The sequence below is a fragment of the Micromonospora sp. DT41 genome (assembly GCF_049841715.1).
Lineage (GTDB): Bacteria > Actinomycetota > Actinomycetes > Mycobacteriales > Micromonosporaceae > Micromonospora > Micromonospora profundi.
The window spans coordinates 173,015-229,965 of sequence record NZ_JBNCKU010000011.1 but is presented as its reverse complement, the minus strand read 5'-3'; the positions used below and the strand labels follow the sequence as shown (position 1 = coordinate 229,965).

The window sequence follows — 56,951 nt, the reverse complement described above, 5'->3', positions numbered from 1 at the left end:
GGTGCCGAGGACACCCCGGTCGGCGATACCGTCGATCACCTCGGCGACGTCCGCCGCCGCGAGGGTCGGCCCACGCCACGCGCCGTACCCGGTGTGGTTGGAGAAGTGGACCGTCAGGACCGGCCAGACCTCGTGCCCGAGCCGCTGGAGGGGGAAGACGGCCGCGGAGTTGCCGACGTGGCCGTAGGCGACCGACGACTGGATGGAGAGGATCTGCACCGCCCCATCATTGCTGCTGCGGCCGGCGCGGCGCGTCCGGCCCGCCGTTTCTGTCGGCTGACCCACTCCCGGTGCTGGCCGCGCCTGAAGAGGAGCGCGCCCGCGCCGGACCAGCCAGAGTGGGTCCCGGTCAGGCGAGCGGTTTCGACGGCGCCACGAGATCGGCGCTGCTCCAGGACCGCCACAGCTGGCTGTACCCTCCGCCGGCCTCCAGCAACTCGTCGTGGGTGCCCTCTTCGGTGACGCGGCCGTGCTCCAGCACGACGACCCGGTCGGCGGTGGCGGCCTGGGTGAGTCGATGGGCGACGACAAGCGTGGTACGGCCCTCGGTGGCCGCCACTGCGGCCCGGTCGAGGTCCCGCGCGCCAGCGCTGCCCGCCTCCGCCGTGGCCTCGTCGAGGATCGCCACGGCGGGGTCGGCGAGGACGAGGCGGGCGAGGGCGAGCTGTTGGGCCTGGCCGGCGGTGAGCTGCCGCCCGCCCTCCCCCACGCCGGTGTCGAGGCCGTCCGGCAACGTCCGCAGCCAGGAGGTGGCGCCGACGAGGTCCAGCGCGGCGGTCATCTCGGCGTCGGTGGCGTCCGGGTCGGCGAGGCGCAGGTCGTCGCGCAGCGGCCCGGCGAAGACGTGCACCTCCTGGCTGATCAGGGCGATCTCCCGGCGGACCCGCTGCTCCCCAAGGTGCGACAGGGGTACGCCGCGCAGGCGTACCGACCCGTCGGCGGGCGCGATGATGCCGGCGGCGATGCTGGCGAGGGTGCTCTTGCCGGCTCCGCTGGCCCCGACGAGGGCGACCCGCTCGCCGGGTGCGAGTCGCAGCCGCACGTCCCGCAGGACGACGGGCCCGTCGTCGTAGCGGTGCTGGGCGACGACCACCTCAAGCGCCGGTGGCTCCGCCTCGCGCCTCGTGACCGACGGCTGCGACGGTACGGGTGCCGGCCCGTCTGCTGCGGGCAGTGACGTGACGCCGACGAGCCGGGCGAGGCTCGCACCGGCCTGGAGCACGGCGTCGGACTGGAGCAGCAGCAGGCCGATCGGGTTGAACAGCCGGTGGAAGTAGAGCGCCGCGCTGGTGGCGGCACCCACTGTGGACATGCCGTTGCGGACCAGCAGGAACCCGGCGAGCAGCACGGCGGCGAGTCCCACGAACTCCGACCGGTTGATCCGCAGCCCGAACCGGGTGTGCAGACCGAAGATGTCCAGCGACAGGTCGCGGGCGGTGGCGGAGCGGTCGGCGATGCGGGCGACGTGGGCGTCCTCCATCCGGTACGCGCGCACCGTCGCGGCGCCGCGAAGCGCCCCGGCCATCGCCTGTGACCGTTCGCCGGTCGCCACCCGCTCGCGGGCGTAGTACGGAACCGACCACTTGAGGTACCACCGCAGCGCCAGCGCGTACATCGGGGCGGCGGTCAGCCCGGCAAGGCCCAGCCGCCAGTCCAGGGCGAAGAGCCCCGCCGCGGTCAGGACCGTGGACAGCAGCGCGCCGATGAAGGCGGGGCCACTCGTGGTGATCACGTTCGTCACGACCGCCACGTCGTCGCCGGCCCGGGCGATCAGGTCCCCGGTCCCGGCCCTTTCCAGGGTGGCCGACGGTAGGTGCAGGGCGCGGTCGAGGACCCGCTCCCGCAGGCGCGCGAGCACAGTCTCGCCGAGGCGTGCGGCGATCGCCGCCCCGGCGGCGGTGAGCAGGCCGGCGAGCACGGCAGCGCCGGCGATCACGCCTGCCCAGGTGAGGATCCGTTCCGTGCCGGAGCCGGCGATGACGTCGTCGACGAGCAGGCCGAGCACCCAGGGGGCGACGAGCCCGGTCGCGGACGCGGCGACAAGCAGCGTGACGGCGGCGGCGCTGAGGCCGGGCAGGCGGGCGAACTCGGCGCGCAGGGCGGCCCAGGTCTGTGCGGCGGTGGCCGTCGGCAGCAGCCGCCGGGGCTCGGCATCGGTAGTGGTCGGCTCGTCGGTCATCGCAGGACCTCCTCCCGGTAGCGGGCGTCGCTGGCGAGCAGCTCCTCGTGCGGGCCCTCGGCGATGACCCGTCCATGGTCGAGCACCGCCACCCGGTGGGTGACCCGCAGCAGGGCCGGGCTGTTCGTGACGAGCACCGTGCCCCGACCGGCCGCCGCACGGGCACCGGCGAGCCCTTCGGCGATCAGCGCCTCGGTGACCGCGTCGACGGCAGTGGTCGGGTTGTGCAGCACCAGGACGGGCGGGTCGGCGGCGAGTGCCCGGGCGAGCCCGATGCGCTGTCGCTGCCCGCCGGACAGGTTCGCCCCCCGCTCGGTGAGCACGCGGTCGATGCCGTGCGGGTGCGCCTCCAGCACGTCCTGCGCGGCGGCGGCCCGTACGGCGGCGTGCAGGACACTCTCGTCGACGCTGCCGCCGGCGGCGAGGTTGGCGCGCAGCGTCCCCTCGAACAACGCCACGTCGTGCTGCTCGACGAGGACCGTGCCGCGTACGGCGTCGATGTCCAGGTCCTCGGCGGGTACGCCGTCGACGTACACGGTGCCGCGGTAGTCCTCGCGGGGCACCTGCCCGGCCAGCAGCGCGACGAGCGCCTCGGCCTCGCCCGGGTCGTACGCGAGCACGCCTACCACCTCACCGGCGTCGACCCGCACGCAGACGTCGTCGAGCCCGGCGTACCCGACATTGTCGAGGGCGAGCCGCGCCGGGCTGGGTGCGGGCTGCCCGCCGGTGCCCGGCCGGATCAGCGGGGCGGCGCCGAGGATCCGGGCGACCCGTCCCGCCGACGCGCGTGCCATCGCGAACAGCTGCACGGAGTACCCGAGTGTCTGCACCGGTTCGGCGACGAACTGGGCGAGCCCGACGACGGCGACCAGCTCACCGATGGTGAGCCGGCCCTGGAGCGCGAGCCAGCCGGCGACGCCGGCGACCGCCGCGAGGAAGAGGCCGTTGACAGTTGTGGTGAGGCCGAGGTGCAGGCCCTTGGTGGTGGCGGCCCGCAGTGTGACGTCGAGGGCGTGGCCGCTTGCCGCCGCGTACTGGCGCGCGGCGTGGTGCTGTGCGCCGATGCCGCGCAGCACCCGTAGGCCGGTGACGAGGTCGACGGCGAGGGCGGTGGTGGCGGCAAGCGCCTCCTGTTGGGAGGCGCTGCGCCGGGTGAGCAGCGGCGCCATCCGTTGCAGCAGGATGACCACCACTGGTACGCCGAGGAGCACCCCGAGGCCGAGCGGGACGTCGACGACGAGCAGCGCGATGGCCGCCACGACGATGGCGGTGACCGCCGCGGCGCAGAGCCCGGCGACCCGTACCACGAGCGCGGACAACTCGGCGTCGGAGGCGGTGACGGCCAGCAGGTCCCCGTCACGCATGCCGGAGCGGTGCCCGCGCGGATCCAGGGCGCTGGTGGCGATCTCGACCCGTACGGCGTGCGCCTCCGTCTCCACGGCGGCGTAGTTCAGGCGCGCGCCGAACCGGTAGGCGTAGGCGAGGACTGTGAACAGGACGGCGAGGCCCGCGAGCGAGAGCAGCAGGGCGGGCACGTCGCCGGTGGCGACCGCCCGGTCGATGATCACGCCGATGGCCACCGGTACGAGTGCCTCGGCGGCCTGGTGGGCACAGAGCAGCGCGGTGCCGGCCAGCACCTTGCCGCGCTGGCGGCGCAGGGCGCGCCGCAGCACCGCGCCGCCGCTGGTGAGGTCGTCCGCCATCGACGTCAGGCCCCGGCGAGCGGGGAGAGAGCACCGGCGGACGGGACGACGTGGTGGCGGCCGATGGGCAACATGAGGGGCTTCTCCGACGTCGGATCGATGATGACCTGGCTTTCGAGGCCGAACACGGCACGGACGCACTCTCGCGTCAGGACCTGTGCCGGCTCACCCGCAGCGTGCAGCGTACCGGCGGCCAATGCGATGAGATGATCCGCGTACCGGGCCGCGAGGTTGAGGTCGTGCAACACCATCACGATCGTCGTCCCGCGGGTCAGATTGAGGTCGGTGAGCAGGTCGAGCACTTCGATCTGGTGGCTGACGTCGAGGAACGTCGTCGGCTCGTCGAGCAGCAGCAGGTCCGTCTGCTGGGCCAGGGCCATCGCGATCCAGACCCGCTGCCGCTGGCCGCCGGAGAGTTCGTCGACCGAACGGTCGGCGAGGTCGGCGGTGTGTGTCGCGTCGAGGGCCGCCGCCACGGCGGCGTCGTCCTGTCTGCTCCAGCGCGAGAGCACCCGCTGGTGGGGGTTGCGCCCGCGTCCGACCAGGTCGGCCACCGTGATGCCCTCGGGCGCGGTCGGTGACTGGGGAAGCAGCCCGAGGGTACGGGCCAGTTGCTTGGCCGGCAGCCGGTGCACCTCTTTGCCGTCGAGCAGGACGTGGCCGGCGCGGGGCGCGAGCAGTCGCGACATGGAGCGCAGCAGTGTCGACTTGCCGCACGCGTTCGCGCCGACGATCGCCGTGATCTTTCCGGGTGGCACGACGAGGTCGAGTGAGGAGATGACGACGCGGTCCTTGTAGCCGAGCATGAGACTCTCGACCGCGAGCGTGTGGGTGGTGGTCACAGCGAGCCTCCCGCGCGGTTGGTCCGGATGAGCAGGTAGATGAGGTACGGGGCGCCGAGCACACCTGTGACGACACCCACCGGGTAGCGGGTGTCGAAGGCGAACTGGCCGACGAAGTCCGCGACGAGCACCAGCAGCGAGCCCACCAGGGCGGACGGCAGCAGCAGCGACCCGACCGGGCCGACGAGCCGGGCGGCGATCGGCCCGGACAGGAACGCCACGAAGGCGATCGGCCCGGTGGCCGCGGTGGCGAAGGAGATCAGGCCGACGGCCGCGACGATGACCAGGATCCGGGTGCGTTCGAGGCGGACACCGAGCGCCGCCGCGGTGTCGTCACCCAACTGCATCATCGACAGGTTGCGGGCCTGACCCAGCAGCACCGGCGCCAGGACGGCCACGGCGACGGCCACCGGAGTGACCTGCTTCCAGGTGACGCCGTTGAGGCTGCCGGTCAGCCAGCGCAACGCCTCCTGAAGGTCCCACTCGGCGGCCTGGCTCAGGACGTACGCGGTGAGGCTGTCGAGCATGGCTGCCATGCCGATGCCGATGAGCACGAGTCGGGTGCCGGCGACGCCGTCCTTGAAGGACAGCAGGTAGATGACGAGCGCCACCGCCAGCCCGACGACGATCGCGAACGCGGACACGCCCGCCTCGCCGAGGTTCAGCACCACGATCGCGAAGGCGGCGGCTGCGCTCGCGCCGGAGCTGATGCCGATCATGTCGGGGCTGGCGAGCGGGTTGCGCAGCATCGTCTGGAAGGTGACGCCGCCGAGCCCGAAGCAGGCGCCGGCCAGGACCGCGAGAACGGCGCGCGGCAGGCGGAGCGTACCGACGGTGAAGGACGCGCCGGGGACGTCCTCGCCGGAGAGCACGGCCAGGACGTCGGCGGGAGGATAGAAGGTGCGTCCCGCCATCAGCGATACGGCGAACGCCGCGACGACGAGGGCCGCGAGGACGGCGAGGACGGCCCGCCGTCGACGCGTACGGCGGACCCGGCCGTGGGTGACGGCCGTCAGAGTCGCAGTGCTCACAGCTCGCGTACCTTCTGCCGCCGGACGATGTAGATGAAGAACGGTGCGCCGATGAGCGCCGTCACGATGCCCACGTCGATCTCCGCGGGGCGGGCCACCACCCGGCCGACGACGTCGGCGGCGGTCAGCAACGACGCGCCCAGCAGCGCGGAGAACGGCAGCAGCCACCTGTGGTCGAGCCCGATGAGCAGCCGGCACACGTGCGGTACGACGAGGCCGACGAAGCCGATGGGTCCGGCGACCGCTGTGGCCGCGCCGCACAGCACCACCGATCCGGCGCCCGCGACGCCCCGCACCACGGCGACCCGCTCGCCGAGCCCGGCGGCGAGGTCGTCACCGAGGGCGAGCGAGTTCAGTGCCCGGCCGGACAGGAGACAGACCACCAGGCCCACTGCGAGAAACGGCAGTGCCTGCCGGATGCTGTCGTAGGTGGCCCCGCCGACGCCGCCGATCTGCCACGAGCGGAAGTTGCCGGCCACGTCGTTGCGGGGCAGCACGAAGGCGCTGATCAGTGACGCGAGCGCGGCGGAGGTGGCGGCGCCGGCGAGCGCGAGTTTGAGCGGCGTCGCGCCACCGCGTCCGAGGGAGCCGACTGCGTACACGAAGACGGCCGCGAGGCCCGCGCCGAGGATCGCGACCCAGAGGTAGCTGGTCGGCGAGGAGAGGCCGAACATGACCATCCCGGTGACCACGGCGAGCGACGCCCCCATGTTCACGCCCAGGATCCCGGGGTCGGCAAGCGGGTTACGGGTCACACCCTGCATCACGGCCCCGGCCAGGCCGAGCGCCGCTCCGACGGTCACGGCGAGCAGGGTGCGGGGGATCCGTTTGGTGACGGCGGCCTGTTCCATTGTGTCGTCCACGCCCTGGAACGCGGCGAGGATGTCGGACCACCCGACGCTGCGGGAACCCAGCGCCACTGATGCCGCCATGAGCGACAGCAGCACCGCGATCGCGACGAGGAACCACAGCAGTCGTACCGGCGCCGGACGCCGCACCACTGCGGCGTCCGGCACGGTACGCGTGTCGAGCGTGGTCATGACACCTTGTCGGCTGCCTTGGCGAGCATCGCGACGTAGTCGTTCAGCACGAATCCGATGGCCAGCGGGGTCGGGTTCGCGGCGGTGCCCAGCGGCGTGGCGCCGGAGAGCATGACCACCGAACCGCGCTTGATCGCGGGGATCTTCGACAGCAGCGGGTCGGCCTGTGCGGCGGCGAGGAGCTTGTCGTCACCGTAGGCGACGATGACGTCCACGTCGTTGAAGACCTGGATCTGCTCGGCGCTCTGGGTGAGGCTGAACTTGTCGGTGCCGGCGGAGAGGGTGGCGATGCTGGCCGGCACCTTCAGGCCGAGGTCGCCGAAGAACTGCGCCCGGGTGTCGTGCGTCGTGTAGAAACCGATCTTGCTCAGGTCGGTGGGGTCGATGTGCGTCATGAACATTGCCGACTTCCCCGCCAGCTGCGGGTGCTTCGCGGCGGCTTCGGTCATCTGCTTCTCGATGTCGGCGATCAGCGCGTCGCCCTCCTTGGCGAGGCCGAGGGCCTGACTCTCCAGCTTGATGGTGTCGCGCCACGCGGTGGCCCAGGGCGCCTCGGGGTAGGCGACGACCGGGGCGATCTTGCTGAGGGTGTCGTACTCCTGCTGGGTCAGGCCCGAGTACGCGGCCAGGATGACGTCCGGCTTGGTGTCGGCGACGGCCTCGAAGTTGATGCCGTCGTTCTCGTCGAACAGCACCGGGGCGGTGCCGCCGAGCGTCTTGAGCTTCTCGGCGACCCACGGCAGGACGCCGTCGCCGTCGTCGTCACCGAAGTTGGCCTTCGCCATCCCGACGGGGACGACGCCGAGGGCGAGGGGCACCTCGTGGTTGGCCCAGGCAACTGTCGCGACCCGCTTCGGCTGCTCATTGATCGTCGTGGTGCCGAGCGCGTGCTTGATCGTGACCGGGAAGGTGGCGGAACTGCCGGCGGCGGAGGCCTCATCCGGCTCGGTCGAGTCGCCACAGGCGGCGAGCGCCAATGTCGCGGCCAGGGCGACGAACCCGGCCAGGAAACGGTGTGAGCGCATGCCTCTAAACTCCATCGCTTTGTTAGGGGAGGCTAACCTAACATAACGATGTGAGTCGTTCTCGCAGCGCGGGGTCACCGGCCGATCTTGCAGGAGGAGCCGGTGATCGGAGGCGCGCACGTGCGGGCGGCCCGGACAGTCGTCCGGGCCGCCCGTGGGCCGGCGTCGAGGGGGCCGCCGACCCGTCGATCAGGTCACCGGACGCGGTCAGCCGCCGAGGCTCGCCGCGGCGGAGGCGATCGACGAGGCGAAGTAGCTCACCTGGGTGTAGACACCGGGATAGTTGGGCCGGGCGCAGCCCTGGCCCCAACTGACGATGCCGACCTGGATCCAGGCGTTGGCGGCGTCCCGGCGGAACATCGGACCGCCCGAGTCACCCTGGCAGGTGTCCACCCCGCCACTGGCGTAGCCGGCGCAGATCTCCTGCGCGGGGATGATGTCGCCGCCGTAGTAGGAGTTGCAGGTCGAGTCGCTGACGAACGGGACTGTCGCCTTGAGCAGATACCGCTGCTGGCTGCCGCCCTCCCGCGCCGCGCCCCAGCCGGCGACGGTGAAGGTGCCACTGTCGTACGCGGTGGTGGTGGCGATGTTCAGCGTGCTCAACCCGGTGACGGGGGTTGCCAGTCGGATCAGCGCCCAGTCCCGGCCGCTGCCGTTGTAGCCGGGTGCCCGGTAGACGTAGTTCGACCGGACGGTGATCCGGCTCGACGACTGGAGGTCGACAGCACCGAGGGTGGCGGTGATGCTGGTGTTGGTGCCGGTGGCGCCCACACAGTGCGCGGCCGTGAGCACCAGTCGGGGGCTGTAGAGGGCGCCACCGCAGCCCATCGAGAGCCGCACCATGAACGGGAACTCACCCTGGGCGGCGCGGCTGCCGCCGACGACGTTAGGCGTGATCGGGCTGTCGGCCGCGGCCGGGGCGGCGAGGGCGAGGCTGGCCGCGGCAAGCGCGGCGGCCACCAGGCCGGTGAGGGTACGCCAGCGAACCATGCATTCCTCCGCATCATGGCGGTACGCCTCGTGAGCGCACCTCATTCGAGATAGCCGCCATCATATTGAGGCTCATGGATTGGTTGGCTCATCTTCTCTGGGTCGTACCCCCGCGGTATGGCACCGGCCCGGCGCCGGGCCGGGCGGCCAGGTCATCGGGGCAAGGACTCCTGACCAGCCAGTACGACAAGCTCGTCGGCTCGGACCGACAATGGCGCCGCCGCCCCGTCGACCCACACCAGATAGCCCGTGGGCGGACCCGGCGCTCCCCACCTGGCGCCGACGATCGTGGCCAACGGAGTCTCGCCGGGCCCGGTGCGCAGGCGTACCCGGGTGCCCGGCGCATGTCCGTCGTCGGCGACGATGAGCAGCGCGTCGAGGATCTGCCGGACACCGGCGATCGGTAGGCCCTGCACCTCCGGCTCACCCGAGCACCCGACACGCGGCGTCATCATCGCGCGGACGTGCGCGGTCTGCCTGATCGCCTCCTGGCGGATCCGCCGGTCCGCGCCGGCTTCGGCGATGGCCAGCGCCTCCTCGATGACCGACCAGAGCACCAGCGGCTCCCGGTCGAGCAGGCGGCGGGCCTCACGGTCGACCTCGGCGCAGGCGGTGTCGAGCGCCGTGTCCTCGCCCAGCACCGCGATCCAGGCGAGGTCCCCCACGTCGGGCAGCAGCCCTGGCGACTCGACCGCCACCACGAGGTAGACCATCGCGAGCAGGTCCTCGCGGCCCTCGCCCTGGTAGAGCGTGCCCACACCGGCGCCCGTGCGTCCCCGGCTGGGCGGGAAGCGCTCGGCGAGGTGCCGGGCGCGGCCGTCGGGAAGCACCGAGGCTCGCCGCGTGTCCGCCACCCGTTCCTGGAACGAACGCCGCTCACGGCGCTCGACAAGCAGCTGACGGTACGGGTCGAAGCCGATCGGATAGATCGTCCGCCCATAGGTGGCGAGCGTCTCGCCTGGTTGCAGACCAATCGACTCGATGTGCCGGCTGGCCACCGAGTAGGCGACGCCGGTGCGGGCCGCCTGCTCGCGGATCGCGCGCTTACGGGCACGGCCCGTGGCCGGGGTGCGGCGGGGGTTCTGGTTGGACATGGCGCCTCCGGTGCAGCCCCACGCACTCCACCGAACAGGCGGCGTGGTCGGCACGCCGGACGTCGACACGACGGCGCGGAGTCGGAGACTCTTGGCCCCAGCATGCGGTCGGGCGTGGGCCGCCACATCGGGCGCTGGCAGGCGCTCTGCCGTGGCCAGCATATCGCGAACCGCGCTGTCAGCCGCCCCCGCCCGCGCCCCGTGTCAGGCCGTGTCGGTGGTCGTGTCGGCGCGGTGTCAGCCGACCCGCGCACGCTGTGCGGCATGACAAACGACCTCATGATCGAGGCCGAGGGCCTCGTCAAGACCTTCGGGAAGACGAGGGCGCTGCGGGGCGTGGACCTCGCCGTGCCCCGGGGCACGGTGCTCGGGGTGCTCGGCCCCAACGGCGCAGGCAAGACGACCGCCGTGCGCATCCTCTCCACGCTGCTGGCCCCGGACGCCGGCACCGCCCGGATCGGCGGCTTCGACGTGGTCCGCGACGCCGAGCGGGTCCGGCAGAGCATCGGCCTCACCGGCCAGTACGCCTCGGTCGACGAGGACCTGACCGGGCGGCAGAACCTGGAGTTGTTCGGCACGCTGCTGGAGTTGGGGCGCGCCGGCGCCCGGCGGCGGGCCGCCGAACTGCTCGACTGGTTCGACCTGACCGACGCCGCGAACCGGCCGGCCAAGACGTACTCCGGCGGCATGCGGCGGCGGCTGGACCTGGCCGCCAGCCTCGTCGGCTCCCCCGACGTGATCTTCCTGGACGAGCCGACGACCGGCCTCGACCCGGCCAAGCGCGAGGACATGTGGGGCGTGGTCCGGTCGCTTGTGTCGAACGGCTCGACAGTGCTGCTCACCACGCAGTACCTGGAGGAGGCTGACGCGCTCGCCGACGCGATCACGGTGATCGACCACGGGCGGGTCATCGCGCACGACACACCCGACGGGCTCAAACGGGTGGTGGGCGGGCAGACCCTGGAGGTCCGGCCGAGCGACAGCGCGCAGCTACCCCGGATCGCGGCGATCCTGTCCGAGGTCGGCTCCGGCACGCGGGCCGACGAGATCCGCAAGGGCGTCCTCGCGGTCCCGGTCACCGACCACAAGGCCCTCACCGAGAGCGTCGCGCGCTTCGCCGCCGCAGGGATCTCGGTCACCGAACTCTCCCTGCACCTGCCGAGCCTCGACGAGGTGTTCCTCACCCTCACCGGGCGTACGGCATCCGACGACGACACCACCAACCGCACGGAGGTCGCGGCATGAGCACACTGATCGGCACCACGGGGCCGGCGCGCCCGACGGCCGTCGGCCAACCCCGCCCGTTCCGGCTCGTCCGGCACTCCTTGGCACTGACCAAGCGCAGCCTCATCAAGACCTGGCGTACGCCCGAGGCGCTCGTCGACGTCACGTTGCAGCCGGTGCTGTTCCTCGTCATCTTCGTGTACATCTTCGGCGGCGCGGTCGCCGGCTCCACCCACGACTACCTGCAGTTCCTGCTGCCCGGCATCCTGGCGCAGACCATCGCCACCGGGGCCATCGCGATCGGCGTCAACCTCAACACCGACATCGCCAAGGGCATCTTCGACCGGTTCCGGTCGCTGCCGATCCCCCGCTCAGCGCCACTTGTCGGCGCGGTGCTCGGCGACGTCGTCCGGTACGTGATCGTCACGGTCTCGACCCTCGCGATCGGCTACCTGATGGGTTTCCGGATCGACACCGGCCCGGTGCGGGCCATCGCCGGGTGTCTGCTCGCGGTGCTGTTCGCCCTGTGCCTCAGTTGGCTGCCGGTCTACGTGTCGATGAAGGTGCGCACCCCGGGTGCCGTGCAGGGTCTGATGTTCGCGCTGATCATGCCGTTGAGCTTCGCGTCGAACGTGTTCGTCAGCGCCGACACCCTGCCGGGCTGGATGCGGACGTTCGTGGACGTCAACCCGATGACCCACCTGGTCGCATCGGTACGCGGCCTGTTCCTCGGCACCCCGCTCGGCTCCCACGCGTGGTGGACCCTCGCGTGGTGCGCCGTCTTCGTGGCGCTGTTCATGCCGCTGGCGCTGCGCGCGTACCGCAGGAAGATCTGACCTCAGGCGAGCAGGTCGCCCATCAGCTCGCGGATCCGGGCGGTGGCCATGGCCACCGGCCGCTCCCGCCACGCGGTCAGCAACGGCTCACGCTGCTCCTCGTCACCGAGGGTGGCGATGAGCCGTTCGCCGTACCCGGGCGGGAAGAACGACTCGACGTGGCTGCCGAGCCGCGTGGCGAGCGCGGCCAGTTCGCGGGCCACGCCCACGTCACCGCGGTACGCCGCGAGTTCCGCGCCGCCCAGCGCCCACGCCCCGATCACCGGCAGGTCACGCGAGGCCAGCGCGTCGTCGCGGGCGAGCGCCAGCAGGGCGACCGCCTGGGAGTCGACGTCACCTGTCGACGCCTGTCGCACCTCGGCGATCCGCAGGTACAGACCGGCCAACCCGACCCGGAGCATGACGCGCGGCTGCGGTGGCGGCCCGGTCCACTCGGCGAGCGTCCGGCTCACCTCCTCGGCGTGCGCGAGCGCCTCGTCGTACCGGCCCTGCAGCCAGGCGAGGTGGGCCAGGCCGAGGCGCGCCTGGGCGACGTCGGCCTGATCGGCCTGACCCGATGTCGCGGTCTCCTGCAACCGTCGCGCCGCCTCGGGATCGCCGCTGAGGGCAAGGTGCATGTCCAGCCGCACCCGGATCGACCGCGCGTCCTGCGTGGCGCCGACGAGTTCCATGTGCCGGACGCTGCGCGCCAGCCAGTCGGCCGACCGGGCCTCCCCGGCCGGGATCAGGAACTGCCCGACGGCACCGGCCGCCATCGCCATGCCCCAGTGGTCACCGACGGCCTCGAAGCGGAGGTACGCCTGCTCGGCGTCGACGATCGACGCCTGCGGCATGCCGCCGTTCTCCCGTACGGCCGCACGGGCGAACAGGCCGAGCCCCTGCACGTACGGGTCCGGGTGCACGGCCAGCGTTGTCGCGCTCGTCAGGCTCTTGTCCAGGTCGACCCCGTCGAAGCCGGGCAACGCCGCCGCGAGCGCGGTCATCCGGGACGACATCTCAGACGGCCGCTCGGCCAGGAGTCGCCGCAGGGCCCGGTGGGCCAACCCGGCGAGGCGCAGTTCACCACTGATGCCGGCGTTCAGGCCGATCACGAGGCACATCCAGGCGAGCCGGTCGGCGTGGGGCAGCGGTCGGCCGGCGGCCTGGCCCGACTGGATCGCCGAGTGTCGCCGCCGCCGCGGGTGGTCGACGTGCAGCAGGCCCCGCGCCCAGCCGACGACCTCCAGGTGCAGGCCGCGCACCGTCCAGAGGTGGAGCAACGCGGTGGCGACGTCGACCGCGGCCGGCTCGTCGTCGTGCCCGAGCGCCCAGCGCAGGCCCGCCATCAGGTTGTCCTGCTCGGTGGCGCAGCCGTCGAGCGCCTCGATCTGGCCGGGGCCGATGAACCGCGCGCCGAGGGCGACGGCCCGCTCGCGGGCCCAGTCGACAAGGCCGGCCATCGCCCGGTCCCGCTCGCCGGCCGCGTCGAGGCGGGCTTCGCCGTACTCGCGGACCGTTTCGAGCATCCGGTAGCGGGGCGGGCTCTCGCCCTCGACGAGGGTCAGCAGGGACTGTTCGACGAGCGTCGCCAGGCCGCGCCGGACGTCGGCGCCCTGGGCGACGGCGGCTGCGAGGTCCGCGGTGAACGGCGCGGGGATGACAGCGAGCCGTTGGAGGAGCGTCTGGTCGTCGGGGGCGAGCAGTTCGCGGCTCCAGTCGACCATCGCCCACAGGCTCGCGTGGCGCTCCGGCAGGCCGCGCAGGGCGTCGTCGAGCAGTGCGAACCGGTCGGTCAACCCCGCGAGCACGTCGTCGATCGGCATGTGGCGCAGCCGTGCGGCGGCCAGTTCGAGCGCCAGCGGCAGGTTGTCGAGTCGATGGCACAGCGCGAGCGCCCGCTCGGCGTCCCAGGTGGGCACCGCGCCGCCGGCCCTGGCCCGGGACTCGATCAGCCCGAGCGCGTCGGCGTCGGGCAGGACGGACAGGCGGTGCACCGTCTCGCCGGCCAGGCCCAGCGGTGCCCGGCTCGTCGCGAGCACGGCGACCTCCGGCGAGGTGACGGCCAGCAGGTCCGCGACGACTGTGGCCGCCGCGCCGAGGACGTGCTCGCAGTTGTCCAGAACCACAAGCCCGTCGACGTCCGGCGCCACGGCGCGCAGCCGCTCCTCCGGGGCGAGCACCCGCCGTTCGAGGCCCAGGTTGCCGCCGGTGGTCGAGGTGTCCGCGCCACCGAGCACCGCGAGCACCGTGGGCAGCACCTCGTCGGGTGACCGGAGGCCGGCGAGTTCGACCACCCGTACCGGCTGCCCGGCCTCGACCGCGCGCCGCGCCACCTCGGCGGCGAGCCGCGTCTTGCCGGCGCCACCGGTCGCCACGACCGTCACCAGGGCCGCCTGGGTGAGGGCGTCCCGCACGGCCTCGACGTCCCGCTCCCGCCCCACGAGGGCCGTCACCGGCCGGCGCCACCCGGCGGGCAACCCCGGCTGCCGGGGCGTCGACGTCACGGCCGCCGGTGCGGTGAGTTCGCCACGGAGCAACGCCACGTGGACCTGGGTGATCACCGGCGCCGGGTCGGTGCCGTACCGGTCGGCCAGCTCCTCGCGGAGCCGCTCGACCACCTCCAGCGCCTCGGCCTCGCGGCCCTGCGCGGCGAGCACCCGCACGAGCAGTGCTGCGGACGGCTCGTGCGGCGGCGTACGCGCGACGAGCCGACGCAGGTCGACCTCGTCGAACGGGCCCGCACCGGCGAGCGCCGTCTGGGCGCGCAGCGCGGCGACGTCCGCGAACAGGTTCGCGTCCTCGGCGGTGTCGAGGTCCGGGACAGCGCCGAACAGGACGCGTGCCCGATCGGCAGTGTCGCGTGCGGCGTGAACGTCGCCGGACCGCAGCGCGGCGCGCGCCCGGTCGACGAGGGCGCGTGCCTCGACCGCGTCGACGGTCACCTCCTCGGCGGGCAGTCGGTAACCGCCCGGCACAGCGACCACTGGCAGCCCGAGCCGACGCGCCCTGGACACCAACGCCTGGACGGCGCCCGCGGCGTCGTCGGGTGGGCTGCCGTCCCAGACCGCGTCGACGAGCAGGCTGGTGGAGACCGCCCGCCCGCGCGCGTCGACGAGCGCGCGGACCACTGCGGCGAGCCGTTCGCCCCGGATCGGCTGCCCGTCGACAGCGAGCGGGCCGAGGATCGTGATCTGCACGGACCCAGCATCCCTCACCCTTTCGGGGGGCGTCGGCCTGGCCGGTCGCGGGAACGGCTTGACAGTTCATCATCAAGTTAGGTAAGCCTTTCCTCATGCCAGGCACCCTGACCCAGACTCTGCCCGTCGCGCCGTGGCGCTCGTTCGCCGTCACAGTGCGCGCGGTCGAGCGGCTCAGCCCCTCCTTCACGCGTGTGACGTTCACCGGGGCGGACCTCGACCGATTCGCCGACAACGGCTACGACCAGCGGATCAAGCTGGCGTTGCCGCTGCCTGGCCGGCGCGGAGTGGACCTGCCGCAGGGGCCGGACTGGTACGCCGCGTGGCGGGCCCTGCCCGAGCACCGGCGCAACCCGATTCGCACCTACACCGTGCGCGCGGTCCGTCCGCACCTGGCCGAGGTCGACGTCGACCTGGTGCTGCACGGCGACAGCGGGCCGGCGACGCGCTGGGCCCGGCGGGCGAGCGTCGGTGACGAGATCGCCCTCGTCGGCCCGGACGCCGGCTACGACGGGGACCACGGCGGCATCGAGTTCCAGCCCCCGGCGGCGGGCTGCCTGCTGCTGGCCGGCGACGAAACAGCCGTACCGGCCATCAGCGGCATCTGCGAGCGGCTCCCCCAGGACACGCGGGGCATCGTCGTGCTGGAGGTGCCTGAAGCCGGCGACGTGCTGCCGCTTGCCGCTCCGCCCGGCGTCGAGGTCCGCTGGGTGCCCCGGGGCACGGGCGGGCACGGCAGCCAACTGGTACCCGCCGTCGCCGCCGCGACGGAGGAACTGCTCACCGGCCCGTGCAGTGCGGACCAGTCGATCTCGGACGTGGACGTGGACACCGAGATCCTGTGGGAGGTCCCCGACGAGGTGCCCGCGACGCCGCTGTACGCGTGGCTGGCCGGAGAGGCCGGCGCCATCCGCGCCCTGCGCCGGCACCTCGTCGCCGAACGGGGTCTGGACCGGCGGGCTGTGGCGTTCATGGGCTACTGGCGACTCGGCCGGGCCGCCTGAGGTCGCCGACGCTCTCGCCAAGGCCCGGAGACCCCGCTATCAGGGACCTGGCGGCCGAAGCCGGGTCTGCCCTGACCAGGCGCTCTCCGGGCGGGGCCACGGAGCGCGGGATGCGTTCGACGCCGTGCGGTGCGTACAGTTTCGGGTCGGACTTGAGGTGGGCCGGCTCATCCGGCACCGGGAACGGGACGAGACACAGACGCATGACGGCGGACACACACCCGACAAACGGCAAGCACGCTATCGACCGCGTGCAGCTGGAGACCTGTCTCAGCGTCTTCGCGGCGTTGGAGGAGCTGCCTCCGGATCACCCCGACGTGCTGCGGGTGCAGCGGGCCACCGCGCGCCTCTACAAGGTGATCAAGCAGCGTCGGCGCGAGGAGCGGCGTGACGCCATCCTGGCCGCCGACCGGGCGGTGACGGAGGCCACCGCCACCGGCGCCCCCGGCCGGATCGACGACGAGACCCAGGGCATCCCGCTCGCGTCTCCCACCGTCGGCGCCACGGCAGGCGTCCTGCACAACCCGCGCGGCTGTTACGTCTGCAAGCAGCGCTACCGCGAGGTGGACGCCTTCTACCACCAGCTCTGCCCGTCCTGCGCCGCGCTCAACAGGCAGCGTCGGGACGCCCGCACCGACCTGACCGGCCGCCGCGCGCTGCTCACCGGCGGCCGGGCCAAGATCGGCATGTACATCGCGCTGCGGCTGCTGCGCGACGGCGCGCACACGACGGTGACCACGCGGTTCCCGCACGACGCGGTCCGCCGGTTCGCGGCGATGCCGGACAGCGCGGACTGGCTGCACCGCCTGCGGATCGTCGGCATCGACCTGCGCGACCCCGCGCAGGTGATCGCCCTGGCCGACTCGGTCAGCAGCCAGGGCCCCCTCGACATCCTCATCAACAACGCGGCGCAGACCGTTCGTCGTTCCCCCGGGGCGTACGCGCAGCTCGTCGCCGCGGAGGCCGCGGCCCTGCCGGACGGTCCGCTGCCGGAGCTGATCACGTTCGCCAAGCCGGGCGGCAGCCCGGCCGGGAGCCTGACCGCCGCCGCGGAGTCGACAGCGCTCACCCCGCACGCGCTCACCGCGCTGGCGTTGACGAGTGGCTCCGCCTCCCCGGAGCGGATCGCGGCGTCCACCGCCATCGACGCGGGCGGCCTGGTGCCGGACCTCGACTCGGTGAACAGCTGGGTGCAGCGGGTGCACGAGGTCGACCCGGTGGAGCTGCTCGAGGTGCAGTTGTGCAACGTGACAGCGCCGTTCGTGCTGGTCAGCAGACTGCGACCGGCGATGGCAGCGGCGACGGCCCGACGCAAGTACATAGTGAACGTCTCGGCCATGGAGGGCCAGTTCGGGCGCGGCTACAAGGGCCCCGGGCATCCGCACACCAACATGGCCAAGGCCGCGCTGAACATGCTGACCCGCACCAGCGCCGAGGAGATGCTCACCGACGGCATCCTGATGACGAGCGTCGACACCGGGTGGATCACCGACGAGCGGCCCCACCCGACGAAGATGCGGCTGGCCGACGAGGGCTTCCACGCCCCGCTGGACCTTGTCGACGGCGCCGCCCGGGTGTACGACCCGATCGTGCGCGGCGAGCAGGGTGAGGACCTGTACGGCTGCTTCCTGAAGGACTACGCGCCCTGCGCCTGGTGATCCACGTTCCGACCCGTACGACGAGGAGTAGGCAGATGACATCCGACCAGGACGCGTGGCCCACGCTTGACGAGCTGGTACGCGAGGAGGCGGAGCTGGAACTGACAGGCCTGTCCGAGACCGACGCGTACGAGCTGGGCATGCGTGCCGTCACCGCCGCGAGCGAGCGGGGACTCCCGGTGGCGATCGGTGTGTGGCGTGCCGGACGTCAGCTGTTCCACTGCGGCCTGCCCGGCTCGACGCGGGACAACGACGCGTGGCTGCGCCGCAAGGGGCGGGTGGTGCTGCGGTTCGAGCGCTCGTCGCTGTACATGGCCCGCCTCTGCCGGGACAAGGACGTGACGTTGACGCAGAAGTACGGCCTACCGGCCGCCCGGTACGCGGCAGCCGGCGGCGCGGTGCCGTTGCGGGTGCGGGGCACCGGCGTCGTCGGCTGGATGGGCGTGTCCGGGCTTCCGCAGCTGGACGACCACCGCTTCGTGGTGGACATCCTCCGCGACACCCCGCGCTGACCGACGACGACGGCGACCCAAGCGCCCGAGCACGGTCAGCGTGCGCGTCGGTTCGCGCGTATCGCCCCCAGGATCACACCAGGCGTGGCGAGTGAGAGCGGGTGCTCCTGCATGGAGACGACGTCGTTGAACCGCCGCGCGGTCTCCACGTCCGTGATTGTCGCCGCGATGATCTGCCGGCTGACCCAGCTGGAGATGCGGTAGCCGCGCGGGTACGGCCCGTCGAAGTGCGGCAGCGCCAGGTCGGCCGAGGTCGACGTCGACCAGGCGGCGTCGACCACCACCTTCTGCAGGGCGAGGAAGTGGCGGGCGGGGGTGGTCAGGTCGGGGTTGGAGCGTAGGTACGCCGACAGGCAGGCCGCGTGCAGTGCCGCCGCCGTCATGCCCTGCCCGTAGACCGGGTTGAACGAGGCGACGGCGTCACCGACGCTGACGAGCCGCGCCGGACAGCGCCGCAGCGCGTGGAAGTCCCGACGCCGGCTGTCGGAATGGTGGTAGGTCTGCACGTCGCCGAGCATCTCGTTGGCGGTGACCTCGCCGAACTCCGGCGGGAACTGCTCCCGTAGCCGACGGACGAAGTCCTCGGCGGTGCGCCCCGGACGGTCGTCTCCGTAGCCGGCCAACATGGCCATCCACCGGCCGTCCTCGATGGCGAAGAATGCCGCGCCCGCCACGTCCGTCATCGTCGCCGGGGTGTGCAGCGCCAGGACGACCTTCGCCGGTGGGTCCTGCTCGGGCCGCCGGAACAGGGCTGTCGCATAGTTCAGGTGCACGGGCATCCGCCGCGTCGCGGGCCGCTCCCAGCCGGCGCGCTCCAACCAGTCGGAGAGCCGGCTCGACCGCCCCATGGCGTCCACCACCAGGTCACCACCCTCGACGCCGGGCACCCCGCCGATGTCGCAGCGGACACCGGTGACCGCCTCGCCCTCGATAACGAGGCCCGTGGCGCGGGCGGTGAAGGTCTTGACGTTGGGCAGGCGCAGCACGTGCTGGCGGATCAGCCCCTCCAACAGGGGTCGGCTGCCCGCCAGGCTGTCGGCGTCGTCGGGGACGACCACCTTGAGGCGGCCGTCGAGGTAGCTGCGCCGGGTGGCCGGGGGCGCCTCGATAGCGCCGTGGGCGATCGCCTGCTTCCGGAAGCCGGGAAACAGTCGCTCGAGCTGGGACAGGCCGCCGGGCAGCAGCGCGTGCAGCTGCGTCCCCTGTGGCACGCCGGGCCGCGCGCCGCTGATCTGCGGGTCGTCCCGGTCGATGATGAGCACGCTCTCCGCGTAATCGGACAGGACCCGGGCGGCCAGCAGACCGGCGACACTGCCGCCGAGCACTACTGCCTTACCCAGGACCGGGGAGGGCTGGTCGGGGGGTCGCACTGCGTTCAGCGCGGCGAAGGCCCGGATGGCGGAGCGGGGCATCGTGCTCTCCAAAAGGGGTACGAAGGGCGTGGCCCTCCCCCGTGTCTGCCAGCGGACGGGGCGCAGGCAGAGCGGTGGTCGGGTCGCTGGCGTGACTCCCGTCGATCGTCGCACAACCGGCGTACGCCCACTGACCGTGTCCACCTGGTGACAACCGGGACGCCCGGGCGGGTGCCGGTTGTCGACGTTCGGGTGGGTCGATTGAAATGCGCCCTGACCTGCTGTCAGGATCTCCGGCATGCCCGTGGCTCGTCGTACTCTGCTCGGGGCCGGACTGGCCGCCGCGACCTCCGCCCTGGCCGGCTGCGGCGACAAGGGCTCGTCGGCGCCCGGTCTTGCCGAATCCGGCGACGCGGTGACCGCTACCGACGCGGCCGGAAACCGGGTGGGCTTCGGCTCGGCGGTGGCGCCGTCCGGCTCGCCGAGCGCCACCGCGTCTCCCAGCGGCGGTGCCGCGCCGGCTGGTCAGGCCCGGTACGCGCAGGACGTGACGGCGCTGCTCCGCAAGCAGCTGCCCGCCACCGGTCAGACCGTCCAGCACAAGGGCTTCCCCGGTGCCGTCGCGGTCGTCCTCGTGGACGGGAAGACGACGGTCCACACAGCTGTCGGGGAGGCGCTGCGCTACGGCGCTGGACCGAAGCTCCTTCCGCCGGGCCAGCGCGTCGCGATGCGTCCCGACTCCATCTTCGATCTCGCCTCGGTCACGAAGGTGTACACGGCGATCCTGCTGCTCCAGCAGGTCGACAAGGGACGCGTCGACCTGGACGCCCCGGTCCGCGACCTCCTGCCCGCCTTCACCGGGGCGGGCAAGGAGCGGATCACTGTCGAGATGCTGCTCACCCACACCAGCGGCCTGCCGGTCGGCGCGAAGGTCACCGGTCTGCCCGACAACGCGGCCCGGTGGAACGCCGTGCTCACCACGGGGCTGGTCTCCGGTGCCGTGCCCGGCGACACGTTCCGCTATTCGAGCGTCGGACTCATGGTCGCCGGCAGGATCGTCGAGAAGGTCACCGGTCAGCGGCTCGACCAGGCGCTCAAGAGCAACCTCACCGGCCCGCTCGGCCTGCGCGACACCGGCTTCAACCCCAGCACCTGGCTGTCGGGCAGTGCGCGGGCCAGCCGACTGGTCGCCACCGACGCCCGCTCGTCGCGAGGGCTGCTGCGGGGCACCGTCCACGACGACGTCGCCAACCACCTCGGCGGCGTCGCCGGTCACGCGGGCATCTTCGCCAGCGCCACCGACCTCGCGGTCATCGGTCAGATGCTCCTGAACGGGGGCACCTACCAGGGCAGGCGGATCCTCGCCGCGGCGACGGTGCGCCGGATGCTCAGCAACCAGAACGCGGGGATTCCCGCCGTCGACCCCGAGCGTCCCAACCGGACCGCCGCGCACGGCCTCGGGGTCGTCCTCGACCAGCGTTGGTTCATGGGGCGGCTCGCGGCAGCTCGGACCTTCGGCCACACCGGCTTCGCCGGCCCCTCGTTGCTTGTCGACCCCGGCCGGCGGCTCGTGCTGGCCCTGCTCACCAACCGCGCGCACCCCAACTGGAGTTGGGCGAACCCCGATCCGGTCCGGGCCGCGGTGGGCGACCTGCTCGCCAGAGAGGTCAATTGATCGCCTCCACCGCGACCGATGCCCGGCCGGAAGGTGTGGACCGTCGCGCCGCGCCCTGACACGATACTTGCGCTAGCAGTGCAAATACTTCGTCCGTCAAGGTGGAGGATCCATGCGCACACCCCTCCGGAGACTGCTCTCCGTGGCGGCCGGGCTCGCCCTCGCGGTCAGCCTGTCAGTCGTCCCCGCCCCGCGCGCCGCCGAAGCCGCCGCCCCACCGACGTACCGCCCGGTGATCTTCGTGCACGGCAGCGCCGGGTCGGCCACGCAGTTCCAGTCCCAGGCCAAACGCCTGGCCAGCAACGGCTACCCGATCGAGATCATCGAAGCCCACGAGTACGACTCGCCGAACATCGCGACGATCCTGCCCCAGGTGTACGCGGGACTCGACGCACGGATCTCCCGCCTCCTGGCCGCGACCGGCGCGGACAAGGTCGACCTGATCGCGCACTCCCTCGGCACCTTCGTCACACAGGGCTACCTCACCAGCTCTCCAGCGCGGGCCGCCCGGGTCGCGCACTACGTCAACCTGGACGGACGCACCGCGGCCTCCCCGCCGGGCGGTGTACCCACCCTCGCCATCTGGGGTGAGGGCGACCCGGCCCGCACCGTCGTCGGCGCGACGAACGTCCACCTCCCCGAGCAGTCCCACACGCAGACCGTGTCGTCGACGGAGTCGTTCGGCGAGATTTACCGGTTCCTGCGCGGTCGCGCGCCCCACACGACACGGATCGTGCCCCAACTCCTCGGCACCGCCCGGGTCTCCGGGCGCGCGGTGCTCTTTCCGAGCAACGCCGGCGTCACCGACGCGACACTCGAGGTCTACCCGGTCAGCCACCTCACCGGCGGCCGGCTGTCGTCCCGGCCGACGCATCGGGTGACGCTTGCCGGCGACGGCTCGTTCGGGCCGTTCCCGGTCCTCGCCACGGCCCGCTACGAGTTCGCGGTCGTCCGCTCCGGCGCTCCGACGCACCACTTCTACTTCCAGCCGTTCCTTCGCTCGGATTCGTTCGTACGCCTGGCCACAAGCGTGCCGGGCGAGGGTCTCGGCGCGCTTGTCGACACCAGCGACAGGCACACGGCGCTGACGATCCAACGCCAGAAGGAGTGGTGGGGCGACCAGGGCGACGGTGGCGACAAGCTCTGGATCAACGGCAGGGACGTCCTCAACCCCGCGAACACGCCACGCCTCAAGAGGACGATCGCCCTGTTCGCCTTCGACGACGACAGCGACGGGGTGACCGACCTGACCGCCCCGTTGCCGGAGTTCTTCAGTCAGACCTTCATCACCGGCATGGACGTGTTCATCCCTGCGACCCCGGCGAACCTCGGCGTCGTACGCGTCACAGTGGGTCAGCGCGGCGGCGGGTACGACGTGGTCAACGTGCCCAACTGGAAGTCGAGCGCCCATCGGGTGACGATCAACGTCGACGACTTCTGACCGCTCGTCGGAGGGCCCGGCCACCTCAGCTCGTGACGGTGGCCGGGCCCTTCTGCGTGACCGGGCCCAGTCTCGCTGCCGACGCGACACGCCTGACCAGGAGCGTGCGCACAGCGATACCAGCATTCCGGTATCCGCGCTAAGTGGATTCCGTGCCGTCCGTTTCGTTCTCTCGTTTCGCCTGATCAGCCCCGCGCGCTGCCCGAACCGCCGAAAGTGCGCCGGCTCGCCGCCCAAATGTTCGTCCATCGAAATCGATCTAGCGCATGACGAACATTTCAGTTACGTTTCGCGGCATCGCCTGCCGCCCGGGACGGCGGCGCGAATCTGCCCGACACCCTCGCCCGAGGGGCCCGCGAATCAACGGCAACGGCAACGGATAGGGGCGTGAGCATGAGACGTGTGACAAGTGTGGCCACAGCGCTACTCCTGATAGCCGGGGTGGCCATCAACCCACCGGCAGCATCGGCACAAACCCAGGGCACGACCACGAACGTGGCGGTGTCGACGACGATCAACACACTGGCCCGGGATGTCGAACGGGTGGAGTCCCTGCGCGAGGTGAAGGACGTCCAACGCGCGTACACCCACCTGGCCCAGTTCGGGCGGTGGTCGGAGATGGCCGAACTGTTCGCCACCGACGGCACGTTGCAGTGGGGGGATCAGACAACCGCCGGCCGCTCGGCGATCGCGGCCTGGCTCGAAGCAGACGCCGGCGGCATGGACGGCATCCGGCCGGGCTCCCTGCACACACTTGTCATCGACCAGCCTCTGGTGAACCTCTCCGCCGACGGCACCACCGCCAAGGGCCGCTGGATGGGCCTGCGTTTCCTGGGTGACGGCGAGGGCCAGGCGCGAATCGAGGGCGGAATCTACGAAAATGAGTACGTCCTCAGGGACGGCCGCTGGCAGATCGAGCTTCTCCGCTACTACCCGCAGTACGCCGGCGCGTACGCCACCGGCTGGCGCAACGTCGGCGGCGCGCTGCCGATCGTCCCCTACCACTTCACCCCCGACGAGGCGGGCGTACCGATCCCGCCGCCGACGGGCGCCGCGCCGGCCACGACGGCCACCGTCGGCGAGTTGGCGGCCCGGATCAGCAGGCTCAACGACGAGGACGCGGTCCGCAACCTCCAGCACGCCTACGGCTACTACGTCGACCGTCGCATGTGGTCCGACGTTGTCGACCTCTTCGCCTCCGACGGCACTGTCCGGATCGACGGCGTCGGCTCCTACCAGGGCAGCAGTGGCGTCCGTCAGGCGATGGAGCGGATGGGCCCGGAGAACCTCTCCCAGGGCATCCTCAACGAGCGGCCGCTGTTCGACACGATCGTCGAGGTGAGCCCCAACGGGCAGGAGGCCATCGCCCGGGGCATCGAGTTCGCCATGGTCGGTGACGCGAACACCCGTGCCGCCTCGTGGGAGTTCTCCGTCTTCCGCAACTCGTTCGTCAAGGACGGCGGGCTGTGGAAGCTCAAGGACATGGCGATCACTCCCCTGATCGTCGCCACCTACGCCGACGGTTGGGGCAACGGCGGCGTCGCCGCGCCCGCCACCGTCGTACCGGCGTTCCTCGACGTCGCCGGTCGTAGCGCGAAGCCGGCGGGGACCGCACCGCCGAACACGGATCTCGCCGACCTCAAGCGCCGGCTGGACCGGTCGCAGGCGTTCGACGGCGCCGAGAACGTCTCGCTGGCCTACACCGCCTACCTCGACGATCTGCGGATCGTGGAAATGTCGCAGATCCACGCGGCGAACGGCCACAAGCTCTCGCCGTTCGCTGGCTACTTCATCGGACCCGAGCGCATCGCGCAGGCCGGGCTCACCGTCTACGGGAGCAACCCGTCCACGATGCGCAACAGCCTGTCCATGCACTGGCGTCCGCAGCCGGTGGTGATCGTGTCGGAGGACGGCCGGTCGGCTACCCTGCGCGCACGGCTGCTCCAGCCCCGCACGTCGATCAACAACCCGGGCACCTTCAACGGCGCCATGTACAACGACGAGTTCGTGCTGGAGAACGGCATCTGGCGGGTCTGGAGCCTGACCATCGACGAGTTCTACTGGCAGTCGGTCAACTGGGCCGGCGGTTGGGCGGCCGCGAACCCGCGCAACCCCAGCCTGCCCGACCCGGCGCCGAGCACTCTGGTGACCAGGTACCCCCCGGATGTGCTGCTCAGCCAGATGGGGATCCGCGCGGAGGGCTTCCAGGGCGGCACCGGCAGGTTCATCGGCTGGCCGGGGATCCTGCCCATGTGGTTCCACTACCGCAACCCGGTGACCGGGCGGGAGCCGGCGCACTACTGGCCCGACTGCGCTCCGTGCGAGGTACGCCCCGACTGGCGGATGACGGCCCACGGCTACCAGAAGCCGCCGACCGGGCCGCAGATCGACGGTTGGGACCTGGACGCGCCGGCGCTCAACAAGGTCGCGCCCAGCGTCAACGGCTCCGGACTGTGGGAGCAGCGCCTCACCGCCACGCCGGGCACCTGGAACGTCGACGGACTGTCGTTCGCGTACCAGTGGCTGCGCGACGGAGAACCGATCAGCGGCGCGACCGGGCAGCACTACAAGGTGCAGCACGCCGACGTCGGGCACGAGCTGCGGGTGAAGGTCACCGCGACCGGCGCTGGACGTCCAGCGGCGACCGCCACCAGCGGTCCGGTGACAGCCGCCTACCGAACGTGGGACGCCGGCACCGTCTACACCGGTGGTGAGTACGTCAGCCACGGTGACGCCGTACACGTGGCGCAGTGGTGGACGCAGAACCAGGTGCCGGGGTCCTCGCCGTGGGGTTCGTGGATGCAGGTCGGCGCGCCGACGGCGTGCGCGACCGGCACCCACCTGACCTGGACCTCGTCGTGGGTCTACACCGGTGGCGAGACCGTCGTGCACGGCGGCAAGCTCTGGAAGGCCCAGTGGTGGACGCGTAACCAACTGCCCGGCACGCCGAACGGGCCGTGGCAGCAGGTCGGCACCTGCTGATCTGATCCCGTCGACACGAAACCGCACCGGGTTGGCCGAAGGTCCAGCCAACCCGGTGCGGTTTTCACGTGTGTCACGCGGTGAGGGCTATGTACTTCTCCTCGAGGAACTCCAGGATCCCCTCGGAGCCGCCCTCCCGGCCGAGGCCGCTCTGCTTGACACCACCGAACGGTGCGGACGGATCGCTCACGACACCCCTGTTGACAGCCACCATCCCGGCCTCGAGGCGGCGTGCCACGGCGATCGCCTCGCGCTCCTCGCCGAAGACGTACGCCATGAGGCCGTAGATGGTGTCGTTCGCCATCCGGACCGCCTCGTCGACGTCGTCGAAGCGGACCACCGCGGTCACCGGCCCGAAGATCTCGGTGGTGGTGATCGTCGAGCCGTGGGCCACGTCGGTGAGCAACGTCGCGTCGTAGAAGGCGCCGTCGGCCGACGACTGCCCCCCGCGCACAAGCGTCGCTCCCTCCGCCACGGCGGTCTGCACGAGGCTGGCGACCTTGTCCCGCTCGTGCACGGAGACCAACGCCCCGAGGTCGTTGCTGCGGTCCAGCCCCCGACCCACCGAGACGGCGGCGAGCGCGGCGTCCATCCGGGCGACGAACTCGTCGTGCACCGAGCTGTGCACGTAGAAGCGATTGGCCGCGGTGCAGGCCGAGCCCCCGTTGCGCATCTTCGCAAGCAGGGCGCCCTCGACTGTGGTCTCCAGGTCCGCGCCGGGCAGCACGATGACAGGCGCGTTCCCGCCCAGCTCCATCGAGGCGCTCACCACGCTGTCGGCGCAGGCGTGCAGCAGCTCGCGGCCCACCTCGGTCGAGCCGGTGAACGACAGCTTCCGGACCTCGGGGCGGTCGATCATGCGCCGTACGAGCGGGCCGGTCGGGACCGGGGTGACAAGGTTGACGACGCCGCGTGGAACCCCGGCGCGGCGCAGAACCTCGACGACGTACGCCGCCGTGAGAGGTGTCTCCCGGGCAGGCTTGAGGATCGTCGTGCACCCCGCGGCGAGCGCGGGGCCGAGCTTGCGGGTCGCCATGGCGGCCGGGAAGTTCCACGGGGTGATGAGCAGCGAGACACCGATCGGCTGCCGGTCCACGATGATCCGCTTGTCGCCCGCGGGCGAGAGCCGGTAGTCGCCCGGCACGCGCACCGCCTCCTCGGCGAACCAGCGAAAGAACTCCTTCGCGTAGGTGGCCTCCCCGATCGCGTCCGCCCAGGACTTGCCGTTCTCGCGGACCATGAGTTCGGCGAAGACCTCGACCTCGGCGGTGAGGATCTCGTAGGCGGCGCGGAGCAGCTCGCCGCGCTCACGCGGGGCGGTCGCCGCCCAGGCGTCCTGCGCGGCGGCCGCCGCGTCGACGGCGTCCATGCAGTCCTGTTCCGAGGCGATGGCGAAGCGGGCGATTGTCGACAGGTCCGCGGGGTCGACGACGTCGAAACGCTCCCCGTCCGAGCCGGCCCGCCACTGCCCGTCGATGAACAGGTCCGTGTGCAGGGTCATTGGGCACTCCGATCCGCCAGGGCTCCCGCGTGGGCGCGTTCGAGGATGTCTAGCAGCAGGTCCCGCGACGGCGTGACAGGGGCTATCGCGATCAGGCGTGTCGACCCGAGTGCCAGGTCGGCCAGCCGCGGCAGGTGCGCGCGCTCGACGCCGATGTCGGCGAGGCTTGCGGGCACGCCGATCTCGCGGTTGATCAGCGCGATCCGGGCGACGGTCCGCTCGGCGGAGGCTTCGCCGGGCGGGATCTGCTCGATCGCGGCGCCGAGCGTCGCGGTCCGCTCGGCGACGTCGGCCTCGACGCGCAGAGCGTCGAGGACGTACGGGAGCATCAGGCCCGTGCCGAGCCCGTGGGGGGTCCTGGTGAGTGCGCCGATCGGGTATTGCAGGGCGTGGCACAGGTGGGTGCCGGTCGAGCCGAACGCGATCCCCCCGAGCAGCGCGCCCATGGCGACCTCCTGGCGCGCACGCCGGTCGGTGGGCTCCCGCACTGCCAGCGGCAGCCACTGGCCGAGGTGCCCCGCGGCGCGCAGCGCGATGCCGTCGACGAGGGCGTTGCGACCTGTGAACACCGGCAGTCGAGCGGACCAGTCGAGGTCGAAGGGCCGTGCCGTGTACGACTCGACAGCGTGCACGAGCGCGTCGATGCCGGCGTACGCGGTCACCGTCGCCGGCGACCCGATTGTGAACTCCGGGTCGACGATGGCGGCGACCGGCACCAGGAACGGGCTGGAGATGCCCACCTTGAGTTCCCGCGTCGGATCCGAGACGACGGCCACGGGTGTCACCTCCGAGCCGGTGCCGGCCGTCGTCGGCACCGCCACGATCGGCACCACCGGGCCGGGCACGAGGTTCTCGCCGTAGTACCTGCTCAGCGGGCCGCCGTGTGCGCAGAGCAGCGCGATCAGTTTGGCCGCGTCGAGCGCGCTTCCGCCGCCGATCGCGAGGATGACGTCCGCGCCGTACTCCTGGGCCGTCGCGGCGGCGGTGTCCAGGGTGTCGACGGGTAACTCCGGTGTGATGTCGGAGTGGACGCGCACGTCGAGCCCGGCCGCGGTGAGCGCGCCGATGGTGTCGTCGAGGAACGGTGTCCGTACGAGGAACGGGTCGACGACGGCGAGCACCCGCCGGCCGTGGACGCCGACGGTCTCCGGCAGTTGCGCCCGCGCGCCGTACCCGAAGTGCACCCGTGCGGGGAGCCGGAGGGTCCCGACGACGCCGGTCCCCGGGTCAGGCACTGAAACCGCCGTCGACGGGCAGCACGACGCCGCTGAGGTGACTGGCCCGGTCGCTGAGCAGGAACGCCGCCGTGCCGCCGACCTCGGTTCCGGTTCCCACCTTGCGCAGCGGCGTGGCGGCGATGCGCGCCTCCACGCCGCCGGGGATGGCCAGCCGGGTCTTGGCGAGCATGGGGGTCTCGGTGGGTCCGGGCGCGATGACGTTGACCCTGATGCCGAGCGGGCCGAAGTCGTGGGCGGCGGTGCGGGTCAGGCCGATGACGGCGTGCTTGGTGGCCTGGTAGGCACCCATGCCGGAGCTGCCGCGCATCCCACCGATGCTGCTCACGTTGACGATCGAGCCCGCTCCCTGTCGCCGCATGCCCCGCACCTCCTCGCGGATGCACAGCCAGGTGCCCTTCACGTTGACCGCCATGATGCGGTCGAAGTCCGGCTCGGAAACTTCGTCGAGGCGGCCGGCCTGCGTCATCGCCGCGTTGTTGAACGCGCCGTCGAGCCTGCCGAACCGCTCGACTGTGGTGTCGACGAACCGGGCGACGTCCCGGGCGTCCGACACGTCGCCGGTCACGTACGCGACGTCGTGCCCCGCCGAGGTCAGCTCGGTGGCGATCGCGGCGAGCGGTCCCTCGGTGCGCGCCACGAGCATCAGCGCCGCGCCGTCGGCGGCCAGGACGCGCGCCGTGTCGGCTCCGATCCCCGCGCTCGCCCCGACGACGAGGACGACCTTGCCGTTCAGTGGCGGGGCGATCGATTGTGCGTCAGTCATGGACCCTCCAGTTCGTACGTCACGGTCCTGGCCGCGTCGACGGCTGCCTTCGCGGCGGCGCCGAACAGACTCGCGTCGTTGCTCATCGTCGTGAACCGGAATCCCGCGTCCACCGCCGCACGAACGGAATCCACTGTGGAGCCGCCCGCGTTGCCCACCGGAACGCCGGCCGCGCGGGCCTGCTCGATCGTCACCGCGATCAGGGCGGCGATGGCCGGGTCGGATTCGGTCCGGCCCTCGCTCACCGAGAGGTCCGCGGCGCCGACGAGCAACGCGTCGACACCGTCGATTGCGGCGATGGCGCCCGCGTTGCGTACCGCGACGGCGCTCTCGATCTGCGCGATGAGGACGACCTCCTGCTGGCCGTAGCGAAGGTAGTCCGCGCGCGGGAGGGCTCCCCACGCGCCGGCTCGGCTCGTCGCGCCGACGCCCCGCGACCCCAGGGGCGGGAAGCGCACGAGCGACACCGCCGCCCGCGCCTGTTCGACGGTGTCGACGTGCGGCATCATGATGCCCTCGGCGCCCGCGTCGAGCATCCGCTGCACCACGCCCGCGTCGGTGCCCGGCACGCGGACCAGAGGCGCGACGCCCAGATAGAGCGCGGTGCCGATGAGCTGGTACGCCGATTCCAGCGTGATCGGCGAGTGTTCCAGGTCGATGACGGCGAAGTCGAAACCGGCGAGCGCGACCAGCTCCATGATCTCCATGGCCGGGATCTTCACCCAGGTGCCGAGGGCTGGCGCGTGGACGTCGGCGAGGGCCTCGCGGAATCGGCTCGACTGCCCCGACAGGCCGGTCACCGCATCGGGTAGTCGTCGGCGTTCAACACCCACCCCGAGGCGGAGAAGTCCTCGCGCGGCGGGGAGAAGATGTCGATGAGCTGCTGGTGCGGGCCGACCCCCTGGGTCGTGTGCACCGTCGGCGGCGGGATGACGCAGATCGACGGGGTGGCGATCTCACGGCTCTCGTCGGGCCGCCAGCGCGTCGAGTCCGGGCCCCACGGGTAGCGGATGTGGTGCATGAAGCGGCCCTTGACGGCGAGCGAGACCTGTTCGAAGTCGTCGTGGTGGTGCGGCGACAACTTGTGGACATCGCGGGGCTTCGGCTCCTCGGCGAGGAAGTTGACCATGAGGTTCGTGGTGCGGAAGATGCGGCCGAACCGGCCCTCGACGATCGGTGTGTCCGCCAACCGGTAGACGCGCAGCGCGAACCCGCCGATCGGGTCGGGCCAGGGCGCAAGAGGCGCCACCCGCTCGTCGGGCTCGGCGTACGCCGCCGCGTTGACAGCGCTGGCGCACAGGTCCTCGGCCCGGTTGGAGAACAGCCGGATGAGTGTGCCGTCGCCGTCGACGCGGATCTCGCTGTCGCCCGGCGGTACCACGACGAACGCCTCCTCGGACACCGACTCGGTGCGGCCGGCGGCGGACACCGTTACGGGTGCGCTGGACGAGTACATGAGGACTGCGTACTCGTCAGGTTGCGCGGCGCGGGCGAACACGTCACCCGCCTTGGCCTCGGTGTAGGCGATCACCAGGTTGGCGGCGCGGGCGATCCAGGTGGTGCTGCCGTTCGGCCCGACCACCGTCGGTGCGAACGAGTGGAACTCGATCCACTGTGCGGGCCTGATGGGCGTGGACACGTCCACCGCCCGGGTGGGGGTCGAGGTCGTCAGGCGCGACCGGATGTCGTCTGCGGCGTACGTACTCATGCGTGTGGGCTCCCTTCGGCGGTTCCGATGCCGCGCAGCGCGAGCAGCGCACGGGCATCGGTTGGCGTGGCGATCTCCTTGCCGAGGTCCTCGATCACGTCGCGGATCTTGCGGACCTGCTGCGCGTTGCTCTCGGCGAGCCGTCCCTTGCCGATCCAGAGGCTGTCTTCCAGGCCCACCCGCACGTGCCCGCCGAGCCAGGCGCTGTGCGTACCGAACTGCATCTGGTCCCGACCCGCTGCGAACGCGGAGAACGAGTAGTCGTCGCCGAACAGCTTGTCGGCGACGCGCACCATGTGTTCGAGGTTCTCGTGGTCGGCGCCGATGCCGCCCAGGATGCCGAAGACACCCTGGATCAGCAGCGGCGGCGTGGCCAGACCCCGGTCGACGAAGTGGGCGAGCGAGTACAGGTGACCGATGTCGTAGCACTCGTACTCGAACCGGGTTCCGTTCGCGCCGAGCGTGCGCAGCGTGTGCTCGATGCGGTCGAACGTGTTGACGAACGGCTGGGAGTAGGTGTTGAGCACGTAGGGCTTCTCCCACGCGTACCGCCACTCGGTCACCCGCTCGGCGATCCCGGAGTACACGAAGTTCATCGATCCCATGTTCATGGAGGCGAGTTCCGGGCGGAACGCGACGGCCGCCGCGAGCCGCTGCTCCATCGTCATCGCCGACGAACCGCCGGTGGTGATGTTGATGACGGCGTCGGTGCGTTCGGTGATGCGCGGGATGATCTGTTCGAAGATCTCGGGTTCGAAGGCGGGTCGCCCGTCCGGGTGCCGCGCGTGGATGTGCACGATGGCCGAGCCGGCCTCCACCGCCTCGACGGCGGCCTGCGCCACGTCCGCCGCCGACAGCGGCAGGTAGGGGCTCTGCGAGGGAACGTTCACCGAGCCTGTCACCGCCGTCGTGATGATGACCTTCTCAGCCGTACGCATCAGTTGGTCTCCTCGAGACCGAGCAGGTAGGCGGTGTTGCGGCAGATCATCTGGCGGATGGCGGCGGCGGAGATGCCGTGGTCGAGCAACTGCTGGACGATCAGGATGTACGCGTCGACGGGGAGCGGGTTGCCCTGCTGGCCGAGGTCCGAGTCGAGCACTGTGCGCTCCGGGCCGATCTTGTTGATCCAGTCGACGAGTCGCTCGATCGGCCAGCGGGGTGCGGGCACCTGTGGGTGGTACATCGAGAGCTCGTGCTCGACGAACGCGCCGTAGCCGAGCATCGTCTCGATGTCGGGTTCGGAGACGTCGACGATGAAGTCGGGGTGGTGCAGCAGGATGCGCTTGACCCCGTTCGCGCTTGCCGTCTTGAAGTAGGCGGACATCGACTCGCCGTCGAGGTGGCCTCCGGTCAGCAGGATTCCGGCATCGGCGACCAGGCGGGTGACGAGGTCCGCCTCCTCGGACACGTCACCGGCGGCGTTGAAGATCGACACCTCGGATTCGTAGAGGTTGCCGGTGGCGCTCGGAAAACCGTCGTCGTGGCTGTGTGCCCGGATGTGCTGGCCCGCCGACACTGTCGGCCCCCACACGCAGCGGCCACCCATGTTGATCGCCACCGCGACAGCCGACGGGTTGACGCCGCCGACCTCGGAGTTGAGGGCCACCCCGCCGTACATGGGTGTCGGCGCGTTCGCCAGCTGCGTTCGCATGGCGAGCAGATCCATCACGGTGTTGTGGTGATGCGACTTGCACAGGATGGCGCGCATGTTGATCCGGGCCGCGTCGTACGACGCTTCCACGTGGTCGAAGCGGCGGGGGAAGGGGCTCGGACCGGAGTGGCAATGGAGGTCGACGGCGCCGTCCAGCACCTTGAGCAGCCCGGGCGTCGGCGTGCGCGTCTCCTCGGCGACGGACATGCGAGTACCTCCTTGAGTCGGTGATGCGTGTTCGGGATGCGTAATGAAAGTTCAATATACGGATCACGCTCAGGTGTGTCCACAGCCCTGAACGTGCTCCACCTCGCCGGAGGGCACCAACGGCTGTTCACAATACGAAGTTGAGGGTTGCCCTATGAACTTTCGGCTGCTCTACTTGCGACACAGCCCGGACACATGCACGACACATGCCCGACGTGACTCCCGGAGGCGGTGTGAGATGAGCGGCGAGCGTCACGGCCATCGCGCACGCCGCACCGGCAGTCCGGGCCGCACCGCAGGTCCAGCCCGGACGGCCACGATCCAGTCGATCGACCGCGCCGCGAGTGTGCTCGCGCTCCTCGACCAGGACACCGGCAGCCTCACGCCGGCGCTCGTGGCCGACCGGCTCGGCCTGAACCGGACGACAGCGCACCGGTATCTCCAGTCGTTGCAGCGCGCCGGGTTCCTCAACACCGCATTCGGACCGGGCCCACTGCTCGACCAGCTCTCCGCGCTGGTGTCGGTGCGCCAGCAGATCCTCACCCTCGCGCCGCCGGTCATGCGTCAGCTCTCGGACGGGACGGGACTCACCTCGGTGCTGAGTTTCCTGGGGCGATCAGGCGCGGTGGTGACGCTCGTCGAGGAGGCCAACCAGGCCACCATCGTGCTCACCGTGCGCGTCGGCACCGTGCTCGAACACAAGGCGGCGCAGACCCGCGTCCTCCTGGCGTTCCAGTCCGACCCGGCTGCGGTGGCCCGCGCGCACGAGCGGCTCACCCCGACCGAGGCCGCCGTGGAGCGGCACGCGCTTGTCGGCGTACGGCGCCACCGGGTCGCCTGGGCCGACCTCGACCGGGAGGGCTTCGTGTCGGTGGCGGTACCGGTCTTCGCCACCCGCAACGTCCAGGCCGCGATGGCGCTCCTCGGCACGACAGCGATGTTGCGCCCCGCGGACCAGTCGACCGAGCGCGTGCACGCGCTCGAGCAGGCAGCGCAGACCCTGGGCTCGCTTGTCGCGAGCTGACCCATGCAGGACACCCGAGCCCGAGATGACGGACGGAAGGCGGACGTGAAGATGCCAGGTCCCGCGAGGCGGCGCACCCCGAGCCCGCAGTGGCTCCTGCTCGTGCCGGCGTTCGCACTGATCATCGTGATCCTGCTCGTCCCACTCGGCCAGAGCCTCGTCCGCAGCGCCGGAAGTCCGGACTGGACGATCCAGCACTACCAGACGCTGTTCACCGACGGGGTGACGCTGCGGGTGCTCGCCCGCACCGCGATGACGGCGGCCATGGTCACCCTCATCGCCTTCCTGCTCGGCTACCCGTACGCGTACCTCATGACCCGGGTCGGGCCGCGAATGCGCGGCGTCCTCCTGGTGATCGTCCTGATCCCGTTCTGGACGTCGGTGATGGCCCGCAACTTCGCGTGGATCATCATCTTGCAGCGCAACGGTCCGGTGCACTCGTTCCTGGAGCAGTTCGGCCTGGACATCGTGCTGTACGGGACGGTCGGTGGGGTGACCATCGCGATGAGCCAGGTACTGCTCCCGTTCATGGTGCTGCCCCTGTTCAGTGCGCTCAGCGGCATCGACAGGCGACTGCTGCTGGCCGCGCGCGGGCTCGGCTCGCATCCCCTCAAGGCCTTCTGGAAGGTGTACTGGCCGCTGTCGCGCGGCGGCGTCGTGGCCGGGCTGATCCTCGTATTCACGCTGAGCCTCGGCTTCTACGTCACGCCGGCCCTGCTCGGCTCACCGCAGCAGTCGCTCGTCGCCCAACTGCTCGGCCAGCGCACGACCCAGCTCCTCGACTTCGCCGGGGCCAGCGCGCTGGGGATGCTCGTGCTCGTCGTCACCCTCGTGCTCGTCGCCTGGGCGAACCGCCTCGGGGGCACCATCTCGGCTATCGGCGTCGTCGCCGCCACTCGTACGAAGGACCAGCCATGACCCGCGCGTTGCGTGACATCCAGACGGAGGCGGGCGAGACGACGGCGCCCCGCCCGCGCCGCACCCGCCGACGCGCACGGGGGGTGGACCCGATCCCGTGGTGGCTGACCGCCATCGTGGTCCTCGTCGCGCTGTACTTCATCCTCCCCACGCTGATCGTCATCCCGATGAGCTTCAGCTCCGCGTCGACGTTCCAGTTCCCGCCGAAGGGTTTCTCGCTCAAGCTGTACGAGAACTTCTTCACCAACCCGGTGTGGCTGACCTCGCTGCGCAACTCGGTGCTTGTGGCACTGCTCTCGGCCACGCTCGCAACGGTGGTGGGGACCGCCGCCGCGCTGGGCCTGCACAACCTGACCGGGCGGCTGGCCCGTTTCGCACGGACCGTACTGATGATCTCGATCGTCACGCCGGCGATCGTCATCGCGGTGGCGGTCTACATCTCCTTCCTGAAGTGGCAGCTCGTCGGGACCATCACCGGCTACGTGCTCGCGCACGCCGCGATAGCCGTGCCGTTCGTGCTGGTGTCGGTCACGAGCGCGCTCGGCGGGTTCGACCCGAAGCTGCTGCGCGCGTCGGCGTCACTGGGCGCCCCGCCGTACCGCACCTTCCTGCGCGTGACGATGCCGCTGATCAGCCGGGGCATCGTCACGGGCGCCATCTTCGCCTTCGTGACGTCGTTCGACGAGGTCGTCATCGCCCTCTTCCTGCGCTCTCCGCTGTTCCAGACGCTGCCCGTGCAGATGTACAACAGCGTCACCGTCGAGATCGACCCGACGATCGCCGCGTCATCCAGCCTCGTGGTCACCGCGGTCACCATCATCTGCCTCGTCCTGCAGTTCGTGGGTAGCCGAGGAAAGACCCGTTAGGAGTACGCATGCCTGCAACGCCGTCCCCCACTGTCGCGCCCGCGCCCGCGTCCGTTGCGCCGCGGGCCGGTACGCAGATCCGCCTCAACGGTGTGACAAAGGACTACGGCCTGGCGGTTCCCGCCGTCGCGGACGTCTCGCTCACCATCGAACCAGGCGAGTTCATGACGCTGCTCGGGCCCAGCGGCTCCGGCAAGACGACGACGCTCAACCTGATAGCGGGGTTCGAGACGCTCACCGCGGGGACGATCTCGTTCAACGGGGCCGATGTCAGCGCGCTTCCCCCGCACAAGCGCAACCTGGGCATGCTCTTCCAGAACTACGCGCTCTTTCCGCACATGACTGTCGCGCAGAACGTCGCCTATCCGCTGCGCGAACGCCGGGTGTCCAGGGCCGAGACGGCCCGCAAGGTCGCCGACGTGCTCGAACTGGTCCAGCTGACCGGCCGGGACGACAACTATCCCGCCCAACTGTCCGGCGGCCAGCAGCAGCGGGTCGCGCTCGCCCGCGCCATCGTCTTCGGCCCGACAGCGCTTCTCCTCGACGAGCCGCTGGGGGCGCTGGATCGCAACCTGCGGTCCTCGTTGCAGCTGGAGATCCAGCGGATCCACCGCGAGGTGGAGTCGACGTTCGTGTTCGTCACCCACGACCAGGAGGAGGCGATGAACCTGTCGGACCGCATCGCGCTCTTCAACGACGGCCGCATCGAGCAGGTGGGCACGCCGGAATCGCTCTACGAGGCCCCGGAGACCCTCTTCACGGCGCGCTTCCTCGGCGACTCGAACGTCTTCGAGTTGTCGGGCAGCGCCGACGACACCGTCGTGTGGGAGGACAACGTCTGGGCTCTCGACTCCCGCACCGTGTCGTCCCGGGCGAGCGCCGGCGGTCAGGTCGCCCTGGTGGTGCGGCCGGAGGACGTCCACATCGTCACCGACGGCGGCGCGGTGCCGGCCGGGGCGAACTCGGTGGCCGCGACCATCCGGGACATCGGCTACATGGGTTCCTACCGCACGGCCGCGCTCTCGCTGGGCCGGGGAGGGACTGTCGGGCGCGCGAAGTTCGACGCCATGCAGACGGACCTGAGCGTCGGCCAGCCGGTCGTCGCCTGGTGGCGGGTCGAGAAGCAACGTGTCGTAGCCGCCTGATCGTTCACTGTGTGAACAATGATCGACGTATTCCAAACATGATGCCTGAACGGCCCTTGCACAGCCGCGTCACCCTCGCCTAGCGTTCATATTACGAAGTCATGAACCGCGATTTGAACAATCAGGCTCGCATATCGACCTATACCGAAGGAAGTGACGATGGTGACCAGAACCAGTCGCGGTCTCGCGACCATCAGCGCGATCACCGCCGTGGCCCTGCTGGCCGCCTGCGGCGGCGAGACGGCCTCCGCGACAGACCCGGACGGCCCGGTCAAACTGACGTTCGTCGCGTACGGCGGTGTCGGCCAGGAGGCGATGATCGAGAACTACCAGAAGCCCTACACGGCCGCGAACCCCAACGTCACATTCGTCAATTCCTCACCGCCGGACGTCGCGCAGGTGAAGGCCCAGGTGCAGAGCAACTCCGTGCTGTGGGACGTGGTCGCGGTCGCCCCGGCCGCCGCCACCCAGAACTGCGGGACCCTCTTCGAGAAGCTGGACTTCTCCGCTGTCGACAAGAAGGACCTCGTCGAGGGCACCATCGGTGAATGCTACATCGGCAACTTCATCAACGCGTCGCCGTTCGCCTATCGCACCGACGCGTTCCCGGACGCCAGCAAGGCGCCGAAGACGATCGAGGACTTCTTCGACGTCCAGAAGTTCCCCGGCCGGCGCGGCATTCTCACCAACATCCAGAACGGCATCCTTGAATATCCGCTGTTGGCCGACGGCGTGGCCCCGAAGGATCTCTACCCGCTCGACGTCGACCGCTCGCTCAAGAAACTCGACACCATTCGCAACGTCACGACGTTCGCCCCGAACGTCGGCGCGCTGCAGCAGGCTGTCGGATCGAAGCAGGTCGACATGTTCCTGCTTGCGGACTCGCGACTCGTACCGCTGATGGACGAGGGCACCGACGTCACGATCGTGTGGGACGTGACAGTCGCGTCCATCAACGCCTTCGCCGTCCCGAAGGGCTCGCCGAACGTCCAGGCCGCACAACGGTTCCTGCCGACGGTGGTGAGCCCCGAGGCTGTCGCCGGCATATCCGAGGCCCTCGGCACCGCGCCGGTGAACCTGGCCGCCAAGTCGAACCTCTCGCAGAACGCCAAGAAGGTGGAGGTCTACGGCCCCGCCAATACCGGCGAAACGGTCCTTCAGGACGTCGGCTGGTACGCTACCAACTTCAACGAGGTGACGACGAAGCTCACCAATTGGCTGGCCGGATGACGCCACTCCCCCACGGGTCACACTGAAACCTAGACGTTCCCTCTGTGAACTACGATTCAGCGATGGCGAACTTTGACCCGACCGACGCATCGAGTTCCGACATCCGGGCCGTTGCACGCGTCGGCCAGATCCTAGCGCTGTTCGGCCCTCGGGTCCTCGAGCTCACAGCGGCGGACGTTGCCGAACGCACCGGCCTGAACCGCACAACGGCCTACCGGTACTGCGCATCGATGGTGGCCGCCGGCATTCTCGAACGAGGCACCCGGCGAGGGACGTTCGCGCTCGGCGGACTGATGCTGGAGCTGGGCATCCAGGCCCTGGGACGCCAACGCATCGTCGAGATCGCCGGTCCCCACCTGCGGAAGCTGCGCACCGCCGTCCGCATGACGGCGGTGCTCAGCATCCGCGGCGCGACGGAGCCGGTGGTCGCCCTCGTCGAGGAGGACACGAGTCGAATGGTCGTGGTGACCGTGCACGCGGGCTCGAAGCTCGACATGACCGCGGCCCAGACCCACCTGTTCCTCGCGTACGCCGATCCGTCAGCGCTGGACGCCGCCACCGAGGGAATGTCGGCGGTCGACAGGGCCCGGCTGGAGTCCGAGATCTACTCCGCCCGCCGGCAGGGGTTCAGCATCGCCCGACACAGCGGCGGCCTGTTCGCCATGGCGGCGCCGGTCTTCGACGAGCAGGGAATGTGCGCCACCGTGGCGATCCTCGGCGCCGGGGAACTCGACCTGGCCACCGCACTCGACCAACTCCTGGCAACCGCCACCGCGCTCAGCGACGAACTGAAGGCTCCAGGTGAAGGGCCACATGCCGACTTATGAAGAACTCTCCTCCGCGGACCCGCCCCACTCGAGCTGGGATGTCTTCGGCCGCGACGACGAACTGGGCACCATCAACCTCCTGACGCCCGAACGGGTGGCGGCGGCCGCGCGACTCGTCCGCAGCGGCCACAGGTTCAACCTCGACTACCCCGTCAACGCCTTCGACCCGTACCCGACCGGCACCCGACCGGCCACCGCGCACCACGTGTTCGCCAACAACGAGTTCCACCGCGACGACTGGCTCGACTCGTTCTATCTCCAGTCCACCTCGCAGTTGGACGCGTTGCGCCACATCGGCCACCCCCGACACGGTTTCTACAACGGGCTCGCGGCCTCCGACAACACGAGCGACTCGACGCGCCTGGGCATCCACAACTGGGCCGAGTCGGGCATCGCCGGCCGGGGCGTGCTGCTGGACGTAGCGCGTTTCTTCGCGGCACACGGCCGCGAGTACGACTGCGAGACGACGGTGGTCCTCGACGCGCCGACGCTCGACGCGATCGCGGCGGACCAGGGCGTCCAGTGGCGCGGCGGCGACATCCTGTTGCTGCGCACCGGCTGGGCCGAGAACTACGTGGCGAAATCGCGGCCGGAGCGCATCGAGTTCAACACCCGCAACCGGTCCCCCGGGCTGGCCCAACGCGAGCAGACACTGCGGTGGCTGTGGGACCACGAAATCGCGCTCGTCGCCAGTGACACGCCCGCCGTCGAGGCCGACCCCGTCATCGACTCGGATTTCCGGGTGACAGGCGAACGCGCACCCGAGCGCGGCGTGAACCACAGCGGCATGCTGCACCGACCGCTTATCGCACTGCTCGGCATGGCGATGGGCGAGCTGTGGAGGCTCGACCAGCTCGCCGCGAGCTGCGCGCAGGACGGCCGCTACGACTTCTTCCTTACCTGCAAACCACTGAACATCCCGGGTGGGGTCGGCTCCCCGCCCAACGCGCTCGCCATCAAGTGAGCGCCCGAGGCTTGCCGTACCGGAAACGGTGGTGACGCCGCGCCGGGCCGAACGCCTGCTGACGTCCGGCCCGGCGTTACGGTGCCGGCGGCCTAGAGCCGGGCGGTGCCCGCCGCGGTGGCCGCCTGCTCGGCCGAGGTACGACGGACCTCCGCCCTCTGCTCGCCGGCCTCCTCGCGGTCCGGGTCGGCCACCCGGGCGGCCCGGTTGGCTGTCGCGTCGGCCTGGTCACCGGTCACGCCGCCGCGGATCCGGTTGTTGTCGGCCACCTGCGCAGCCGGGTTGTTCGACGTCACAGTGAGCTGACCGTTGATGATGTTGTCGTCGACGGTGACTCCACCAGTGGTGCTGGTGATGCTGACGTCCGCGCCCCAGTAGCCGCCGGACGCGCAGCTGTCGAGGACCCCGTTCGGGCCGAGTTGCACCCCGCCGAGGTTGCCGGCGAAGGTGGCCCGGCCCCGGACCGCACTGCCGCACACCACGCTGCCGGTGGAGCTGTTCAGCACCGACAGCGTGCCGTCGACGAACGAGTCGTGCACGTCGGTGTAGTAGGTGCCGGTGCTGCTCAGGTTGCGCTGCACCTGGGTTCCACTGTCGAGCCGGACCTCGCCGGCGCTCGCGTTGACGTGCCCGACGATCGTCGACTCCTCCACGAACAGGAAGCTGTCGATTGTCGCCGTGCCCTTCGGCCGTACCGTCACGGTTCCGGTCTGGGCGGCGGAGAGGAAGACGCCGTACCCGCCGGCGGCCAGCACCACCTGGCCGTCGACTGTCGTGTCGGTGGCGTCGAGGTAGCCGTCCGCGGCGACGCGTACCTCACCGCTGATGCGACCACCGGTGACCACCAGGTTGCCGCCGGCCGCGACGGTGACGTTGCCGGTGATCGTGGTGCCGGTCAGCGAGCAGGACTTGCCGGCCGGCACGAGCAGGTCGTTGGGGACGGTCACCGCGCCGCCGGTGCCGATGCAGTGGGTGACCAGGTCGGCGTGTGCGGAGGGCGCCACCGCCAGCACCGAGGCGGCGACGACGGCGCTCACGGTGGCCAGCTTGACGACGGTACGTCCGGGCATCGTTGTACTCCCTGTCGGTGAGATTCGAGGACTCATGCGCCGACGTCCGATCGGGCCGCGGCCCGGACGATGGCGCCCTGCTGCCGCCGGTCGAGCGTTCCGCCGGTCACGAGCGCGGTGGTGACCGCCTCGACGTGCCTGACGAACTCGGCGTGGCCGGGGTAGTCGGCGTGTTCGTCGATCAGATCGTTTATGGTGCAGCCGTCGCCGGTGTCGACGTTCGCCACACCGGTGTCGTCGCCGTCGATGATCACGGTGGCCCGGGTGTCGGACTCGGGGCAGGCGTCGGTGCCGTCTGCCACCACCGTGAACGTGCTCGACTGCTCGGTGGAGGTGTTGCCGGCGGTGTCGGTGGCCCGGTACCGCACTGTGTGCGCGCCGACGGCGCGGACGGTGACCGGCCCGGAGTACGTGGTCCAGGCCCCGGTGCCGAGCGCGTACTCGACCTTTGCCACTCCCGATTCGTCGTCGGTGGCGGTGACTGTGACTGTCGCGCCGCCGACGTACGCGCCGTCGTCGTTGCGGTCACCGGTCACCGTGGCGGAGACCGTGGGCGGGGTGGTGTCCTCGACCGGCGGTGCGACGACCGTGAAGTGCGCCATCTGCTCGGCCGACGTGTTACCGGCGACGTCGGTCGCCCGGTAGTGCAGCATGTGCATCCCCACCGTGTTCACGACGACCGGGTTCGCGTACGTGGTGAAGGCGCCACCGTCGAGGGAGTACTCGATGCTGGCGACACCGGACCCCTCGTCGGTGGCGGTAAGCGTGGCGGTGGCCGTACCGACGTAGTTGCCGTCGCCGTCACGGTCGCCGGTCAACGCGGCCGTCACCGCCGGCGGCGTGGTGTCCTCCTGGGTCGGCTCGACGATCCGGAACGGCACCGAGCCGACAGCGCTGGTGTTGCCGGCCTGGTCGGTAGCGCGGAACTGCACCGAGTGGTCACCGATCGCCGTGACGCGCACCGGCTGCGTGTACGGCTGGAAGCTCGTGTCGTCGACCTGGTATTCGACGGTGTCCACGCCGGAGCCGACGTCGGTGGCAGTCACCGTCACCGTCGCTGCACCGACGTAGTTGCCGTCCTGGTCGCGGTCACCCGACACGGCACCGTTCACCGTCGGCGGGGTGGTGTCGTCGCCACCACCGCCGTCGGTGACCACCAGCTCCCCGACCATCTGGCCGTGGCCGGGGATTGTGCAGAAGTAGCGGTAGCGGCCCGGCGTCAGCGTCACTGTCGCCTCGTGACGCCCGTTGTTGACGTCGAACGGGTTGGCCAGGATGTTCAGCGTGACGTCGTGGTTGTAGCCCTCGGTGCTGGTATCGAAGGTCAGCGTGTGCGGCATCCCTGTGGTGTTTCCGGTGGCCGCGCTGTTCTCCCAGATGATCGTTGTCGCACCGGCCACCGCCTGGGTGGGAGCGGACTTGTAGCGGGTGATGTCGTCGTCGGCGGTCCAGGTCAGCACCTGTTCCGCGGCGCGTGGGGCGGCGGTGGCCGGCGTCGCTGCCCACGGGGTCACCGTGAGCAGGAGCGCCGCCAGCGCTGCCGTCAGTCGTCGGGGCATCGTCTCTCCTAGAGTTCGCGCACGCGGATGTTGCGGAACTCGGTCAGGTCGTTGTCACCGTGGTTCTGCAGGCCGATGAAGCCGCGCAGGAACTGCCGCAGATCGGTGGGTGGATCGCCGGCGCGGGAGGACTGTTTGCCCGGCGTGTTGTCGAACTCGTTGATCACCACACCGTTACGGATCATGGTGTAGTGCTGGCCGACGACGCGGATCTCGTAGTCGTTCCACTGGTTCTTCGGGGTGACGCCGGCCTGCGCCAGCGGCACGGGGTCGAAGTTGTAGACCGAGCCGGTCTTCTGCGGCTCACCGGTCTCACCGTCGTAGATCTGGATTTCGTGTCCGCAGTAGATGGCCATCCACGCAGGCGAGGTCCGGGCCGATCCGACAGTGCCGCAGCTGCCCGGCGGGCGCTGCTCCAACGGCGTCCGCAGGTCGGGGAACCGGACGAACACGCCGGTGTTGGCCCGACCGGTGCCGGGTGCGATGTCGCGGAACTGCACCCGCAGGGAGAAGTCGCCGAGTTCCTTCGTGTGCCAGAGCATGCCCAGACCACCGCTGGACCGCAACGACCCGTCCGGCTGGATCGCGAACGACCCGGTCGGCGCCTGCTGCCAGCCGCGAAGCGACTCGGCAGTGCCGTCGAAGAGCGGCTCGTAGCCGGTGCGTCTGTCCCGACCGATCTCCGACGCGGCGGCCAGACGGGTGAGCGTGCCGGCCTCACGGGCGTTGAGCAGATCGTCGTCCCGCAGCGCGTCGGTCACCGCTGTCACGTGCCGCACGAAGCTGTTGTGATCGGGCCAGACGCTCTCGTCGTCGAGCAGGTCGTTTATGGTGCAGCCCTGCCCGACCGTGCGGTTGGGCACCTTGCTGTCCGTGTCGTCGAGCCACACAGTCTGCCGGGCATCGGGCACCGCACAGCCCACGGTGACAGTGGACTGCACCGTCGCCGTCTCACCGTCGGCGTACGTGACCGTCAGCTTCGCCGTGTAGGTGCCGACAGTCGCGTACGTGTGCCGGGGGTTCGCCTCGGTCGACGTGGCGCCGTCGCCGAACTCCCAGCGGTGGCTGACTCCGCCGGAGCGGGAGCCGTCGAAGGCGATGGTCAGCGGCTTGTTCTGCACGGCCACCGAGTTCGCCGACGGTACGGGGGTGGGCGCGCCGCCGGTGTAGGTGATCCGGATCAGCTTCTGGTTGGGGTGCAGGCTGAAGAACCCGCCTCCGTAGTCCAGCAGGTAGAGCGCGCCGTCCGGGCCGAACTTGGCGTCCATCCAGCTCTGCAGCCGGGTGTCGCCGTTGCCGCTGGGGATGATGGCCCGCAGCGTCTCGGCGTACACCGGCGGGGTTGCCTGCGGCACGCCGGCCGGGTCGACGGTGACCGCCACCCGGTTGTTGGCGTTCGACTGGTCGCCGATGAACCACTTCTCGTCCCAGTACGCCGGCCAGGCCACACCGCTGTTGGTGTCGACGCGGTCGCGGTGGTAGGTCGGACCGGACATGATGGCCTGCCCGCCGCCGCGCAGGTAGGGCTGCGTGTAGGTGGCGTCGGCCGCGACGTAGGTAGGCAGGCCGCTGCCGTCGGTCCTCTTCGGGAAGACCGGTCCCCCGCCGTCTGGCGAATACCAGATCATGTTGTCCCGGGCCGCCGGGATGTCCACCAGACCGGTGTTGCGGGGAGACTCGTTCTTCAGGTTGTCGCAGTCGTACCAGCCGGTCAGCACTGTCGCGTCGGTGTTGCTGCGGTCCCGGTACGGCTGCCGGTTGCCCATGCAGTACGGCCAACCGTGATTACCGGCCTCAGTGATGATCGTGGCGGTCTCGTACTTGGCCGGGCCGAGGGTGGGGCTGGGCGACGACGCGTCCGGGCCGACCCAGCCTGCGGTCAGCCACTGGTGCTCCGGGTCGATCTGGAGTCGGGCGATGTTGCGCACGCCCATCACGTAGATCTCCGGACGGGTCTTCTCGGTGCCCGGTGGGAACAGGTTGCCCTCCGGGATGGTGTACGTGCCGTCCGCCTCCGGGTGAATCCGGATGATCTTTCCGGCGAGGTCGTTCGTGTTACCCGACGTACGTCGGGCGTCCTGGAACGAGATCCCCTGGTACTCCTGGGTCCAGTTGTTACCGGAGTAGCCCTGCGACCCCTCGGAGGAGTTGTTGTCGCCGGATCCCACGTAGAGGTTGCCCTTGGCGTCGAACGCCATGCCGCCACCGGCGTGGCAGCAGCTGTGGATCTGCACCGGGAACTCCAGCAGATCCTTGCGGGTGGACTGGTCGATGGTCTGCGCCTCGCGGTCGTAGGTGAACCGCGAGATGGTCCGCTGCCCGACCCGCTTCACCCTGTCGATCGACTCGTGCGGCATCCAGTAGACGTAGAGCCAGCCGTTCTCGGCGAACTTCGGGTCGGGCACGATGCCGAGCAGGCCCTCCTCGTTCTTCACCAGCTCGGAGCCGCTGCCCCGGTTGCCCATCACCTCAAGGGTGGTGAGCAGCTTCGCCTGTTTGGTACGCGGGTCCCACGAGTGGATGGTGCCGCAGCCCTTACCGACGTTCGGGTTGTTCCAGTCCGCGATCGGGCCGGTCGGGCAGGCCGCCTTGCCGACGTAGAAGACGGTGCCGTCGGGGGCGGTGGTCAGCCCGTGCGGCTCGCCGATCTGGTCCAGCTGACCGGTCTGGTTGGCAGCGGTGAGTCGCTCCACCTTGTAGTTCGACGCGATGGTGGCCTGGCAGTCGCCGCGGACGCGACCGGTGGTCCAGTTGAGAGCTCCGGCCAGGTGCGTGCGGAACGCCTCCTCGCCGTAGCTGCCCTCGGTATGGCCCATGCCCGTGTAGAACGACCGGCCGCCGTCGTAGTCCCGGCACCAGGACACCGGGTGGAACGGGCCGTTGGCGCCCGGCCCGGGGTCGTAGTGCCGCTCCTGCACCTGGGCCAGTGTGTGCACGGTGCCGATCGGGTTCGGGTCCCAGTTGTCCCAGCGGTCCGACCGGGTGATGGTCATCGGCAGCGACGCCGTGGCCGGGTGCTTCCGGTCCAGGATGTCGACCACCGCCCGGTTCACCGGTGGGATCTGCGGCGCGCTTGTGTCGCCGGTGAAGAGCCGCAGGTCGGCGAGCTGGATCAGCGGCTCCCCGCTGTTGGCTGTGATGTTCAGCCGGAAGTGCTTGAACTCCTGCGGGGTGGCGATGTCGAAGCGGCGGGTCTGAAAGCGCTCCGGGAAGACCTGACCGGTGCGCCGGTCCAGGTCGGTCCAGCTCTGGCCGTCCGCCGAGCCCTGGAGCGTCCAGTCCTTCGGGTCGCGGCCGGTGAAGTCGTTCGCCGACGTCAGCGCGTACCCGGTGACCTGCTTCGGCGCGCTCAGTTCGTAGGCGACCCAACCGGTAGCGGTGCGGACCAGCCACTTGGTGTTGGCGTCGCCGTCGGTGAGTTTCTCCTTTGTCTCGTCCGGCGGGTTCTCGCCGCTGGCGGTCACCCGGGCGACCGGCTCGGCCACCGGGATGGCGCCCGCCGGGCGGGCACCGATCAGGCCGGTGAACCAGGCGGAGTCGACCTGCGCGCGGGCGGCGTCGGCGATGCCGACGAAGCCGCCGCCGGCCTTCATGTAGCTCTGCAGCGCCGACTCCTGGTCGCGGTTGAGCGCGGCGCCCGTCGCGGAGAGAAAGACCACGCTGCGGTACGCGGACAGCCCGGACGCTGTGAACACGCTGGGGTCACTGGTGGTGATGACATCGATGTCATGACCGGCGCCAAGTTGCCGGATGGTGTCCGCGGCGCGCGCCACCGGGTCCTGCTGCTCGGCCACCGGGCCGTGGAACACCAGGACCGCCGTCTTCTGCGGCTGCGCCGCCTGTGGTGCCGCTGCCGGTCGCGGCGCGGCTGCCGCCGACGTCGCCGGGATGAGTGTCGCGAGAGCCGCTATCGCGGCGAGTGCTCGTCGTACGTTTCTGGTCATGCCCGTCCCCACTCTCGGTTTCGGTCAGCTGCCATGCGTGTGGGTGTGGCCCTGGAACCTGTGGATCGCTTCCTCGGCGCCCGGCGGCATGCTGCCGTCGGCGTTGCGGACCAGGAAGATGCCGGCCATGCCACCGTCGGAGTGGAACTGCACGTGGCAGTGGTACATCCAGGCGCCGGGTCCGACGCCCTCTCCGGCGAGGACCTGGAAGCCGAAGGAGCTGCCCGGGTTGAGGTCCTTGTTGTCGATCACGAGGCTCGGGTCGGCCGGGCCCTCCAGCATGCCGGTGCGGTTGTCCGCCCAGCGGTGTGCGTGCAGGTGGAAGGTGTGGAAGGTGCCGCCGTGCCCGATGGCGATCCACTCCACCCGCTCGCCGAGGTTCGCCTCGAACATCGGGGTGTCCGGGGCCATCTTGTTGTTGATCATCATGTCGTTGAACACGACTGTGAACTGCTTGTCCGGCAGGATGTCCCCGCGCCGTCGGACGATCAGCGCCCCGTACAGGCCCTTGGCTATCCCGCCGGTGCCGTGGTCGGTGCCCATGGCGTGATCGTGGTAGTGCCAGTAGCCGGCGCTGCCCGGCATGTACCGCCGGCCCGAGGCGGCGAACATCTCCCGCGAGCGCCAGACGTACGTGCGCGTCTCACCGGGATTGTTGAACGAGGCGTTGAGCGGGCTGCCGTCGGAGTCGGTGCTGTAGTCCACCCCGTGCGGATGGATCGACAGCCGCTGGTTCGTGGTGTTGACGAGGGTGATCTCCAGGGTGTCACCCTCGTAGATCTCCAGCACCGGTCCGGGCACTGTGGCCTGGCCGGGCGCCAGCCCGTACCCGAACAGGCCGCCGGGTAACTGCTCGGCGTAGAGGGTGATCTTCTTCGTGACGCCGGCGGCGGCCTGTGCGGGGCTGCCGCCGAAGGCGGTGCCGATCGCCGGGGCGGACGCGCCGAGCGCGCCGGCGGCCAGTGCTCCGGTGGCGATCAGCGATCTGCGGGAGAGCTGGCGGTGAGGGCCAGCAGCATGATCGTCCATGGGTCTCCGTTCCCGACCGGGCGAAGACGCGACGAAGGGCAGGGTGCATCAACCGCCGAGCACGGGGCGGAAGCACGACTGAGGTGAGGCTCGTCGCGGGCTTTGCTCGGAAGACTCATAACTTTCGGTGGATGACAGCAACTTATGTAATCCATCGACGAAAGTACAGGTCTGATTGCAAGAAGATTACCTTGACATCACGGCAACGGTCGATTGACAAGATCGAGCGGCGCAGGCCGTCCCCTCCGGACGGCGCCCGCAGAGCGCCCAGCCCGTGCCGCGGAAACCGCCCGCGATCAGTGGTTGAGTAACCGCCCAACCTGGAACGAGTAAGCCAGCGGTGCCCGACGACGAGGCGCTCCGGCATCGACTGCGAGAAGATCACATCAGGGCCACAGCCACGCCGAATCCGATCGAGTGCCGTACGCCGAGCACCACAGCACCGAGGGGGCACCTCCGATGACGGACACTACTCCCACGACGCCGCAGATGGCGTTCGCACAGTTCGTTCGCCAGACCGTCGAGGACGCACGGGAACAGCACGGCTGGACGGTCGGCGACATCGCGCGACACACGGGCATCAGCCGATCGACGCTGTTCCGCTGGCTCGCCGGCGACTGGCAGCGCTACCCGGAACTGTCGAAGGTCCGCAGCCTCTGCGCCACACTCGGACTTCCCATCGCTGCCGCGATCCGGCCGCTCGCGATGGCCGGCACCCCCGCCCCGGCCAGTCCTCCGGCGCTCACGCAGGTCGAGGCGGACATGGGCAGCATCCGCGAACGGCTGCTCGACGAGACCGTCCCGGCCTCGGACAAGCGCCAGATCCGCGCCCTGCTGCACCGCCTGGCCCGCCGCGACGTCCCGGTGAACGCCCGGCCGTCATCGATGCCGCAGGTCGCCCGCCGCAACACCCCACACCAGCCAAGGGCGTCGCGCCTGTAACCGCCGACCGTCCACCTCGCTTAGCGCCGTCCTCTCCTCCCTCATCTCCGCGCCTCATCCCCGCGGCGTAGGACTCCGACCACGGCCGCCGCAACCCACCGCCGTGGATCGGCCTGAGCTCCGAGGTCGACAGCTCCCTGTGCCGCCCCATCGTCAGGTCGCCCATACCCAGGCGCGTCCTGTCGAGCTGCCCCACCGGTGGGGCAGGCGGCGGCGCCCCACCACCCTTGTCCGGATGTCGCTCAATCCGATACGAGCTTCCGGTGGGCCGGCGTCTGGTGCTGCGCGGTGAGGTCATCTACGAGGGAGGGTGCGTCGCGCACGCCCCAGATTTGGGGCAGCTCTACAGCGCGCCACTACACGTACCGAGGAGGCGGCCAGAGCGGGCACGGCGACCAGAGCGGGCAGGGACGGCCTCGCCTCAGTGCGCGGCGCCGCCGGCCGGGGCGGTGCCCCCGCCGGACGGGCGGTGGCCGATGCGCGGCGCCCGCACCGCGGAGGCGGTGCCCGACGCAGGGCGGAAGTCCCGTGCCGCCGAGGCCACCATCTCGTCCGGATCGCGCTCAAGTGCCTTACGGATGTGCGGCGGGACGATCTCGGACGTCGCCATCGCCAGTCGCACCTGCACGGAGCGGTCGTCGACGAGGCGTTCCAGGTCCGCCTCGTCCAGGTCGACCGAGCGGACCAGCGCCACGCGGACGTCCACCACCGGGTCGGCGGCAAGCGCGCTGCGCTGCGCGGCGGTGGTACGCCGGTTGCGGGCGAGCCCCTTGCGGACGCGGCTGGTGCGGTCGGCCATCAGGGCGTTGATCACGTCGGGGTCGTGGGTGTGGGTGGCGAGCCGTTCCCGCACCTCGGGTGAGACGTCGTTGACAAGCCGGGCAGCCAGGTCGGGTTCCAACTCGCGGGTCTCGGCGAGGAGGCCACGAAGCTCCTTGTCTGCCGCCTCGACCATGGCCCGGCGCACCGACTCGTCGCAGGCCGGGTTACTGGCCACCGCCCAGCGGACCCACCGGTCCGCGTCCTTGACCAGACGCAGCAGGTTGCCGACCGACGTCGACGGGTTCCTCGCCACGGCCTCCCGGACCTGACGGTCGTGGTCCCGGGCCAGCGGTCGCAGTGCCTGCGCGGGCGCGTCGCTGCGGCTCGCGACGGCCTTACGGACCACTGGCGACGGGTCGGACGCCAGATCGATGAGGGTCATCTGTGACGTCGCCGGGTCCTGCGCAACGCCGAGGCGCGCGTCAGCACCTGCCGTGTCGTTGCCGGTGGTGGCCGGTCCGCTGTGCCGGTCGGATCGGCCGACGTGCTGCTGCTTGCCCATGAACGCAATCATGGCACGAGCTGTTCGGGGCGCCTGCGTTCAGTGATCCTGGCGGCTTTTCCCGCCGCCGAACAGCCCAGGATGGCCGAAGAGCCCCGGCAGGCCCCCGGTGTGCAGGAAGACCACACTGGCGCCGCGCGGGAAGCTGCCGGCCAGCAGCGCGGCCATGGCCCGGCCGGTGTACGTCGGATCCAGGAAGATCCCCTCCTCGCGGGCGGTCGTTGTCAGTGCCTCCCGCACCCCGTCGGTGAGGGTGGCGTAGCCTGCGCCCACCTGTGACCCGTCGATCCGCAGCGCGGCCGGCTCAACCTCACCGGTCAGCAGGCCGGCGACCGTCGAGCGGGGGTCGGGCAGGGCTCCGACGTCCACGCCGACCACCCGCTCGGCGCCCAGTTCGCGTACCAGCCCGGCCATCGTCCCGCCGGAGCCGAGCGCCACCACGACCTCCGTCGCGTCGATGTCCGGCACCTGGTCGCGCAGTTCCCGACCGCAGTCCACATAGCCCTGGACCGACGCGGGTGAGGTGCCACCGAAGGGGATGGCGTACGCCGACCGCCGGTTCGCCTCTACCGCCACCACCTCCGCGAGCGGGCTGTCTCCCGCCCAGACGATCTCCGCGCCGGCCAGCTCGTCGAGCAGCAGGTTCCCGCGCCGCTCCGGCGGGGGCGAGCCGGCGAGCACAAGCACGCAGCCGAGGCCGAGGCGTGCGGCCGCCGCGGCGGTCAGCCGCGCGTGGTTGCTCTGTGGCGCCCCTGAGGTGATGAGCGTGGTGGCGCCGACCGCGACCGCCTCGGCGCAGGTGTAGCGCAGCTTGCGGATCTTGTTGCCGCCGCCGCCGAGCCCGCCGAGGTCGTCGCGCTTGAACCACAACTCCGCCAGCCCGAGCCGGGCTGCGAGCCGGGGCGCGGCCTCCAGCGGAGTCGGCCACGTCCCGAGGGAAACAGGTGCGATCATGCTGACAGCTAATCACCGCGCCAGCCCTCGTGCGACGCTCGCCACGCCTCGTCGCCCTGCTGGTGATCACCTCAGCGCGGGCGTGGCACCACGAGGCCGCACTCGTACGCGATGACAACGAGTTGGGCGCGGTCGCGGGCGTGCAACTTGGCCATGGCGCGGTTGACGTGTGTCTTCGCGGTCAGCGGGCTGATCACCAGGCGGTCGGCGATCTCGTCATTGGAGAGGCCACGCGCGACAAGTGCGACGGTCTCCCGTTCCCGGTTGGTGAGCCCGGCCAGGCCGGCGTGGGCACGCAGGTGGGGCGGCTCGGTGACGTACCTGTCGATGAGCCTGCGGGTGATCGACGGTGCGAGCAGCGCGTCGCCGCGTGCCGCGACGCGGACGGCGTGCAGGAAGTCCTCCGGCTCGATGTCCTTGACGAGGAAGCCGGCCGCGCCCGCGCGTAGTGCGTGGAAGACGTGTTCGTCGAGGCCGTAGTTGGTAAGGATGACGACGTGCACCCCGGCCAGGGTCGGGTCCGCGGCGATGAGCCGTGTCGCCTCGATGCCGTCCATTACCGGCATCTGAATGTCGATGAGCGCGATGTCGGGCAGGTGTTGTCTGGCGAGAGCCACCCCCTGTCGCCCGTCGGCGGCCTCGCCCACCACCTCGATGTCGTCTTCGGCGTCGAGGAGCGCGCGGAAGCCGCTGCGAAGGAGCGGCTGGTCGTCGACAAGCAGGACGCGGATCATGGCGTCGGGCCGACGGGAAGCTCGGCGTGGACGCTGAAGCCGCCCTCGTCGCGGGGCTCGGCACGGAGCCGACCGCCGAGGGCGGTGACCCGTTCGCGCATGCCGAGCAACCCCACACCGGGCGTCGGCGGCGTGCCCAGCCGGGCCGTACCGTCGTCGTCGACGCGGATGGCGAGGGCATCCGGACGGTAGTCGACACGGACCGACGCCGTCGCGGCGGCGGCGTGCCGGGCGACGTTGGTGAGGGACTCCTGGACGATCCGGTAGGCGGTCCGGTCCACCGCTGCCGGCACGTCGTGTCGCTGCCCCTCGATCGTCAACGTCGCGTCCAGGCCGGCCATCCGGGCGCGCTCCACCAGCTCCGAGAGGTGGTCGAGCCCGCGCTGCGGGTTGCCGCCGTCCTCGCGCAGCGCCTCCAGGGTCGCGCGCAGCTCGCGGCTCGCCTCACGGCCGGCCTCCCGAATCGCCAGCAGCGCCTCCGGCACCGCCTCGCCGCGCCTGCGGGCCAGGTGGACGGCCACTTCGGCCTGCACCTTGATGATCGAGATCTGGTGGGTGAGCGAGTCGTGCAGCTCACGTGCGATGTGCAGCCGTTCCTCGTCGGCGCGGCGACGCGCGACCTGTTCCCGGGTGCGCTCGGCTTCGTCGGCCCGCCGCTCGGCCTGCCGCAACGCCTCACCGGCTGCGGCGGCCGCGACGAGCCACGCCACCTCGAGCGCGCCGCGGGCACGTGTGAGCGCCTCGCCCACCGGAAGGTCCAGCGGCGGGGCCAGGGCCGTGAGTGGCAGCGCGACCAGCATCAGGACGGCCGCGATGATCGTGACGGCGCGATGCCCTGCCCGCACGGCGGCGTACACGGCGAACAGGAAGGCGACAGCGGGCACGTCGAAGCCCACCGCCTGGTAGCCGACGCCGCACAACCCGCTGAGGGCGAGGACGGCGACGGGTGCCTGCCGGCGCGCGGCCAGAGCCAGACCACTGGCCGCCAGGAGCGCGAGGCCGAGCAGGTCCAGGGAGATGCGGGAGCGGTCCTCGGCGAGCCCTGCGGCAAGCAGCGCCGCTGTCACGCACACGGCGATTCCGATGTCCCGGACACCCACCCGTCCCGTGCTCATGCCGGAACCGTAGCCCCGCGCATGCCGCCTGCGACTCCCCCTGGCGGACGAGCCACCACTACCGCGCCCGCTGTAGCGCACGCCGCGCCTGCCCCGTCCGTGGCAGGCGGGTACGCCCTCGACGGCAGGCGAGAAGGCGTCCCGTCGCCGGACGACCCGCGGCCCGCCCACCGCCAGGATCGGAGCACAACGATTGACGACGAAGGAGTGGCACATGAACGCGTCAGGGAATCTGTCAACCGCCCGGCTGGTGGTCGCCGTCGTCGCGTCCACTCTGGTCGGCGGGCTCGCCGCACCGGCGGCCGCGTACGCGTCGACTCAGCCGGTCGCCGCCAGCGTCACAATGAGTGCCGGGCGGCTCGGGGCCTCCGTGGCAGCCGTGGTGGCACTGGTCGGCGTCATCATCGGCGCGTTGTCCCTGGCCCGTCCCGCAAGTCGCGTCGGCACCGCCACCGGTCGGCTCGGCGCGGCCGTGGCCCTGGCGACAGGACTGGTCGGCGTGGCGCTCGGCGCGCTCGTGGTGGTCACCTCGGACAGTGGGATCGGCACGGGCAACGGGCGTGGCGGCGCGTACGTGGCTCTGGTCTTGGGCGTGGCCGCGTTGGGCCTCGGTTCGATCGCACTGAGCCGCTCCCGGCGCACCGTCTGACGTGGCCGGGCGCGGCTGTGGTCACCTACCGTTCTGGTTCTGCCGCAGGGCCTCCTCGAGCTGGTCCTCCAGGATGATGATGCGGCAGGCGGCTTCCAGCGCCGTGCCCTGGTCGACCATCTCCCTGGCCCTCGCGGCCAGTCGCAGTTGATAGCGGGAGTAGCGGCGGTGCCCGCCGGCCGAGCGCTGCGGGTGGATCAGCTTCGCCTCGTCCAGCCTGCGCAGGAATTCCTGGGTGGTGCCGACGATCTCCGCGGCGCGACCGATCGTGTACGCGGGGAAGTCCTCGTCGCCGAACATGTCCTCGGGTCCTTGGCCCATCTGACCTCCATGTCGAGGGCCCCGGCGCTGACGCGCCGGGGCCCAGGGTTATGGGTTTGAACACCATCTACCGACGAGAACGTCGGCTTGTCCTTTCCGCACCAGCCTGCTGTGCAGGCAACGGGTGCGAGGATCGCATAAGCGTGACCGGAGACCACCTCTCGTTCGATGGAAACTGCGGTGTCCGCCCGGCCCGAACAGCGACCGGTAGCGGGCGATCCAACGGTGTGGAACCCTCCCTTTCCTCTGCTTCCATTGCCTGAACTGCTCGCCCGCGTGGAGGCCCCACGCAACTTCGTGGCCCCACACGTCGGCGACGAACTGTCAGCTGGAGCCCTGAACGTGCCTCGGCCCCACCTGCGACCCTCCGTCATGTCGACCGGAGCTTGTGCCTATCTGCACTGCCGTGCGGGCGAAAGCGGCGATGTGCGCCGGCTTCCAGCCCTCTGCCCGTCGCGACCTCGCAATCGGTCAGGTCGTCCGCGTCTTTACGTTCCTCTGCTGTCAACGAGAGATACCTTAACCGGACCGGCCGAGAATATCTACAACAACGGGCACAAGTTTTTCTCTGTGGCGCGCTGCCGCGGGTGGTGACGTCGCACCGCCAGCAGCGCTTTCACGGCCGCGCCGTCGCCCGGCCCGGACCGGTGTCCTATGGTCTGGCGGGGAGGTGCGGTGTCATTCGAGGACTCGGCCGCTGGCAGGCGTTTCCACGCCGGCCGGCGTTACCTGAACGACCGGATACGTCTCGCGGTCGATGCCCTGGAGCATCTCGTCGGCGGGCTGAGCACGTCATTACTGGCGCTCGGTGGGCTTGCCCACGTCATCGGTATCGGAATCTTCCTCCCGTCGCCCACCCTGCGGATGGTGCGGGCGGTCGCCAACCGCGAACGGGACCGCCTGTCCCGCTGGGGTCCGCCGGTCGTGAATCCCGGGCCGGTGCCGGCCGGACTGCGCGACGCGTTGCGGGACTACGCCGTACGGCGGGAGTTGGGCTGGCTGGCGGTACACGCCTTCGCTGGCTTCCTGATCGGTCTGCTCGCCCTCGTCATCGCCCTGTACGCGCTGCAGGGCGTCACGTTCCCACTGTGGTTCTGGCTGCTGCCGCCCGGCTCCCACGGGCCGGGGTTGCTTACCTGGCGGATCGACGGGTTCCTGGACGCGCTCGGGGCGGGAGTTCTGGGCATCGGCTGGCTGGCAGTCGGCCTGGCCGTCGGGCCGGGCATGGCCCGCCTCCAGGCGCGGCCCGGCCGTCGTCTGCTGGCGCCACCTCCCGGCGCCGATCTGTCGCTGCGGGTGGCACAGCTGACCGCCACCCGCGCTGGCGCGCTGGACGCCCACGCCGCGGAGCTGCGCCGCATCGAACGGTCACTGCACGACGGGACACAGAACCGGCTGGTGGCGGTCAACGTGCTGCTCGGCGCGGCCCGTCGGGCGCTGGCCCGGGACCCGGAGTCTGCGACGGCCGTCCTGGAGCGGGCGCAGGACGCCGCCGAGCAGGCGCTGGCCGAGCTGCGTACGGTCGTGCGCGGCATCCTGCCGCCGGTACTGGCCGACCGCGGCCTGACCGGCGCCCTCAACGGCCTGGCCGCGAGCAGCGCCGTGCCGTGCCGGGTCGACATCGACATGCCCGGTCGGTGCGCCACCTCCGTCGAGGCCACCGCCTACTTCGTGGTGGCCGAGGCGCTTACCAACGTGAACAAGCACAGCGGCGCCACCGCCGCCACCGTCACGGTGCGCTCCGAGGGCGGGCAGCTGCTGCTGCTGGTGAGCGACGACGGCCACGGCGGTGCCGCTGAGCGCGACGGCTCGGGGATCACCGGCATCCGGCAGCGGGTCGAGGCGTACGACGGACGGTTCTCGCTTACCAGCCCGCCCGGCGGGCCGACGACGATACAGGTGGAGCTGCCGTGCGGATCGTGATCGCCGAAGACGATCCTCTGCTGCGCGAAGGGCTGGCCCTGCTGCTGCGGGCCGAGTCGCTCGACGACCTCCCGTCTACTCCCTGATTCCGATGCCGTGGACCGGCGGTGTGCGCAGCAGTGCGCCGATGGGCAGGACGGTGGTGACCAGCGCCAGCAGCGTGGTACCAACGATGATCGATATCCATCCCGCCAGGGGCACGTAGGGCACGGGCTCTCCGGTCAGGGTCCGCACCACCGAGATCAGCGAGATCGCGGCGATGGCTCCGCCGATCAGCAGTGACGTCCCGAGCAGGCCGACCTGTTCGGCGTGCACCATCCGCTTGACCTGACGCCGGGTCACTCCGACCAGACGGAGCAGCGCCAGTTCGCGCCCCCTGGCCAGTGCAGCCATGACCATCGTGTTCGCGGCCGCGAGGGCGGCGTAGCCGACCATCACGCCGATGAGGAGCTTGTTCAGCCAGGCGCTGAGCGCCAGGTCCTTCGCCAACTGAGCGTTGATGGCGCTGGTGTCGACAAGTCCGCTGCCCGGGTAGCGGCTGACGAGGTTGGCGAGGGCGCCGGCGTCGCCGCCCGACTCGGTTCGGATCAGGACCTGGTCGTCGAGATCAGTCGCCGTGTGCCCGTCGAGCGTCTCCCGGCTGAGGGTCACGTCACCGAAACCCAGCCCCCGTTCGTAGATGGCGACCACCCGCAACGTCACAGGCGTGCCATCGCCCAACCACATCGAGACCTGCTCGCCGACGTCGACACCCTGCGACGACGCTCGGAGGCTGGACAGGGCCACGCTCTCGCCACGAAGTTCGGCAAGGCTGCCGTCGCTGACCTTCAGGTCCATCGTCTGCTCCACGCCCTCGGGATCGATGCCCTGAGCGCCGACCACTTCGACCTCGCTCAGCCAGGACATCAGAACGGACGTACGTCGGATGCCGGTCGCCGCGACGACCCCGGGAGTCGCGCGGGCCTCGTCCACCGCGGTCTCGGGTAGCCCGGTGGCGGAAACCAGCGCGTGTTGGGCGAGTATCCCGTCACGGCTCTGCGCGATCGTATGGCGTTGCAGGTTGTCCTGGAGAAACCAGACCGAGCCTCCGAAGCCGACCGACAGCACCAGCGCCGTCAGCACGGTGACCATTCCCTGCGCGTTGGCCCGCAGGTTCGCCGAGGCCAGGTATCCGCTCTCCCGCCAGGCGGCCCGCAGGGCCGGACCGAGCGCGCGGGCCGCGTACCGGTTGATCCATGGTGCCAGCAGGGCCACCGCGAGTACGAAGGTGTAGAGCATGCCGATCGCCGCACCGAGAGCCGCCTGGCCACCGGCGGCCGTCGTGAACATGGTGAGCGCGAGGCCGCCGGCCAGCGCGCCCAGGCCGAAATAGAGCCGGGTCCTGCTGTTGCGCGGCGCTTCCACCGACACCTCACCGAGTGCCTCGGTCGGTCGGATCCGTACCGTGCGGCGGGCCGCGATCAACGCCGCCGCCGCGGCCACCAGGATCGTCGCCGCTGCCACCGCCACCGTCGAGACGACACCGCCGGTGATCGGGAAGCCCTCGGGGATGAAGCCCCGCTCCACCAGTTGCCGGTGCAC

Annotated in this window: 46 protein-coding genes (2 of these 46 running past the window's edge); 18 read left to right on the top strand and 28 right to left on the bottom strand. The window is 70.8% G+C overall.

Translation table 11 applies throughout. From position 1 onward, the window contains the following. From pdxY to ACLQ23_RS21740, 9 genes are all read right to left on the bottom strand, one after another. Window positions 1-219: the 5' end (the start) of a pyridoxal kinase PdxY gene (pdxY, locus tag ACLQ23_RS21780; RefSeq protein ID WP_425881015.1), read on the bottom strand. It extends 633 nt beyond the left edge of the window; only the first 219 of its 852 coding nucleotides appear in the window; the start codon lies at window positions 217-219; its stop codon lies beyond the left edge, outside the window. Window positions 220-349: 130 nt separating this feature from the next. Beyond that, window positions 350-2,179 (bottom strand): ABC transporter ATP-binding protein, encoded by a 1,830-nt coding sequence (locus ACLQ23_RS21775; RefSeq protein ID WP_355630095.1) that lies wholly within the window; start codon window positions 2,177-2,179, stop codon window positions 350-352. Continuing rightward, a complete protein-coding gene (locus tag ACLQ23_RS21770; protein ID WP_355630092.1) occupies window positions 2,176-3,882 on the bottom strand; it encodes an ABC transporter ATP-binding protein in 1,707 nt (568 codons plus the stop codon). The genes ACLQ23_RS21775 and ACLQ23_RS21770 overlap by 4 nt, the downstream gene beginning before the upstream one ends. 5 nt (window positions 3,883-3,887) lie before the next feature. Next, complete coding sequence (locus ACLQ23_RS21765) at window positions 3,888-4,724, bottom strand: ABC transporter ATP-binding protein (protein WP_355591639.1); 837 nt, start codon at window positions 4,722-4,724, stop codon at window positions 3,888-3,890. Next, window positions 4,721-5,755 (bottom strand): FecCD family ABC transporter permease, encoded by a 1,035-nt coding sequence (locus ACLQ23_RS21760; RefSeq protein ID WP_355630090.1) that lies wholly within the window; start codon window positions 5,753-5,755, stop codon window positions 4,721-4,723. The genes ACLQ23_RS21765 and ACLQ23_RS21760 overlap by 4 nt, the downstream gene beginning before the upstream one ends. Then, window positions 5,752-6,795, bottom strand: a complete 1,044-nt coding sequence (locus tag ACLQ23_RS21755) for a FecCD family ABC transporter permease (RefSeq protein ID WP_355591645.1) — start codon at window positions 6,793-6,795, stop codon at window positions 5,752-5,754. Before ACLQ23_RS21755 ends, ACLQ23_RS21760 begins: the two co-directional genes overlap by 4 nt. After that, complete coding sequence (locus tag ACLQ23_RS21750; protein WP_355591648.1) at window positions 6,792-7,820, bottom strand: iron-siderophore ABC transporter substrate-binding protein; 1,029 nt, start codon at window positions 7,818-7,820, stop codon at window positions 6,792-6,794. Before ACLQ23_RS21750 ends, ACLQ23_RS21755 begins: the two co-directional genes overlap by 4 nt. Window positions 7,821-8,027: 207 nt before the next feature. Continuing rightward, a complete protein-coding gene (locus ACLQ23_RS21745) occupies window positions 8,028-8,810 on the bottom strand; it encodes a S1 family peptidase (RefSeq protein ID WP_355591651.1) in 783 nt (260 codons plus the stop codon). 152 nt (window positions 8,811-8,962) lie between these two features. Further along, complete coding sequence (locus tag ACLQ23_RS21740) at window positions 8,963-9,904, bottom strand: hypothetical protein (RefSeq protein WP_425881014.1); 942 nt, start codon at window positions 9,902-9,904, stop codon at window positions 8,963-8,965. Between the two features lie 264 nt (window positions 9,905-10,168). Between ACLQ23_RS21740 and ACLQ23_RS21735 the strand changes: the two genes are divergently transcribed. Both ACLQ23_RS21735 and ACLQ23_RS21730 read left to right on the top strand, forming a co-directional pair. Further along, window positions 10,169-11,149, top strand: a complete 981-nt coding sequence (locus ACLQ23_RS21735) for an ATP-binding cassette domain-containing protein (protein WP_355630084.1) — start codon at window positions 10,169-10,171, stop codon at window positions 11,147-11,149. Beyond that, window positions 11,146-11,964, top strand: a complete 819-nt coding sequence (locus ACLQ23_RS21730; protein WP_355591660.1) for an ABC transporter permease — start codon at window positions 11,146-11,148, stop codon at window positions 11,962-11,964. Before ACLQ23_RS21735 ends, ACLQ23_RS21730 begins: the two co-directional genes overlap by 4 nt. Window positions 11,965-11,966: 2 nt before the next feature. Here ACLQ23_RS21730 and ACLQ23_RS21725 read toward each other — a convergent pair whose 3' ends face one another. After that, a complete protein-coding gene (locus ACLQ23_RS21725; protein ID WP_425735361.1) occupies window positions 11,967-15,140 on the bottom strand; it encodes a BTAD domain-containing putative transcriptional regulator in 3,174 nt (1,057 codons plus the stop codon). A 107-nt stretch (window positions 15,141-15,247) separates the two neighbouring features. On the opposite strand from ACLQ23_RS21725, the gene ACLQ23_RS21720 reads away from it, so the two are divergent. The 3 genes from ACLQ23_RS21720 (at window position 15,248) to ACLQ23_RS21710 (ending at window position 18,314) form a co-directional block, all read left to right on the top strand. Continuing rightward, window positions 15,248-16,144: a siderophore-interacting protein gene (locus ACLQ23_RS21720; protein ID WP_355630118.1), complete on the top strand. Its 897-nt coding sequence runs from the start codon at window positions 15,248-15,250 to the stop codon at window positions 16,142-16,144. A 203-nt stretch (window positions 16,145-16,347) separates the two neighbouring features. Next, window positions 16,348-17,802, top strand: a complete 1,455-nt coding sequence (locus ACLQ23_RS21715; RefSeq protein WP_355630078.1) for an SDR family NAD(P)-dependent oxidoreductase — start codon at window positions 16,348-16,350, stop codon at window positions 17,800-17,802. Between the two features lie 35 nt (window positions 17,803-17,837). Then, window positions 17,838-18,314, top strand: coding sequence for a heme-degrading domain-containing protein (locus ACLQ23_RS21710; protein WP_425735360.1), 477 nt, complete (start codon window positions 17,838-17,840; stop codon window positions 18,312-18,314). A gap of 35 nt (window positions 18,315-18,349) precedes the next feature. Here the strand turns inward: ACLQ23_RS21710 and ACLQ23_RS21705 are convergent, their stop codons facing one another. Further along, a complete protein-coding gene (locus tag ACLQ23_RS21705) occupies window positions 18,350-19,726 on the bottom strand; it encodes an FAD-dependent oxidoreductase (protein ID WP_355630072.1) in 1,377 nt (458 codons plus the stop codon). A gap of 238 nt (window positions 19,727-19,964) precedes the next feature. Between ACLQ23_RS21705 and ACLQ23_RS21700 the strand changes: the two genes are divergently transcribed. The 3 genes from ACLQ23_RS21700 to ACLQ23_RS21690 all read left to right on the top strand — a co-directional run bounded on the left by ACLQ23_RS21700 (window position 19,965) and on the right by ACLQ23_RS21690 (window position 25,764). Next, window positions 19,965-21,341: a serine hydrolase domain-containing protein gene (locus tag ACLQ23_RS21700; protein ID WP_425735359.1), complete on the top strand. Its 1,377-nt coding sequence runs from the start codon at window positions 19,965-19,967 to the stop codon at window positions 21,339-21,341. Window positions 21,342-21,453: 112 nt separating this feature from the next. Beyond that, a complete protein-coding gene (locus tag ACLQ23_RS21695; protein WP_425881013.1) occupies window positions 21,454-22,782 on the top strand; it encodes an alpha/beta hydrolase in 1,329 nt (442 codons plus the stop codon). Between the two features lie 393 nt (window positions 22,783-23,175). After that, window positions 23,176-25,764: a nuclear transport factor 2 family protein gene (locus ACLQ23_RS21690; RefSeq protein ID WP_425735397.1), complete on the top strand. Its 2,589-nt coding sequence runs from the start codon at window positions 23,176-23,178 to the stop codon at window positions 25,762-25,764. Window positions 25,765-25,837: 73 nt separating this feature from the next. On the opposite strand, the gene ACLQ23_RS21685 is transcribed toward ACLQ23_RS21690, so the two are convergent. Genes ACLQ23_RS21685 through ACLQ23_RS21655 form a run of 7 tightly spaced genes read right to left on the bottom strand, consistent with a single transcriptional unit; the run spans window position 25,838 to window position 32,832 of the window. Beyond that, window positions 25,838-27,265 (bottom strand): NAD-dependent succinate-semialdehyde dehydrogenase, encoded by a 1,428-nt coding sequence (locus ACLQ23_RS21685; RefSeq protein WP_355591685.1) that lies wholly within the window; start codon window positions 27,263-27,265, stop codon window positions 25,838-25,840. Next, window positions 27,262-28,500, bottom strand: coding sequence for an iron-containing alcohol dehydrogenase (locus ACLQ23_RS21680; RefSeq protein ID WP_425735357.1), 1,239 nt, complete (start codon window positions 28,498-28,500; stop codon window positions 27,262-27,264). The genes ACLQ23_RS21685 and ACLQ23_RS21680 overlap by 4 nt, the downstream gene beginning before the upstream one ends. Then, window positions 28,493-29,266 carry an SDR family NAD(P)-dependent oxidoreductase gene (locus ACLQ23_RS21675; RefSeq protein ID WP_425735356.1) on the bottom strand — a complete coding sequence of 258 codons (774 nt, stop codon included), beginning with the start codon at window positions 29,264-29,266 and terminating at the stop codon, window positions 28,493-28,495. The genes ACLQ23_RS21680 and ACLQ23_RS21675 overlap by 8 nt, the downstream gene beginning before the upstream one ends. Continuing rightward, on the bottom strand, window positions 29,263-30,066 hold the full coding sequence (locus ACLQ23_RS21670; protein ID WP_355591694.1) for an HpcH/HpaI aldolase family protein: 804 nt from the start codon (window positions 30,064-30,066) through the stop codon (window positions 29,263-29,265). The genes ACLQ23_RS21675 and ACLQ23_RS21670 overlap by 4 nt, the downstream gene beginning before the upstream one ends. Then, window positions 30,063-30,974 (bottom strand): hypothetical protein, encoded by a 912-nt coding sequence (locus tag ACLQ23_RS21665; protein WP_425735355.1) that lies wholly within the window; start codon window positions 30,972-30,974, stop codon window positions 30,063-30,065. Before ACLQ23_RS21665 ends, ACLQ23_RS21670 begins: the two co-directional genes overlap by 4 nt. Continuing rightward, window positions 30,971-31,912 carry a 3-keto-5-aminohexanoate cleavage protein gene (locus tag ACLQ23_RS21660; protein ID WP_355630057.1) on the bottom strand — a complete coding sequence of 314 codons (942 nt, stop codon included), beginning with the start codon at window positions 31,910-31,912 and terminating at the stop codon, window positions 30,971-30,973. Before ACLQ23_RS21660 ends, ACLQ23_RS21665 begins: the two co-directional genes overlap by 4 nt. Further along, window positions 31,912-32,832, bottom strand: a complete 921-nt coding sequence (locus ACLQ23_RS21655; RefSeq protein ID WP_053656683.1) for a DUF6282 family protein — start codon at window positions 32,830-32,832, stop codon at window positions 31,912-31,914. The genes ACLQ23_RS21660 and ACLQ23_RS21655 overlap by 1 nt, the downstream gene beginning before the upstream one ends. A gap of 238 nt (window positions 32,833-33,070) precedes the next feature. Between ACLQ23_RS21655 and ACLQ23_RS21650 the strand changes: the two genes are divergently transcribed. The 7 genes from ACLQ23_RS21650 (at window position 33,071) to ACLQ23_RS21620 (ending at window position 39,806) form a co-directional block, all read left to right on the top strand. Next, window positions 33,071-33,856, top strand: a complete 786-nt coding sequence (locus ACLQ23_RS21650) for an IclR family transcriptional regulator (RefSeq protein ID WP_355630055.1) — start codon at window positions 33,071-33,073, stop codon at window positions 33,854-33,856. A gap of 51 nt (window positions 33,857-33,907) precedes the next feature. Beyond that, on the top strand, window positions 33,908-34,774 hold the full coding sequence (locus ACLQ23_RS21645) for an ABC transporter permease (RefSeq protein ID WP_355630052.1): 867 nt from the start codon (window positions 33,908-33,910) through the stop codon (window positions 34,772-34,774). After that, complete coding sequence (locus tag ACLQ23_RS21640) at window positions 34,771-35,640, top strand: ABC transporter permease (RefSeq protein WP_355591705.1); 870 nt, start codon at window positions 34,771-34,773, stop codon at window positions 35,638-35,640. The genes ACLQ23_RS21645 and ACLQ23_RS21640 overlap by 4 nt, the downstream gene beginning before the upstream one ends. A gap of 8 nt (window positions 35,641-35,648) precedes the next feature. After that, window positions 35,649-36,785, top strand: a complete 1,137-nt coding sequence (locus tag ACLQ23_RS21635) for an ABC transporter ATP-binding protein (RefSeq protein ID WP_425881012.1) — start codon at window positions 35,649-35,651, stop codon at window positions 36,783-36,785. 159 nt (window positions 36,786-36,944) lie between these two features. After that, complete coding sequence (locus ACLQ23_RS21630; protein ID WP_355591711.1) at window positions 36,945-38,015, top strand: extracellular solute-binding protein; 1,071 nt, start codon at window positions 36,945-36,947, stop codon at window positions 38,013-38,015. Between the two features lie 62 nt (window positions 38,016-38,077). After that, window positions 38,078-38,842: an IclR family transcriptional regulator gene (locus ACLQ23_RS21625; RefSeq protein WP_355591714.1), complete on the top strand. Its 765-nt coding sequence runs from the start codon at window positions 38,078-38,080 to the stop codon at window positions 38,840-38,842. After that, a complete protein-coding gene (locus ACLQ23_RS21620; protein ID WP_355591717.1) occupies window positions 38,829-39,806 on the top strand; it encodes a cyclase family protein in 978 nt (325 codons plus the stop codon). Before ACLQ23_RS21625 ends, ACLQ23_RS21620 begins: the two co-directional genes overlap by 14 nt. 92 nt (window positions 39,807-39,898) lie before the next feature. On the opposite strand, the gene ACLQ23_RS21615 is transcribed toward ACLQ23_RS21620, so the two are convergent. Genes ACLQ23_RS21615 through ACLQ23_RS21600 form a run of 4 tightly spaced genes read right to left on the bottom strand, consistent with a single transcriptional unit; the run spans window position 39,899 to window position 47,408 of the window. After that, window positions 39,899-40,876 carry a hypothetical protein gene (locus tag ACLQ23_RS21615; protein WP_355591720.1) on the bottom strand — a complete coding sequence of 326 codons (978 nt, stop codon included), beginning with the start codon at window positions 40,874-40,876 and terminating at the stop codon, window positions 39,899-39,901. Window positions 40,877-40,908: 32 nt separating this feature from the next. Next, window positions 40,909-42,435, bottom strand: coding sequence for an OmpL47-type beta-barrel domain-containing protein (locus tag ACLQ23_RS21610; protein WP_425881011.1), 1,527 nt, complete (start codon window positions 42,433-42,435; stop codon window positions 40,909-40,911). Window positions 42,436-42,443: 8 nt separating this feature from the next. Further along, window positions 42,444-46,379, bottom strand: coding sequence for a ThuA domain-containing protein (locus ACLQ23_RS21605; protein WP_425881010.1), 3,936 nt, complete (start codon window positions 46,377-46,379; stop codon window positions 42,444-42,446). 24 nt (window positions 46,380-46,403) lie between these two features. Then, window positions 46,404-47,408, bottom strand: a complete 1,005-nt coding sequence (locus ACLQ23_RS21600) for a multicopper oxidase domain-containing protein (protein ID WP_306271030.1) — start codon at window positions 47,406-47,408, stop codon at window positions 46,404-46,406. 459 nt (window positions 47,409-47,867) lie between these two features. Between ACLQ23_RS21600 and ACLQ23_RS21595 the strand changes: the two genes are divergently transcribed. Beyond that, window positions 47,868-48,350, top strand: a complete 483-nt coding sequence (locus ACLQ23_RS21595; RefSeq protein ID WP_425881009.1) for a helix-turn-helix domain-containing protein — start codon at window positions 47,868-47,870, stop codon at window positions 48,348-48,350. Between the two features lie 421 nt (window positions 48,351-48,771). On the opposite strand, the gene ACLQ23_RS21590 is transcribed toward ACLQ23_RS21595, so the two are convergent. From ACLQ23_RS21590 to ACLQ23_RS21575, 4 genes are all read right to left on the bottom strand, one after another. Further along, a complete protein-coding gene (locus tag ACLQ23_RS21590) occupies window positions 48,772-49,674 on the bottom strand; it encodes a hypothetical protein (RefSeq protein WP_425735351.1) in 903 nt (300 codons plus the stop codon). Window positions 49,675-49,713: 39 nt separating this feature from the next. After that, window positions 49,714-50,628 carry a pyridoxal-phosphate dependent enzyme gene (locus ACLQ23_RS21585; RefSeq protein ID WP_425881008.1) on the bottom strand — a complete coding sequence of 305 codons (915 nt, stop codon included), beginning with the start codon at window positions 50,626-50,628 and terminating at the stop codon, window positions 49,714-49,716. A 71-nt stretch (window positions 50,629-50,699) separates the two neighbouring features. Continuing rightward, entirely contained in the window at window positions 50,700-51,362 is a 663-nt protein-coding gene (locus ACLQ23_RS21580; protein WP_355591738.1) for a response regulator transcription factor, read from the bottom strand. Next, window positions 51,359-52,477: a sensor histidine kinase gene (locus tag ACLQ23_RS21575; protein ID WP_355591740.1), complete on the bottom strand. Its 1,119-nt coding sequence runs from the start codon at window positions 52,475-52,477 to the stop codon at window positions 51,359-51,361. Before ACLQ23_RS21575 ends, ACLQ23_RS21580 begins: the two co-directional genes overlap by 4 nt. A 214-nt stretch (window positions 52,478-52,691) precedes the next feature. Here ACLQ23_RS21575 and ACLQ23_RS21570 point away from each other — a divergent pair, with 214 nt between their 5' ends. Next, on the top strand, window positions 52,692-53,126 hold the full coding sequence (locus ACLQ23_RS21570) for a DUF6223 family protein (RefSeq protein ID WP_355591743.1): 435 nt from the start codon (window positions 52,692-52,694) through the stop codon (window positions 53,124-53,126). A gap of 21 nt (window positions 53,127-53,147) precedes the next feature. Here the strand turns inward: ACLQ23_RS21570 and ACLQ23_RS21565 are convergent, their stop codons facing one another. Further along, a complete protein-coding gene (locus ACLQ23_RS21565) occupies window positions 53,148-53,447 on the bottom strand; it encodes a MerR family transcriptional regulator (protein ID WP_355591746.1) in 300 nt (99 codons plus the stop codon). 675 nt (window positions 53,448-54,122) lie between these two features. Between ACLQ23_RS21565 and ACLQ23_RS21560 the strand changes: the two genes are divergently transcribed. Then, a complete protein-coding gene (locus ACLQ23_RS21560; RefSeq protein ID WP_425881007.1) occupies window positions 54,123-55,370 on the top strand; it encodes a sensor histidine kinase in 1,248 nt (415 codons plus the stop codon). Between the two features lie 75 nt (window positions 55,371-55,445). Here ACLQ23_RS21560 and ACLQ23_RS21555 read toward each other — a convergent pair whose 3' ends face one another. After that, window positions 55,446-56,951, bottom strand: the 3' portion of a protein-coding gene (locus ACLQ23_RS21555; RefSeq protein ID WP_425881006.1) for an ABC transporter permease. The gene runs 1,029 nt beyond the window's last position; only the last 1,506 of its 2,535 coding nucleotides appear in the window; its start codon lies off the right edge, out of view; the stop codon is at window positions 55,446-55,448.

What these genes read in the sequence shown, in the direction of transcription:
- ACLQ23_RS21775 (WP_355630095.1), bottom strand. Translation starts at nt 2,179, where the DNA reads ATGACCGACGAGCCGACCACTACCGATGCCGAGCCCCGGCGGCTGCTG.
- ACLQ23_RS21770 (WP_355630092.1), bottom strand. Translation starts at nt 3,882, where the DNA reads ATGGCGGACGACCTCACCAGCGGCGGCGCGGTGCTGCGGCGCGCCCTG.
- ACLQ23_RS21755 (WP_355591645.1), bottom strand. Translation starts at nt 6,795, where the DNA reads ATGACCACGCTCGACACGCGTACCGTGCCGGACGCCGCAGTGGTGCGG.
- ACLQ23_RS21750 (WP_355591648.1), bottom strand. Translation starts at nt 7,820, where the DNA reads ATGCGCTCACACCGTTTCCTGGCCGGGTTCGTCGCCCTGGCCGCGACA.
- ACLQ23_RS21745 (WP_355591651.1), bottom strand. Translation starts at nt 8,810, where the DNA reads ATGGTTCGCTGGCGTACCCTCACCGGCCTGGTGGCCGCCGCGCTTGCC.
- ACLQ23_RS21740 (WP_425881014.1), bottom strand. Translation starts at nt 9,904, where the DNA reads ATGTCCAACCAGAACCCCCGCCGCACCCCGGCCACGGGCCGTGCCCGT.
- ACLQ23_RS21735 (WP_355630084.1), top strand. Translation starts at nt 10,169, where the DNA reads ATGACAAACGACCTCATGATCGAGGCCGAGGGCCTCGTCAAGACCTTC.
- ACLQ23_RS21730 (WP_355591660.1), top strand. Translation starts at nt 11,146, where the DNA reads ATGAGCACACTGATCGGCACCACGGGGCCGGCGCGCCCGACGGCCGTC.
- ACLQ23_RS21715 (WP_355630078.1), top strand. Translation starts at nt 16,348, where the DNA reads ATGACGGCGGACACACACCCGACAAACGGCAAGCACGCTATCGACCGC.
- ACLQ23_RS21710 (WP_425735360.1), top strand. Translation starts at nt 17,838, where the DNA reads ATGACATCCGACCAGGACGCGTGGCCCACGCTTGACGAGCTGGTACGC.
- ACLQ23_RS21705 (WP_355630072.1), bottom strand. Translation starts at nt 19,726, where the DNA reads ATGCCCCGCTCCGCCATCCGGGCCTTCGCCGCGCTGAACGCAGTGCGA.
- ACLQ23_RS21700 (WP_425735359.1), top strand. Translation starts at nt 19,965, where the DNA reads ATGCCCGTGGCTCGTCGTACTCTGCTCGGGGCCGGACTGGCCGCCGCG.
- ACLQ23_RS21695 (WP_425881013.1), top strand. Translation starts at nt 21,454, where the DNA reads ATGCGCACACCCCTCCGGAGACTGCTCTCCGTGGCGGCCGGGCTCGCC.
- ACLQ23_RS21690 (WP_425735397.1), top strand. Translation starts at nt 23,176, where the DNA reads ATGAGACGTGTGACAAGTGTGGCCACAGCGCTACTCCTGATAGCCGGG.
- ACLQ23_RS21685 (WP_355591685.1), bottom strand. Translation starts at nt 27,265, where the DNA reads ATGACCCTGCACACGGACCTGTTCATCGACGGGCAGTGGCGGGCCGGC.
- ACLQ23_RS21675 (WP_425735356.1), bottom strand. Translation starts at nt 29,266, where the DNA reads ATGACTGACGCACAATCGATCGCCCCGCCACTGAACGGCAAGGTCGTC.
- ACLQ23_RS21665 (WP_425735355.1), bottom strand. Translation starts at nt 30,974, where the DNA reads ATGAGTACGTACGCCGCAGACGACATCCGGTCGCGCCTGACGACCTCG.
- ACLQ23_RS21660 (WP_355630057.1), bottom strand. Translation starts at nt 31,912, where the DNA reads ATGCGTACGGCTGAGAAGGTCATCATCACGACGGCGGTGACAGGCTCG.
- ACLQ23_RS21655 (WP_053656683.1), bottom strand. Translation starts at nt 32,832, where the DNA reads ATGTCCGTCGCCGAGGAGACGCGCACGCCGACGCCCGGGCTGCTCAAG.
- ACLQ23_RS21650 (WP_355630055.1), top strand. Translation starts at nt 33,071, where the DNA reads ATGAGCGGCGAGCGTCACGGCCATCGCGCACGCCGCACCGGCAGTCCG.
- ACLQ23_RS21645 (WP_355630052.1), top strand. Translation starts at nt 33,908, where the DNA reads ATGCCAGGTCCCGCGAGGCGGCGCACCCCGAGCCCGCAGTGGCTCCTG.
- ACLQ23_RS21640 (WP_355591705.1), top strand. Translation starts at nt 34,771, where the DNA reads ATGACCCGCGCGTTGCGTGACATCCAGACGGAGGCGGGCGAGACGACG.
- ACLQ23_RS21635 (WP_425881012.1), top strand. Translation starts at nt 35,649, where the DNA reads ATGCCTGCAACGCCGTCCCCCACTGTCGCGCCCGCGCCCGCGTCCGTT.
- ACLQ23_RS21630 (WP_355591711.1), top strand. Translation starts at nt 36,945, where the DNA reads ATGGTGACCAGAACCAGTCGCGGTCTCGCGACCATCAGCGCGATCACC.
- ACLQ23_RS21625 (WP_355591714.1), top strand. Translation starts at nt 38,078, where the DNA reads ATGGCGAACTTTGACCCGACCGACGCATCGAGTTCCGACATCCGGGCC.
- ACLQ23_RS21620 (WP_355591717.1), top strand. Translation starts at nt 38,829, where the DNA reads ATGCCGACTTATGAAGAACTCTCCTCCGCGGACCCGCCCCACTCGAGC.
- ACLQ23_RS21615 (WP_355591720.1), bottom strand. Translation starts at nt 40,876, where the DNA reads ATGCCCGGACGTACCGTCGTCAAGCTGGCCACCGTGAGCGCCGTCGTC.
- ACLQ23_RS21610 (WP_425881011.1), bottom strand. Translation starts at nt 42,435, where the DNA reads ATGCCCCGACGACTGACGGCAGCGCTGGCGGCGCTCCTGCTCACGGTG.
- ACLQ23_RS21605 (WP_425881010.1), bottom strand. Translation starts at nt 46,379, where the DNA reads ATGACCAGAAACGTACGACGAGCACTCGCCGCGATAGCGGCTCTCGCG.
- ACLQ23_RS21600 (WP_306271030.1), bottom strand. Translation starts at nt 47,408, where the DNA reads ATGGACGATCATGCTGCTGGCCCTCACCGCCAGCTCTCCCGCAGATCG.
- ACLQ23_RS21595 (WP_425881009.1), top strand. Translation starts at nt 47,868, where the DNA reads ATGACGGACACTACTCCCACGACGCCGCAGATGGCGTTCGCACAGTTC.
- ACLQ23_RS21590 (WP_425735351.1), bottom strand. Translation starts at nt 49,674, where the DNA reads ATGGGCAAGCAGCAGCACGTCGGCCGATCCGACCGGCACAGCGGACCG.
- ACLQ23_RS21585 (WP_425881008.1), bottom strand. Translation starts at nt 50,628, where the DNA reads ATGATCGCACCTGTTTCCCTCGGGACGTGGCCGACTCCGCTGGAGGCC.
- ACLQ23_RS21580 (WP_355591738.1), bottom strand. Translation starts at nt 51,362, where the DNA reads ATGATCCGCGTCCTGCTTGTCGACGACCAGCCGCTCCTTCGCAGCGGC.
- ACLQ23_RS21575 (WP_355591740.1), bottom strand. Translation starts at nt 52,477, where the DNA reads ATGAGCACGGGACGGGTGGGTGTCCGGGACATCGGAATCGCCGTGTGC.
- ACLQ23_RS21570 (WP_355591743.1), top strand. Translation starts at nt 52,692, where the DNA reads ATGAACGCGTCAGGGAATCTGTCAACCGCCCGGCTGGTGGTCGCCGTC.
- ACLQ23_RS21565 (WP_355591746.1), bottom strand. Translation starts at nt 53,447, where the DNA reads ATGGGCCAAGGACCCGAGGACATGTTCGGCGACGAGGACTTCCCCGCG.